This is a genomic window from Pseudomonas sp. B35(2017), assembly GCF_002113645.1.
Lineage (GTDB): Bacteria > Pseudomonadota > Gammaproteobacteria > Pseudomonadales > Pseudomonadaceae > Aquipseudomonas > Aquipseudomonas ekonensis.
On sequence record NZ_NEIZ01000009.1, the window covers coordinates 1 to 57671 of the forward strand.

The window sequence follows — 57671 nt, forward strand, 5'->3', positions numbered from 1 at the left end:
GGTTGGCTGGCCGGACTGCGGGTCACGCGGGATGATCACGTCGTGGCTGAACGCCTGAACCATGACCTGGTCTTCGTGACCTTCCTGGTAGGTGTTGCCCACGGAGTCGGCGGTGAAGGCGCCGGCAGTGATCAGGCCTTGTTTTTCGCCGGTGACCGACATGTACGCTGGTGTTGCCATGGGAGGTGCTCCTTGCGGATTGAGTTAGGGTGCCCGGGAGGCGAAATCGCCCGGTGGGTGCCTGACTGTTATCAAGGAGCGTGCCAGAAATGAAAAACCCCTATAAATCCGTGATTTATAGGGTTCTGTTTTGATGGAGGCCGATCATGTCGGTGGAAACCCATGAAAAGTGCGCAAGAAGTTGCGCAGTACTGCGCAACTTCTTGCGCACTTGGCTGGAAGCCACGTCGTTCAAGGCCTCCAGCGTGCTGTGTCAGGCATTTCACGGAATAAGTGCGCAACTTCTTGCGCAACACCGTTTGGGCTGACCTCAAAGCCGCAGCCGCAAAGTTTCAAACAGCGCACGATCTTCCTTTTTGGCCGAACGGGCATGGCTTCGTATGACGAGCAACAGACACTCGATGAAACACGTGGCCGGGTTGCTTAGCGCGCTGTCGCGCCGCGTCACGACACTCAGTTGCCGGGTGTCGAACTGTTCCTCCAGCTTCAAGGACACCAAGCGTCCCAGAAATGGCGGTGCGGTGCTGACGATGGACGGTCCCCAGGCGCACATGTCGGCCCGTTCGACCAGCACCTGCAAAAGCGCGAGCGAGTGAGCACGCACGATACGGCTTTCTTCGATCTGCGCGCCGTGATTCCAGAACAGCTCCCGCATCAGCCCGTCGTGCCCGTCCGGTGCGTAGTTCAGAACCCAGGTTTCACCCAACAGCTCGTGAATGGATCGCGCGTGCTGCAGGGGATGCCCCTCGCGAACCATCACGGAGGTCTCGTAGTCGAGCAACGTTTCGCTGGCGAACTCCTGGCTCGATAGAGCAGGGTGGAGCTGGCCAACCGCGAAATCCATGCTGCCATCGCGCAGCAACGGTTGCGCGACGGCCATCAGTCCTTCGAACAACTCCAGTCTGATGTGTGGCATACGAGTGCGGAAAGCCACCACCACCTCAGGCAGGAATGTCAGGGCGACCCAGGGCGTGATCCCCACGCAAAGCCGGCCTTGGGCATTGCCACGCATATGATCGAGTTCGGCCTGTGCGAGCTCCAGTTGCTTGAGCACCAGCCTGGCGTGAGTCAGCAGCACTTTGCCGTATTCCGTGAAGCTCAGGCCGCTGACGGTTCGATTGAAAAGCGGAAGCTGCTGGTTGGTTTCCAGCTCGCGCAGCGCTTTGGTGACGGCGGCCTGGGAAACATTCAAGGAACGCGCGGCCGCACGGATACTGCCGGTCTCGGCGCTGGCAATCAGCGCCTGCAATTGATGTAGTTTCATCCGCCTACCCAAATGACAACTGATGGTTGTCATCATAACCAAATTGCGCCTCCCCAGCCCTGCAGCCGTTCCCTAAGATCGGGCCCAGCAGCGTTTGCTGCTGCACAGCTTCCGTCCAAGGAGAACATCGATGAATGCCAGCCCGGTTCTACCTGGTATTGCCGAGATACAAGATGAAATGGTTGCAATACGTCACCGCATTCATGCGCACCCTGAACTGGGATTTGAAGAGTTCGCCACTGGCGAGTTGGTGGCAGCGTATTTGACTCAGTGGGGTTACGAGGTCACGCCTGGGGTGGGCAGGACGGGGGTGGTTGGCACCCTGAAGAACGGCGAGGGCCGATCCATCGGTTTGCGCGCCGATATGGATGCGTTGCCGATACAGGAAAACTCGGGCGTGCCCCATGCCAGCCAAATCAGCGGGGTGATGCATGCCTGCGGCCATGACGGCCATACGGCCGTCTTGTTGGCGGCTGCGCACTGCCTGGCCCGGACGCGGCCGTTCAAAGGCACTGTGCACCTGATTTTCCAACCGGCGGAAGAAGGGCTGGGCGGCGCCAGAGAAATGCTGGAGGACGGCCTGCTGGAGCGGTTTCCGTGTGACGCGATCTTCGCCATGCATAACGTGCCAGGCTACCCCATCGGCCATTTGGGCTTTTACAACGGCCCCTTCATGGCGTCCGCCGACACGGTAAACATCAGAATCATCGGCAACGGTGGCCATGGTGCGGCGCCGCACAAGGCCATCGACCCGGTGGTGGTCGGTGCCTCGATCGTCATGGCGCTGCAAAGCATTGTTGCGCGCAACGTGAATCCGCAGGAAACGGCCGTTATCACAGTAGGTTCGTTGCTTGCCGGGAGCGCCTCGAATGTCATCCCGCCCCATGCGGACTTGAGCTTGAGCGTACGTGCGCTGACTCCAGAGGTGCGCGATTTGCTGGAGTCCCGAATCACTGAGTTGGTCAAGGGGCAGGCCATGAGTTATGGCGCCCGGGCCCGCATCGATTACCAGCGCTGCCACCCAGTGCTGATCAATGACCCCCAGCAGACGGCATTTGCCCGCGAGGTCGCTCGCGACTGGCTTGGAGCGCAATGCCTGATCGATGATTTGCGGCCTTTCACGGCCAGCGAGGACTTTGCTTTTGTCCTGGAAAAGTGCCCGGGCAGCTATCTGGTGATCGGTAACGGTGAAGGAGAGGGGGAGTGCCCGCTGCACAACCCTGGCTATGACTTCAATGATGAATGCCTGCCGATCGGTGCGAGCTACTGGGTCAAGTTGGTCGAACGTTTCCTGAGTTGATCTCCAGTTGTGCCTATAAAAACTGCGACCTGAAGAGAACAAAAAATGAAAAAAGTGATTGCGGCCGTTTCCCTGGTGATCTTGAGTGCCTCTGGTTTGGCGGGTGCGGCCGACTGGTCCGGTAAAGTCTTGAGGCTGGGGGTGGACCCAACGTATCCGCCGCTGGAGTACAAGAACCAGGACGGCACCCTGACGGGCTTCGGCGTCGACATCGCCGAGGCGTTGTGCGCCGAACTGAAAGCCCGATGTGTCTGGGTGGAAAGCAGTTGGGATGGAATGATACCGGGGCTTCTGGCGCGCAAGTTTGATGCTGTGGCGTCTTCGATGACCATCACCCCCAAACGCCTTGAGCAGATCGCCTTCACCGACAAGGTGTCCAACGCACCATCGCGGCTGGTGGCCAAACGTGGCTCAGGACTTGAGCCCACGGTCGACTCGCTCAAGGGCAAGCGGATCGGTGTGGAGCAGGGATCAACCCAGGAAAGCTACGCCAAAGCGGTTTGGGGGCGGAACGGGGTAGAGGTTCTTTCCTATCAAAATCAGGATCAGGTCTACGCCGATCTTGTGGTGGGGCGCCTGGATGCTTCGTTGCAAGGCGCCATTCAAGCCAGTTATGGCTTCCTGAAAACAACGCAGGGTCAGGACTTTGAGCTTACGGGTGTCACGCTGGATGATCCGACTTACTTTGGCGTGGGCGATGGCCTTGGACTGCGCAAGGCTGATGTCGCGTTGCGTGAGGACTTGAACAAGGCTTTGGCCGCCATTCTTGCCAACGGCACTTATGCGCAGATCAACAACAAATACTTCGATTTTGATGTCTACGGTGCCAAGTAGCATCGAGCTGACCAATGCCGGCAACCTCGACCTGCCATTGTCAGAGCTGCGACGGCGCCAGCGGCCCCAACGGCTACCGCCTGGCGCAATCCTCCGAGTCCGTCATATCCAATTGATTCATAAGCCATAAAAAATTCTTGTAGCGTGCTCGCGGCATTGCTGGTCAAATGCGCTGCCAGGAGTTGGTCAATTGATCAGGTCGAATGATCATAATACTGATGGCTACCAGACCGATGGGATAGTTGATGACCAAACCATCTCCTTGGCCTGGGTGCCTATATGGTTAGAGGGTTGGTATGAGAACAATAATCGTCGCATCACTGGTGGTATCGCTTGCGGGATGCGGGCTGAACGAACAGCCGGCTGAGAAACCCAATACAGACTGGGAGTTTCTTGGAAACTCCAGCGAGATGCAGCATTCCTCGTCGCTGAAGGCCATCAACAAGGAAACCGTTGGTTCACTGGGCCTGGCCTGGTGGGTGGATCTCCCGGTCAGTGACGGTCTGGTAGGCAACCCCCTGGTCAAGGACGGCATTGTTTTTCAAGGAGCGCCCAACGGCCAGGTCATTGCCAACGATGTAAAGACCGGCCGGCTGATCTGGAATTTCAAAGATGAGAATGCGCAGCAGGGCTCATCGTTCGCAGGCTATTGGGGGCGTCGATTCAATCGCGGTGTGGCACTGAGTGGCAGCAATGTCGTCATCGCCTCGGGTGACTGCCGCCTGATCGCGGTCGACCAGCGCACGGGCAAGAAAGTGTGGGAGGCGACATCGTGCGACTCCGCCGACATGTACGCGATTACCGCGGCGCCACGGGTGGGCAATGGCTTGGTGTTCACCGGCAATGCCTGCCTCGACACCGGAACGACCCGCGGCTATGTCGATGCCTTCGACGCCAAGAGCGGTGCTCATCGTTGGCGTTTCTACACGGTGCCTGACGATCCCTCGAAGCCGCAATCGGCGCTGTATGAGAATGCGGCCAAGACCTGGGGCAAAGACTGGTACTCGAAGACCCACGGGTGTGGCAGTGCCTGGGATGCGATGACCTATGACCCGAAGTTGAACCTGCTCTACATAGGGGTAGGGGGGCCGGCGCCGTTCGATCCGTCCAAGCGTGGCGAACAGGCGGGCGATGAGCTGTTCACCAACTCCATCGTGGCCCTGGACGCCAGCACGGGCGAGTACAAATGGCATTTCAAGCAAACGCCCCAGGATGCTTGGAACTATGACTCCAGCGTCGGCATCATGATTGCCGACATCACCGTGAACGGGCAGTCGAAACGGGCGGTGCTGAGCGTGCCGAAGAGTGGCTTCGCCTACGCCCTGGATGCTCAGATCGGCAAGTTCATTTCCGGCGGTGCCTACATGCCGATGGAATGGGCTTCAGGATTGGACGCCAATGGTCGTCCGATCATGAAGCGGGAAGGGCAGTATTGGCTCAATGACGCCAAGCAGTACATGCAGTTGCCCAATGGCCTGGGTGCCCATGGTTGGGAAGCGCTGGCCTTCAATCCGGACGACGAGACGGTGTTCATTCCTGCCATGTCTCAGCCGACGATGGTCAAGGATGATCCCGACTCCGCGCTCGGCGGCCAGTCGTTCGAGCCCATTCAGCGCTCTGCCGATGGCCAGTACGAAACCTACGGCGAAACCGTTGCCTGGGATGTACGCCACAACAGCGTGAAGTGGCGGTCGCGCTTGCCGATGCCTACCAACGGCGGCCTGCTGCATACGGCCGGTGGCCTGGTGTTCCAAGGCACCGGTGACGGGCGCATGCAGGTGCTGGACGCAGCGACGGGCAAGACACTGTGGAGCCACGAGATCGGTGGCGCGGTAAGGGCCGCACCGTCGACCGTCATGGTTGACGGCGAGCAATACGTTCTGCTGGCGACCGGTACCGGCACTGCGGCAGCAACCGGGTCGCTGAACGCAGACGCGGCTTCCGCGCCGAAGGCCAGGACCACGCCACGGTTACTGGCGTTCAAGTTGGGCGGCGTCAAGGAATACCCACCGTTCGCACAAGTGCAAAAGGTGCCGGCGCCGCTCACGCCCCGGCAGCCAGAAGCACTGACAGCCCTTGGCCGCAAGCTGTTCGAGGGCAGCGGCTGCATCGAGTGCCATGGTTTTCGCGGCAACGCTGCCGGCGGCCGTGTGCCCAATCTCATCTACGCGCCACCACCGAGCTACGACTTCTTCGAAGCCGTCGTGCGCCAAGGCGTACTGTCCAAGGCTGGCGGCGGAATGCCGGCGTTTGCGGATTTTACCGATGATCAGCTCAAGGCCGTTTTTGCCTACCTGATCAACCAGGCTTGGGACGCCCACGAGGGTAAGGCGCCGGTGGCCGGCAATCCCTGAACGAACACAAGGTTTACGCGGCGGACAAGGACGGACGCTGCCTTTTATCAATTCACCAACCGAGAGAGCACGCACTATGTGGACCAAACCCAGCTATACCGACTTGCGCATTGGCTTTGAAGTGACGATGTACTTTGCCAATCGTTGAGTGCTGAGGCATTCGAAGGAGGCGTCAGCCTAGGCTTGACGCCTTCTTAACTGCCCTGCCTGGCATCAGAGACAGGAACAGGTTCGATCCTACGAACAAAGAAGGAACAGTCGGAATCGTCGATCGGGATTTTTTTGCCTAGGCTTAATCCGAGGCCAAACCGATTTCAGCCCGGGTGGTGGCCCAGCCGGGATGCCTTGGAAGCATTACGCCACCTGACTGTATGGGCAAAACACTTACACCTGACTCAACGGCAGGCCTTGATGTCTGTTCATTGTCGAAGCCAACGTTAGGCTAAGTGCTCTCCGCCTCGCTGAGTGGGGGCGGCAGTTGGCTATTCGAGTAGTTGGTGCTTCGAATATGTCTATCTGGGTCTTGCTCCGCCAATACCTGAATCTTGCGCAGACCCTTTGTTGCCGATCTATAACCTAACTGTGCAATGGCAAAGTAGGTGTGGATCGACATGTACATCACAAAAAGCTTCACCCCCCAAGAGCTGTTCGAGAAGGTATGGACTACTCCTGTGCTGAGGCTTGCTCGCGAAATCGGGGTATCCGATGTCGGTCTGTCAAAGGCCTGCAGGAAGGCCGGCATTATCCTGCCGGCGCGAGGGCACTGGGCAAAGCCTGAGGCAAAAAGGCCACAGCGCCCTAAGCCGCCAGCGCAAACCGACCTGATTGAGTTCTCTGTCTTGGACATCCAGAAGGCCCAATTGGGCGTCGAGATGAGGGTAAAACCTGAGCCGTTGCTGGTTGCGGTATCCACAGAGTTGGTTGAGCCTCATCCCCATGTGAGGAAATGGCTCTCTGCAGCTCGCAAGGCCAAAGTGGTGGAGGGAGCGCTGGATCTCTCAAGTTCATGCGTTCTGTCAGCCCGAGTCTCCAGTGATTCGATAGCCCGCTGTGCGCTGATTTTCGACACGCTGATCAAGGAGAGCGAAAAGCGTGGTTATCTTTTCTCCATCACTGCGAGTGCAACCCACGTAATCGTGGATCATGAGCAGCTAAAAATCTCGATCAGTGAAAAGCTGAAACGGTTCGAAATACCACGGCCTCCACCCAAACCGTTAAGGCCAGGCCAAGCCTGGAGACCAGATTTTGCCGGTTTGTCCAGATCCAGATTTGGATGGGAATCGACAGGTATTCTCACCTTGTCAGTAGATGTCAGGACACTGACTCAGGAGAGAAAAAACTGGACAGACAGAGACAAAGAGCAGATCGAAAAAAGACTCGGGCAGGTGCTTATTGCTCTCCCAAGGTTGGCCCAATCAGTAAAAGCAAAGCGGGCGGCTGATGAAGATTGGCAACGCAAATGGGATCGTGATCAGCAACTCAAGCGAGAGGCTCACGACGCAGAGGAGCGCCGCGTGAGGCTGCAGACTTCTCTGGTGTGCAATACCGAGTCGTGGGAGCGGGCCATGCGCATTGAAGCGTTCATCCAAGCCACCATCGACGCGACGCCACAGGATGAGCAATCCCAACAACAACTTGCACTCTGGGTTTGTTGGGCCCGCCATGAAGTGCAAAGGCTCAATCCGTTGGTCAACGGCGCCTCGGCGGTAACCCGCATGAGCACATCCGCCACTGTTGTTTACGGGGAGCAACGTTCCTTCTATGGCTTCAGATCGGTGAAGCTCCATGATTGGTGGGCCTAACTCAGTAAAGCCCAGGTTCAATTCGTAGGTCAAAATGTATGAAAACGAAGTTGAGGATCTGATTAATGCAAAAGGCTGAAGCTGTTTATCCTGACGAGTCGCAAAAGGAAATTTGTGACAAGTATGGAATGCCTGTGCAAGTGCCTGAAGAAATGGTCGCCGTTGCCATTGACTCGCTTGGCCAGTCACCGATTTACGGTACGAGAGTTCAATTGCCGGAAGGCGGAAATATCAGCTGGTTCATTCATTGTGGTGAGTACTCGGCAGCAGATGACTTCTACAAGCCGGTTCATGTTCACCACCTCAGTGAGATGCTGCCAGAGGTTGTGAATTATCTCTGCCTGCCCACTGGAGCAAAATTCATTATCGACACAGCCGGTTATGAAGATGTCTGGATGGAGACGTAGGAAAGGGTGAGATCGGATCACCTCCGGTTTCATACCTGATGTATCCAGTAGACCAATTTGGACAGCCAGAAGTCTGGTCAAAGGAATGACAACATGAAAGACGCAATCCGCTTGGGTGACTCCACCACACACGGTGGCAAGGTGCTCGAAGCGTTCTCCCAGACCGACCTCAACGGCAAGCCGATTGCCGGGGTCGGTCACAAAGTCAGTTGCCCATTGTGCAAAGGAGTTTTCCCGATCGCAGAGGGCAGCAGCACCTACACCGTCGACGGCACGCCCATCGCACTGGACGGCATGAAAACCGCCTGCGGGGCTGCACTGATTGCCAGTGGCCCGAAAGGCGCCGTGATCAGCTAAATAAAAATTTGAATTTCGTCTGAGCCCATGTTCCCGGGCGCGGCTTGTTGTCGCGCTTACTGGGGGCAATGCGCCTGATACACCATTTCCGCTACCCCCAGGCCTGCTGGCTGGTAAGACGCTTCCATGACTGACACCGCTGCTGTTGTAAAACGTGAACCCCAGGTTGCCATCGTTCCGTTGAATGCCATCGACATCCAGGACGTTGCCAGTAGCGCCGCGACTTTGACAGCCGACGTGGTCAGTCCTCTTATCGTTATGACCCGGTCGGTAGATTGCTCAGTGCTGTGAGCCGTTTGGGCGCAGAAAACTTTGATTTCGACCCGGCGGGTAACTTGTTGGATAAAAAAACTGTTGAGACTCGCCGTCCGCTGGAGTTGACGCCACCACACAGCAAACTGCTCGACAACCTGCTGCGGGAATACGCCGGCACCCACTACGAATACGATGAGCGCGGCAATCAGATCAAGCGCTGGCAAAACGGCACGTACAGCCAGATGCGCTGGGATCTGTTTGATCGTCTGTGCATTTCGATGACGCTCGGTTGTCGGTTCAGTATGTCTATGACGCCTTGGGGCGACGTTTGCTCAAACACTCGAACGTGCATTACAAACAAAGGTCGGAGGCAGGCTCGTTGTGGAACCGCAGCGAGCGGGCGCGGGTGCAGCGTGAACATGGCTGTGGTTTCACGCTTTACGGTTGGGATGGCGATAACCTAGCGTGGGAGAGTCGTCTTGCGCAGCAGGATGGGGAGGTGGGGAGAACGGTTCACTACGTCTTCGAACCAGGCACGTTTATTCCTGTGGCCCAAGCGCTGACGCATAGCGCTATCAATCTGATGGGATTGCCGAGCTACGACGAAGACTACAGTGTGGATGAGGATCCATTGTGGAATCACTCGCCGGTATCGCCACCTATTGACGTGCTGACATGGTATCAGTGCGATCATCTGGGCACGCCTCAGGAGCTGACGGATCAGAACGGTGAGGTCGCTTGGAGTGCGCAGTACAAGGCTTGGGGGGAAGTGCGTGAGCAGCGTTCGGCCTTGGCATTGCAAGAGGGGGTGACAAACCCGATTCGATTCCAGGGGCAATATTACGATCATGAGACTGGGCTGCATTACAACCGGTATCGGTACTATGACCCTGGCGTTGGGCGTTTTATCAGTCAAGATCCGATAAGGTATTCAGGTGGACTGAACCTATATTTTTATGGGCCCAACGCCATTGGGTTAGTTGACCCGCTTGGCCTAGCAGGCCACAAAGTTGGAGCAAATACTGCTGGTCCAGACGTATTGGCTCGTGGTGTGCATGTGAATGTCAACGGTTCCGGATTGCCTCCTGCAGGCGGTCACATTTCCTTGAAACCGAACAGCGAGGGAACTCATGTCGTGCTCGAACCTGCTGACAAGGCCACGCGTGATATGAGCAAGTCTCAGTGGGGAAAAGCTTGCGAATGCGTAATAAAGTACCTTGATAAACAAAGTAACGTAGACCGATTGGCTAAAGCCGCTCAGGCGGGGGTTGATGCAAATCCTAACTCCGGTCGAGTACCGGAGTTAAAACAGTTAGGTTCTATTCTAGGTAGGCATCATGCCGCTGGAACAAATCCCATAGCGCGCTAACGTAGGGTGGTTATGCTTTCAACGAATTTTTACGGATTTATTGATTTTTTCATGGGCGGAGAAATTGAGCTTCAACCAAAAGATGTTGGATTGAATAGCTTCTCCGAATCAGAGTTTTTTGAGAATAATTATGAGCTAATAGGGGAGTCGTCGGATTTTCACTTTTTTGAAAAAGCCCACGACGTACCGTATTTCAATCGAAAGGCAATAATACTTTTAAAGTATTATTTTAACGGTGATGAACGCTTGGGGGTGGGACTATCCGTGACAGGAGGGGTGCGGTTAACTTCATTTCTGAAGAGATTGATAACTTCCTCGGATAAGAAACTCGAGATTACTCCTCAAATGGACTTTTATTTTTCTGATGACTTCCACGCCGGCGCTGTGATTATCAACAAACGAATGGTTGTACGCTTCGAACAATGGGGGAAGCGTAATGCATATGTAATTTCGACGCTAGAATGTGATTTTGGTAAGGAAGAATTTGGTTCAATGGCAACGCAGGCAGTGATGAGTATGTTCGATCACATTAGTCAACAGTCGATGCTTGATAATCCTGAAAAAAAGACGAGCGCATACGGTCGTCTAGTCAATAAGCTGAAAATACTCTCAATATGAGTTTTCGTAGTGGGATGGACTGGTAGAAGTCATATGGGTGCCTAGCGCCGCTAGGTATCCACCGTTTTCACTCGTCGCCCTTACGGCTCGCTGCTGATGTCTAATCTAGCGTCAGCAGTGTGTCTGGGCTCATGCCACGGGTTTAATCAGCGCGAAGGGTCGAGTTTTAAATTGGATTTTTCGGCTTCTCGTCTGGTTGATTCTCTGGGTGTAAAGCCTTGGCATCGGAGTCGCACGTGCCACACGGTCATACTTGCCGGGACGAAAGCTAGACGGTAACGGAGGAGGGTGCCGGTGTCTGTCCGGCTACGGACGCTACAAGTCCGATGCACAGTTCATCCCTCAGGGAAGGGAGCAACACTATGGCAGCAAGCTTTAAATACGATTCAAAACCCTCCTCACCTCAAAGGTCACTAGGCTCTGTACGAAAAGAGATGTCGCAAACACCGCATAGAACAAGCCAGTGAGACCATGGCAGCGTAGCTTTTCGCGAGTTTGTCGAAGCGCGTTACGATCCGGCGGTTCTCTTTCAGCCAGCCAAACATCCGTGGGATGACGGGTTGCATTCGATATTGGTCGCAGTAGCGGCGTAGCGCTGTCCACTGGTGATATCTCACGATTTCGTGCCGGGAAGCCAAAACCATAGCTCTAGGATGGGTCTAGTGCAGAGCAGTTCTCAGCCCAGTTATTCCAACAAATATTTTAGGAAAACTCGCGTCAGGCTTGATCTTCAGCAATCCGAGCGGTGGATTGGCGCGGAATTCTGCCTATGCCGCCAGAGCGTTCGGGCCCAGAAGTGTCTCGTCAAATCTTCACCAAAAGCGCTGCGGGTTATGTCTCGCGATTTCTTCGAAATATAGATAACTTATTGTTTTTATTGGAATTTATCTTAATTTCGCAAGCGTGGATACGCGACGTTGTCTCACGATTGATTGATAGACTCTGAGCTAGTAACAAAATGAAGGAATAGGCTGAAACCCTCGCAAATAAAGGCTTACAGGCCAACTGCCGGCTACACGGTAGTCTCATAATTACGTTGCAACAGTTGGTGAGGCCTGCACTACATTTTTCGTAATGCCCAGTAAAATCAATCTGTTAAGCGCTTTTCGAAGCAACGTCTATTTATATCGCGATTGCCTCAGATGCCATCGCAAACGACTGATTTTACGTCAAACGGGGTTTCTTGGAATTCCGACCGGGGATTGGTGGAAATGGACAGCTCATGAACACATCTGACATGGCATCTGGTTTAACATAATATACATTATGCGTACTTTTATGTGAGGCGTACCGAGCCGTCCTGCCCAGATTGAAAGCCACCACCTGGGCTACTAGAGCCTCTTTCCATTCCCTCAACCACCGGCTTGTCAATAGCACACTTGAGCGACTGTTCCGGATCCAGCCTGGTGTTAGGCTTCAATCGCGTCACCTCACGCGAATGGCCGATCTGTTCAGATTGTTGGTTCATGCAGGTCTGGCCAATGCATACGCTGCATGTCAGATAACTGAAGGGATTCGAACATGAAAAAGTCCATAGCGGCTCTGGCCGTATCCGCGACGCTCGTACTCACCGCAACGGTCGCGAACGCTTCCGTGCATCCGACCGCCATCAAGGCTCCGCAAACCGTCAATCCGGTGACAGCCTCACTGGATACGCCTTTCGGAACGCAGGCAAAAGCCGGCGAGATCAAGTTGGCGAGTCTGGCTAGAAGTTGCTCCGATGAACGCTATTCCTGGTGGGAGTACAGCGGCTGGGAAATCGTTGGCTGTCTCGTTAGCGGCCAGTGGTAACTGTTAAGGCGGCCCTGGTGCGTGAGCGCGCACCGGGCCTGTCAATTGCGCCCTGTCCCGTCCCAACTAGGCATCACAACGCCAGTCTGTCGATCAGATCCCGATGTTGCGGAAACCGCTCACAGAGCTCATCTCGTTCGCCCAGCCTCATGTCCGCATAGTCGAAGCCCGGCGATACAGCCTCGCTGATCAAACCGAATCCGTTCGCCCCATCCAGTAACCGCGAGGCCTTCCAGACACCGCCAGGCACGTAGAGCTGCAAGTGCTGGCCGGCCAAGACATCGGTGCCCATCACGACGGTTTTCAAGGTGCCGTCAGGCAGGATCAGGCTGTACTCGATCGCGTCGCCCACATGGTAGTAATGAACGATGTCGGATCGGTTCAGATGCAAATGCCCGATGGGCGCATTCTCGGTCAGCAAGTAGTAGATCGACGACATCAGAGGACGCTTGCCACCGGGCGTGTCGATCATGGGTTCGAGATCGTTTTGATACGTGCGCCGGTAGAAACCGCCTTCGGTGTGGGGTTCCAGGTTGAGTGCGACGGCCAGTTCCCGTGCGTCATATCGGTTCAATCGTCCAGTCCTCGCTGCGCTTGGTGTCACGATTAATATAACTACACTAAACAGTCATTTAGCGTAGTTATAATTTATTTGAATATTCGTCATCCATATCCCCACGCCACCGCTTGCGCGCATGCACGTAAGCCGCCAGATCGTTGTAGCCCAATTGAGCCGCGATTTCCGCCCGGCTCAGCCCCTGCAGCTCCAGATACTGTTCCGTCTCCGCGCGCACCCGGTCAAACAGCTGGCGGAACGTCAGGCCTTCCTCTTCCAGTCGCCGGCGCAACGTCCGGGCGCTTTGATGCAACGCTTGCGCCTGGGTTTCCAGGCTGGGCTTCTGGCTCGCGAGCAGATCCTGGCGGATCCCCTGCGCCACCCTTCCCGCCCAACCGCTCAGTTGATGCTGACGGGCCAGGCGTCGGTCCAGTTCCTGGCACAGCACCTCCATCATCCCGACATGTGCGGTAAGCAGCGGCCGCTGCAGACTGGCGCGATCGTAATACACACGATTGTGGCCGCAGCCGAACCGTACGTCCTCGCCGAACCACTGAGTGTATTCGGCGTGATAGTCAGGCTTCTCATGCGCGAAGCAGGCTCGCTGCGGCAGGATCGCGCTGTCCATTCCGGCCCGCAGCACGCTGACTGACATCACGCAGTAGTGCTCAACCACGTAACGCACCAGGCTCGCCGGCGCATCGATGCGCAGCTCCACGCCGAGCCAATCACCCTCCTCGACCAGTTCCACGTGGTCCATGTCCGACGCCAGCGACGCGTAGCGCGCCCAGAAGCGGATCGCCTCTTCGAGATCGGCGCTGAACAGGCAGGCATGGGCCAGCACGTGCCAGTCCTGGCGGCGGAAATGGGAGAAAAGATGCAGGCCGATGGCCGGATCATGGACGGCGGCCTTGGCCCAAAGCTGTTCCAGGGCGACCATGCTGTAGTGGGTTCGCGGCTGTGAGGAACGGCTGTGGAGATAACGCTCCAGCACCCGCCCCAACGGCCCGCGGTGAAACCGCTCCGGCATCGGGTTGGCCGCTTCTCGGGTGATTCTGTCCGTTTTGCGCATATCGTGCGGCGGGCCCTTGGTTTTTTATTGTCTGGCACCGGCCTTGTCGGCCCCAACCAGAGAGTGCCATGAATACAACAACAATAACCAACAGTCCGATCCCGATCATCAGCGCCATCCTGATCGGCTTCATCCTCCTCGAAATCGCCTGCGCCTGTTTCCGGCAGCCCCGTGCCCAACGCCGTGACGCGGTCATCGAAATCATCGGCTCAGGCCTGCTGATGGGCGTCACGCTGCCGCTGGTGACATTCCTCAGCGCCTGGCTGCTCGACCGTTTCGCGCCGCAGACCAAAGACAGCCTCGCCGGCCTGCATTGGCTGCTCGGGCTGGGCCTGTTCCTGGTGCTGGACGACATGACCCAATACTGGTGGCACCGCCTCAGCCACAAGGTGCCGTTCCTGTACTCGCTGCACCGTGCCCATCATTCGGCGCCGTACATGAGCATCCGCATCGTCTACCGCAACAACAGCTTCTATTACCTGCTGATGCCTGGGCTGTGGTTCTCCGGCGCCCTGCTCTACATGGGCCTGGCCCCGGTGTATTTCGGCTACCTGATCGTCAAGATGCTGGTGATTTTCGGGGCCCACAGCAGCGTGCCGTGGGATGACCGGCTGTACCGCATTGCGGCGCTGCGCCCGTTGATGTGGCTGCTGGAACGCACCATCTCGACCCCCGCCACCCACTCGGCGCACCACGGGCTGAATGCCGACGACGGCGTGACCCACTACAAGGGCAACTTCGGCAACCTGCTGTTCTTCTGGGACGTGCTGTTCGGTTCGGCCAGGATCACCCGGCGCCGGCCTGAGCATTACGGCATCGAGGACATGCGCCCGGTCAGTTGGCAGCACGAGCTGTTCTGGCCGCTGGTGCGCGACAAACGCCCGCAACCCCGGAAAACCGCCAACCAGGAGCTGGCCCAATGAGCCTGAACATCGTCCTCGTCGCCGGCTCCAGCCAGCCCGACAGTCAATCGGCGAAAGTCGCCAGGTACCTCGCGGGGCGCTTGCAAGACTTGCAACTTTGCAGCCGCCCCAACGTCATTGACCTGGGCCATGCGCCGCTGCCCTTATGGCCTGCCGAAGACACCCAAGGGATCTGGGCAGATCACGCCGCGTTGCTGCGCGAGGCAGACGCATTGGTTGTCCTCACCCCGGAATGGCACGGTATGGCCTGCCCGGCGCTGAAGAACCTGTTCGTCCACGCCGGCTACCGCGAACTGGGCCACAAGCCTGCGCTGCTGGTGGGCGTCTCGTCCGGCCAGGGCGGTGCCTACCCGCTCTGCGAGCTGCGTGCCTCAAGCTACAAGAACTGTCGCATCTGCTACCTGCCCGAACAATTGATCGTGCGTCAGGTGGAAACCGTGATGAACGGCCCGGAGAGCGCCGGTCCAGACGACCAGCGTATCCGCCGCCGCGCCGACTGGGCGCTTCACGTGCTCGGCGCATACGCCAAGGCGCTGGCCGGCCTCGGCGCCCGCCTGCACCCGGACGATCCGGAATTCGCCAACGGCATGTGAGGCCTTGCGCGTAACGGCCGGCCGCCGGGCTGGCCGTTGCGCGCCGTTGCGTCGCTCAGTTCCGCCGCTTCAGCGTCTCGCTGGGCAACTCCTTGAACAGGGCCCGGTAACTGCTGGAGAACCGCCCCAAATGCCAGAACGACCAATTCATCGCCACCTCGGCCACCGTGTTGGCCCCGCCGCTGCGGCCAAGCAGTTCGCGCCGGGCGCTGTTGAGCCGGCGCAGGCGCAGCCAATGGGTCGGGGACATGCCGGTGTAGGCCTTGAACGCCTGCTGCAACTGGCGCAGCGACACCCCGGCAACCTGTGAAAGCTCCAGCAGGTTGACGGTCTCTTCCGGCGAGTCCGCCGCCCATTCGCCCACGCGCTTCATGATCCTCCGCTCATCGGCCCTGCGCTGCTGGGCGCCGCGGTCCAGGCACAGCCGGGCGTTGTCGAGGATGAACAGGCAGTCCTCCAGCAACTGGCGGGTCAGTGCGTCTTTAGTCGTCGGGTCGAAGGTCTGCGCGAGCCGGGTCAGGGTCGCGCTGAGCCAGCGGCTGAACAGCGCGTTCTGCCCGCCGTTGAGCGGCGCCATGAACAGCCCCTCCAGCCGGGCCACGTCCAGGCCGTGCTGGCGGACGAAGTCCGGGCCGAACACCACGGCGATTTCCTGGTAGTTCTCCGGAGTGATCCAGATGTTGCGGCTCTCTTCGTTGAGCAGGTACAGCGCGTTGTCGCTGCGGTCGAAACAGAACGCCAGCGCCCCTGGCGGCGCACTGAAGTTCTGCTCGACGCGGGTGTTCATCTGCTCTTCGTAGACCTCCACGCCCTGAAGGTCCAGGTAGCGGATCCGCCCGGCGAAATGCCCCGGCGACATCTGCTGGTAATGCTGCACCCAACCCGGCGTGGCGCGGATCTGTTCGGTGACGTCGGCGGTGTCGAAGGCTTGAACCTGTATCGGGTTACACGTTGTCATGGGAGACCTTGCGCACTCTTTTGGTGCGCTTTGGTGCTGCTGAAAGTGGATAGATGGAACCGCAAGGCCCGCCCAAGATAGACGTCAACGCGCCACAGGGGAAGCCTGCGGCAGATGAAACCGTATTCCCGGCGCGTCAATAAAACCAACGACGAGGTCTTTATGAACGCCCCTTTCGATCAGCTGTTCACATGGCTGAAAGATCACAAGATTACCGAAGTGGAATGCGTGGTCAGCGACCTGACCGGCATCGCCCGCGGCAAGATCGCACCGACCAACAAGTTCCTGCATGAGCGAGGCATGCGCCTGCCGGAAAGTGTGCTGCTGCAAACGGTAACCGGGGATTTCGTCGACGACGACATCTACTACGACCTGCTCGACCCGGCCGACATCGACATGGTCTGCAAACCGGTGAGCGACGCGGTGTACGTGGTGCCTTGGGCCATCGAGCCCACCGCCATCGTGATCCACGACACCTTCGACAAGTTCGGCAACCCGATCGAACTGTCGCCGCGCAACGTGCTGAAAAAGGTTCTGCAGCTGTACACCGACAAGGGCTGGAAGCCGATCGTGGCGCCGGAAATGGAGTTCTATCTGACCCAGCGCTGCGAAGACCCGGACCTGCCGCTCAAGGCGCCGCTGGGTCGCTCGGGCCGTGCCGAAAGCGGTCGCCAGTCGTTCTCCATCGACGCGGCCAACGAATTCGACCCGCTGTTCGAAGACGTCTACGACTGGTGCGAGCTGCAAGGCCTGGACCTGGACACGCTGATCCACGAAGACGGCCCGGCGCAGATGGAAATCAACTTCCGCCATGGCGACGCGCTGGACCTGGCCGACCAGATCACCGTCTTCAAGCGCACCCTGCGCGAGGCGGCGCTCAAACACAACGTCACCGCCACCTTCATGGCCAAGCCGATCGGCGACGAACCCGGCAGCGCCATGCACCTGCACCAGAGCGTGGTGGACATCGCCACCGGCCAGCCGATCTTTGCCGATGCCGACGGCTCCATGAGCACGCTGTTCCGCCACCACATCGGCGGCCTGCAGAAGTACATCCCCAAGGTGCTGCCGATGTTCGCGCCGAACGTGAACTCGTTCCGCCGCTTCCTGCCGGACACCTCGGCGCCGGTCAACGTCGAATGGGGCGAAGAGAACCGCACCGTCGGGCTGCGGGTGCCGACCTCGGGGCCGGAATCGATGCGCGTGGAAAACCGCCTGCCGGGCGCAGACGCCAACCCGTACCTGGCCATCGCCGCCAGCCTGCTGTGCGGCTACATCGGCATGGTCGAAGGCGTCGAGCCGAGTGCTGCCGTGGAAGGCCGGGCCTATGAGCGGCGCAACCTGCGCCTGCCGATCACCATCGAAGAGGCCCTGACCCAGATGGAAGAGTGCGAGACCGTCGCTGGCTACCTGGGCGACAAGTTCGTACGCGGCTATGTGGCGGTCAAACGGGCCGAGCACGAGAACTTCAAACGGGTGATCAGCTCCTGGGAGCGGGAATTCCTGCTGCTGAGCGTCTGAATCCCTGTAGGAGCGAGCCTGCTCGCGAGAGGCCGACACAGCCAACATCTTCGCCGGCTGACAGACCGCTATCGCTAGCAAGCTAGCTCCCACAGGAAACACAGCAACCCGAAACACCGCATTCCCCTGTGGGAGCGGGATAGGGCCGACACAGCCAACATCGTCGTCGGCTGACAGACCGCCATCGCCAGCAAGCTAGCCCCCACAGAAAACGCAGCAACCCGAAACACCGCATTCCCCTGTGGGAGCGGGCTTGCCCGCGATAGGGCCGGCACAGCCAACATCGTCGTCGGCTGACAGACCGCCATCGCCAGCAAGCTAGCTCCCACAGGAAACGCAGCAACCCAAAAATTCCAACAATGCCAAGAGGTGTCGCCATGCGTCCGTTGAAATCCATGATCCCCGCCGCCCTCGCGCTGCTGTGCAGCGCCGGGGCCCAGGCTCAACCCCAGGTCAGCGTCTACAACTGGACCGACTACATCGGCGAGACCACCCTCGCCGACTTCCAGGCCGGCAGCGGGATCAAGGTCATCTACGACGTCTTCGACTCCAACGAAACCCTGGAAGGCAAACTGCTCGCCGGCCGCACCGGCTATGACGTGGTGGTGCCCTCCAACCACTTCCTGGCCCGCCAGGTGAAGGCCGGCGCGTTCCTCAAGCTCGACCGCTCGCAATTGCCGAACTGGAAGAACCTCGACCCCAAACTGCTCGCCCTGCTGGAGAAGAACGACGCCGGCAACGAACACTCCGTGCCTTACCTGTGGGGCACCAACGGCATCGGCTACAACGTCGACAAGGTCAAGCAGGTGCTGGGCGTCGACCACATCGACTCCTGGGCCGTGCTGTTCGAACCGGAGAACCTGAAGAAACTCACCCAGTGCGGCGTGTCGATGATGGACTCGGCCGACGAAGTCTTCCCCGCCGTCCTCAACTACATGGGCCTGGATCCGCGCAGCGAAAGCCCGGACGACTACAAGAAGGCCGAAGAGAAGCTGCTGAGCATCCGCCCCTACATCACCTACTTCCACTCCTCCAAGTATGTGTCGGACCTGGCCAACGGCGACATCTGCGTGGCCTTCGGCTATTCCGGCGACGTGTTCCAGGCCGCCAACCGCGCCAAGGAAGCCAAGAACGGCGTGAACATCGCTTACGCGATCCCCAAGGAAGGCGCCAACCTGTGGTTCGACCTGCTGGCGATCCCCGCCGACGCCAGCAATCCGAAGGAAGCCCACGCCTTCATCAACTACCTGCTCGACCCGCAGGTGATCGCCAAGGTCAGCGCCTCGGTCGGCTACGCCAACCCCAACCCTGCGGCCAAGCCGTACATGGACGCCGAGCTGGTCAACAACCCCGAGGTCTACCCGCCCCAGGCGGTGCTCGACAAGCTCTACATCTCCTCTACCCCGCCCCAGTCGATCATGCGTCTGATGACCCGGTCCTGGAGCAAAGTGAAGTCGAACAAATGAATCAGTACACCCAGGAACACACCCGCTCCTACTACGCCGCTTCCGCCCGCGCGGCCACGCCCTACCCGGTGCTGGACAGCGACCTGAGCGCCGACGTCTGCGTGATCGGCGGCGGCTTCACCGGCGTCAACACCGCCATCGAACTGGCGCAGCGCGGCCTCTCGGTGGTGCTGCTGGAGGGCCGGCGGATCGGCTGGGGCGCCAGCGGGCGCAACGGCGGGCAATTGATCCGCGGCATCGGCCATGACGTCGAAAGCTTCGCCCGCCATGTCGGCAGCGACGGCGTGCGCTACCTGCAACAGGCCGGGATCGACTCGGTGGAGCTGGTGCGCCGGCGCATCGCCGAGCACGGCATCGACTGCGACCTGCGCTGGGGCTTCTGCGAGCTGGCCAACACCGCCGCGCAGTTCGAGGCGTTCAAGGCCGAACAGGACCGCCTGGCGAAGTCCGGCTATGCCCATGAGACGCGGTTGGTGGCGCCGGAACAGATCCGCCGGCAGGTGGTGAATGCCGGCGTCTACCAGGGCGGCCTGATCGACATGGGCTCGGGTCACCTGCACCCGCTGGATCTGGTGCAGGGCGAAGCCCGGGTGGCCGCTGCGCTGGGGGCGCGGATCTTCGAGCAGAGCCAGGTGCAGGAGATCACCCACGGCGACACCGTACAGGTGCGCTGCACCCACGGCACCGTGCGTGCCGGCAGCCTGGTGCTGGGCTGCAACGCGCACCTGGACGAACTCGAACAGAAACTCAGCGGCAAGGTGCTGCCCGCCGGCAGCTACATCATCGCCACCGAGCCCCTGTCGCCGGAGCGCGCCGCCGAACTGATCCCGCAGAACCTGGCGCTGTGCGACCAGAAAGTCGGCCTCGACTATTACCGTCTCTCGGCGGACCGCCGCCTGCTGTTCGGTGGTGCCTGTCACTATTCCGGGCGGGATCCGGCGGACATTGCCGCGTACATGCGGCCGAAGATGCTCAAAGTGTTCCCGCAACTGGCGGACGTGCGCATCGATTACCAGTGGGGCGGCAAGATCGGCATCACCGCCAACCGCTTCCCGCAGGTGGGCCGTCTCCGGCAGCACCCGAACGTGTTCTACGCCCAGGGCTATTCCGGCCACGGCCTGAACGTCACCCACTGGTGCGCCAAACTGCTCGGCGAGGCGATCCACGCCGGCCACAGCCAAGGCATGGACGTGTTCAGCGGCGTGCCGCACATGACCTTCCCCGGCGGCCCGGCCCTGCGCTCGCCGCTGCTGGCGTTGGGCATGTTCTGGTACCGCCTGCGGGAAATCCTCGGCTGACGGCGGCGCCGGCCCGCATTTGCTCTCTCGCAAAGCACTTCTATATTGAGGAAGTGCTTTTGCGTTCCTGACGCTCATTGCCGAACACACCCCCGGAGGTCATGGATGGAGACGTCAGCCGCGAGCCCGCCACCCGCACCCGGTCCCGCCCCGGTCAAGACCCGGCGCTTCAACGTGTCGCTGGTGTGGATCGTGCCGATCGTCGCGGTGCTGGTGGGCATTTCGCTGGTGGTGCACAACCTGATGCAGGAAGGCCCGACCATCACCGTCTCGTTCAAGACCGGCAGCGGCCTGACCGCCAACAAGACCGAAGTCAAATACCGCAACGTGGTGATCGGCCACGTGACCGACGTCGAGCTGAGCAACGACCAGAAAAGCGTCAACGCCACCCTCAAGCTGTCCAAGCAGGCCGAGACCTTCACCCGCAAGGACTCGCAGTTCTGGGTGGTGCGCCCGCGCATCGGCGCCGGCGGCGTGTCGGGCATCGACACGTTGCTCTCCGGCGACTACATCGGCGCCGACATCGGTCAGTCCGCCAGCCGCGCCAAGCGCTTCACCGGGCTTGAGAACCCGCCGCCGATCACCTACGGCGAACCGGGCAAGCGCTTCAACCTGCACACCCAGGACCTGGGCTCCCTGGACATCGGCTCGCCGGTCTACTACCGCAAGATCCCGGTGGGCCAGGTCGTCGCCTACGCGCTGGACGCCGACGGCAAAGGCGTGACCGTCGAAGTGTTCATCCATGCGCCCAACGATGCCTACGTCACCGAGAACACCCGTTTCTGGAACGCCAGCGGCCTGGACGTGAACGTCGGCGCCAACGGTTTCGCGGTCAAGACCGAATCGCTGTCCACCCTGCTGGTCGGCGGCGTCGCTTTCCGCGCACCGGAGTACAGCCCCAACGACGTGGCGGCCGAAGAACTCAAGACCTTCGACCTGTTCGACGACCAGCAGACCGCCCTCGCCCCGCCCAACGGCAAGCCGCAGTACCTGAGCCTGCGGTTCGACCAGGCGCTGCGGGGGCTCAAGGTCGATGCACCGGTGGAATTCCTCGGCATGGAAGTGGGCCGGGTGGTGAGCGTGAACCTGGATTTCGACGAGAAGAAACGCAGCTTCCCGGTCAACGTCGGCATCGTGATCTACCCGCAGCGCCTGGGCCAGGCCCACATCAAGATGCTCAAGGTGCTCAAGCACAATCCCGAAGACGAAGCCGCCGCCGTGCGGCTGATCGGCACCTTCGTCGAGAACGGCCTGCGTGCCCAGGCCCGCAGCGGCAACCTGCTCACCGGCCAGTTGTACATCGCCCTGGACTTCTATCCGAAGGCCGAAAAGGTCGCGTTCGACCCAACCCTGCGCCCCGTCATGATCCCGACCCTCCCCGGCAGCCTCGAACAGCTGCAGGAAAAGCTTGAAGCCGTGATCGACAAGCTCAACAAGCTGCCGGTGGAACGGATCGCCGGCAACCTGGACAGCAACCTGGTGGAACTGCGCAAAGGCCTGACCCAGTTCAACGCCAAGACATTGCCAGGCGTGCAGAACACCCTGTCCGACGTGAGCAAGACCTTGCAGTCGGCCAACTCGACCCTGGCCGAAGACTCGCCGCAGCGCGAACAGCTGACCCGCACGCTGGATGAACTCGGCCGCATGTCGCGTTCGCTGCGCGAACTCTCGGATTACCTGGGCCGGCACCCGGAATCCTTGATCCGCGGACGTCCCGACAACGCCGAGCCGCTGGACCTGAAAGGCCCGCCGCGCAACTGAGCACAGGAGCTGTCCCATGGCCTCACCGCTGAAAACCGCCGTGCTCGCCGCATGCCTGCTGCTCGGCGCCTGCCGCAGCGACCCGATCAGCTTCCATACCCTGACCCCGGCGCAACCGGCCGCCGGCCGCGCCGGCCCGGACATCGCCCTGGAAGGCATCAGCGTGCCGCCGCAGGTGGATCGGCCGCAGATCGTCATCCGCCAGGGCAACAGCGGCCTGGCGATCCTGGAGACCGAATGGTGGGCGGCGAGCCTGGCCGATGAATTGCGTAGCACCCTGACGGATCAGTTGGGCAATGCCGGCAGCCCGCGCAAGGCGTCGGTGCTGATCGAGGTGCAGCGCTTCGATTCGGTGCCCGGCCAGTACGGGCTTATCGACGTCAAATGGCAGCTGCGGGCAGCGGGCGGCGACGGTGCGCGGCTGGCCTGCCGTTCGACCTTGCGCACGCCGTCCGGGCCTTCGATCGACGAGTTGGTGAGCGCCCAGCAAAACAACGTCAAACGCCTGGCCGCGCTGATCATTCAGGCCGCGGGCGGCAATCGCGGTTGCCCGACGGCCTCCTGAGCCGGCGGGGTCAGTTCCACCGCGAAACGGCAACCGTTGGGCTCACGGGTGGTGAGTTCTACCGTCCAGCGCTGCCGGGTGCAGATCCGCTGCACCAGCGACAGCCCCAGACCGAGCCCTTCGCCGCGACGCTCGTCGCCGCGCACGAACGGCTGGAACATCGCCGGGCGCTGCTCCTCGGGGATGCCGATGCCGCTGTCCTCCACCACAAAACCGCTTTGCGTCAGCGTGAGGCGCACGTAGCCCTTATCCGTGTAGTGCCAGGCATTGCGCAGCAGGTTGCCCATCACCGATTGCAGAAACGTCAGGTTGTAGCTCTGCGAATGGGTCGGGTTCGTGTCGTAGAAGAATTCGAGGCCCTTTTCCCGGATCAACCGGCCCCAGATTTCCGCCTGGGCGTCCGCCACCTGCCTGAGCGTGGCGCAGATGTCGTTGCCGGTGTCGTCCTGGGCACGGGCCAGCATCAGGAAAGTATCCACCAGTTGGCGCATCTCATGGCTGGCCCTGGCGATGCGGTTCACTTGCGCCGAGGAGCGCGGGTCAAGCGACGGGTTGGCGAGCAGCAGTTCGCAGGAGCCGGACAGCACCATCAGCGGCGTGCGCAGTTCGTGGCTGACGTCGGCGGTGAACAGCTTTTCCCGGCTCAGGGTCTCGCGCAGGCGCCCCAGCGTCTGGTCGAACGAGAGCGCCAGTTCGCCCACTTCATCCGCCGCGTAGTCCGGGTGCAGCGGCGGCGCCAGCTCCAGCAACTGATCGCGGTGACGCACCTGCCGCGCCAGGCGGATCACCGGCGCCATCACCCTGCGCGCCAGCAGGCGCCCCAGCACCAACGCCAGCAGTACGCTGAGCAGAAACCCGACGGTCACCACGACGAACAGCAAGTGCTCGCGCTTTTCCAGGCTTTCCTGGTCGCGCAGCAGCACGTACTTGCGCCCGCCGACCAATTCCACCATGGCAAAGAACGCATCGTCGCCGAACGTCACCTCCTGAAAGCCCGGCGGCAATGCCGCCAGCGTCGGGGTGAGCGCCAACGGTCCCGGGCCTCCCTCGAAGTAAAAAAGTTCATCTTTTTCCGGGCGATGGTTCCACCGGGTGATGTCATCCATTGCCAACAGTCGGCGTAATCCGCCGCTCAGGGCGGTGCTCGTCAGCTTGTGCTCCACCACATGGACGGTGGCCACGATGCCCACGGCAAACACGCCCGCGACGACGGCGCTCATCAGAGCAAACACGATGACGATGCGCTTGCTCAGGCTTTGCTTGAGATCCATTCGGTTCGGTGACTCCAGGGCTTTGGCAGGCGCGTTCCGGGCTGCACGGCATGGGGGCGACACACCGTCGCCCCTGTTGAAGTCGAAAAAATACAACTTCAGCCCAGCCGTCAATATTTGTAAGCCTCTAACCCAAACAAAATTCGGATTTGAGTTTATTTATCAATTACCGGATTAGTTGCGGATCTACGGCTCTGGCATTTTTTTCACATGTTCTTCACCGCGCCCCAACGAGCAGCTGCGTAGTGTTCAGCTACCGTTCATGTTCCCCGCGATCAAAGTTGATTAAATAGTTGGCACTCCCCGTGCCTGACTTATTCAGAAAGTTCTAAGGGGTCGAGCCTTGGGAGAGTCCGTGCAATTCATTTCCGCCAATAAGAAAGGGCGCTTGAAACATATGCGCATACTGGTGCTATTGGCCTGGCTCCTGCCGCTGGCCGCGCTGGTCAGCGGGTTTGTCTGGTGGCCGCGCACGCCGACCTATCTGGGCAACGCGGGGCCTGCCGAAACCAGCCGGTTGGTCACGGCCTGGAAGGCTGGCGAAGTGGTTGCGCTGGTACGCCATACCGAACGCTGCGACCGCTCCGAGAACCTTTGCCTGGGGCCGGCCGACGGCATCACGCAGGTGGGCAGCGCGGCGGCGACCGCCGTGGGGCAAGGCTTCACGCACCTGGGCATGGACCAGGCCCAGGTGCTGAGCAGCCCGATGACACGCACCGCGCAGACCGCACACTTCATGTTCGGCCACGACGCCGCCACCCAGGAATGGCTGGCCACTTGCGGCCCCACGCTGCGCAATGACGTGGTGGCGCACAAGGTTGCGCAACATAACCTGGTGCTGGTGACCCACAGCGGCTGCATCAGCGATTTCGAGAAGCAGACCGGGTTCCCCCACGCGGCCACCGCAGAGTACGGCAGCGCACTGTTCGTACGCATCGGCGGCAAGGGGCAGCTTGAAGTAATGGGCATCGTCAACGCCGACACTTGGCCGCAACTTTCCCTGAAGTAAGGCCACAACGGAAACAGTGACGTTATTTGTCAGCCTAACCACAGCGCTTTCATTGTTTTGTAAAGAAAGATGTATTACGGGCCGCCAAACTGGACATCCGTCCCATTTAGGCTTGTCTTAATCGCGAGCGCGCCTGCCTGGAGGTTGGGACGCACTCTGAATACAGGAAACATCCGTAGCCCGACCACGCGCCTGCATTCATTCAACCCGATGGCCCACCGACGCAGGAACATGTCGGCAGGACCGTTGAACCCTGCACTCCGCCCCACCAAGGCTTTGTCATGACGTCCCAAAACAATCCGCTGCGCCACGCTGCCCGCCCTATCCCCCTGAACCGCCCCGACGCCTCCTTCGAACGCTGGGCCATCCTCGGCCTGGTCCTGGCGTTCGCCGTGTTCTACCTGCTGCCGTTGATGAACCACGGCCTGTGGATCCCGGACGAGACCCGCTACGGCCAGATCAGCCAGGAAATGCTCCAGAGCGGCAACTGGGTCGCTCCGCACTTCATGGGCATCCGCTACTTCGAGAAGCCCGCCGGCGGCTACTGGCTGATCGCGATCGGTCAGGCGATCTTCGGCGAGAACCTGTTCGGCGTGCGCATCGCCTCGGCCCTGAGCACCGGAGTCAGCGTCTGGCTGGCCTACCTGCTGGCCCGCCGCCTGTGGAACTCGCCGCGCATCAGCGCCGCCTGCGCCCTGCTCTACATGAGTTTCGGCCTGATCGCCGGACAAGCCGGGTACGCCAACCTCGACCCGCAGTTCACCCTGTGGGTCAACCTGAGCCTGGTGGCGGTGTGGTTCGCCCTCGACAGCCGGACGCCAAGGGGCCGATTGGGCGGCTGGGCACTGTTGGGGCTGGCCTGCGGCATGGGCTTCCTGACCAAGGGGTTCCTGGCGTTGATGCTGCCGGTGCTGATCGTGCTGCCTTACATGGTCTGGCAGCGCCGCTTCGGCGAACTGCTGCGCTACGGCCCGTTGGCCGTGCTGGTGGCGGCGCTGGTCAGCCTGCCGTGGGTGATTGCTGTCCATTATCGGGAACCGGACTTCTGGCGTTTCTTCTTCTGGCACGAGCACATCCGCCGTTTCGCCGCCGGCGACGCGGCGCAGCATGCCCGCCCGTGGTGGTTCTACCTGCCGCTGCTGTTCGCCTCCACCCTGCCATGGGCGGTGCTGCTGCCATCGACGCTGATGCGCACGTGGCGGGAACGGCGCGAACCGAAAACCGCGTTCCTTGCCCTGTGGTTCCTCCTGCCGCTGGCCTTCTTCAGCCTCAGCAGCGGCAAGCTGCCGACCTACATCATGCCGTGCCTGCTGCCGCTGGCCCTGCTGATGGGGCACACCGTGGTGACCTGGCTGGACAACCGCAGCAGCCGCGTACTGCGCCTGAACGGCATCATCAACACCGTGCTGGCCAGCGTGGCGCTGGTGGCCCTGCTCTACCTGCAGAGCAAGCGCGAACTCTACGAAAACACCGAGATGTTCAGCCTGTCGCTGGCCTACATCGTGCTGATCGGCTGGATCATCGCCAATGCCCTGCAAACCCTGCGACCGTTGACGCTGTGGGCGATGCCGGCGCTGGGCATCGGCCTGCTGGTGGCGCTGCTGCCGGCGGCGATGCCGGCGCGGATCGTCGACAGCAAGATGCCCGACCAATTCATCGCCGAGCACCAGCAGGCGCTGGGCGAAACCGCTTCGCTGTTGAGCAACGACCTGGGCGCGGCCTCGGCCCTGTCATGGCGGCTGAACCGCCCGCAGGTGGATCTGTTCAACACCGTGGGCGAACTGAAGTACGGTCTCGATGACCCGGCGATGGCCAACCGCAAGGTCAGCCTCGACAGCGTCGGCCAGTGGATGACCGATGCACGCAAGAAAGGCTCGGTGGGTGTGGTGATGCGCGTCAACAGCACCCAGGAAGAGGAAGAAGTCGAACTGCTGCCGGTGGACGGCCAGCACTTCCGGCGCGGCAACCTGCACATCTTCATCTTTCCCCAGAGCCAGCCATGACCGTAAGCAATGATCGGCGCGACGACCGTCGCGCCCTGTGGCTGCTGCTGGGCGCCACCGCCCTGATGCTGATGCTGGGCCTGGGCGGCCGCGAACTCTGGGGCGCCGAAACCCGCTGGGCCAACATCGCATTGCAGATGCTGCAGAGCGGCGACTACTTCGACCCGTACCTCAAGGGCGGCGCCTATTACGACAAGCCGCTGCTCTCCTACTGGCTGATCACCGCCAGCAGCTGGCTGACCGGCGGCCTGGGCCACTGGTCGCTGCGCCTGTCGTCGGTGGTGGCGGCGTGGCTCAGCGTGTGGCTGGTCTACCTGCTGGGCGAACGCCTGTTCCGTATGGGCACCGGGTTGATCGCCGGGTGGATGCTGGCGACCACGTTCTACTTCGTGTTCTGGGCCCGGGTCGCCACCGCCGACATCCTCACCGTGTGCGGTGTGCTGGCGGCGGTCTGGTGGTACTGGCGCGGGCCGGACGACACCCGTTTCTCGCGCTACGTGGTGTTTTGCCTGCTGCTGGCCCTGACCTCACTGTTCAAGGGGCTGATCGGCTTCATCCTGCCGGGGCTGGTGCTGCTGCCGCACCTGCTGGAGGACGGCCGCTGGAAACGTCACCTCAACCTGCGCCTGGGCGCGGCGCTGCTGGTGGCCGGGGCGTTCTACATGACGCCGTTCCTGCTCTCGCACCTGTACGGCGCACCGAACTACGGCGAAAGCGGCCTGGGCCTGGTGCTGCGGGAAAACGTGGTGCGCTTCTTCCAGCCGTTCGACAACATCGGGCCGATCTGGACCTATCTGGTCTACCTGCCGGTCTACACCCTGCCGTGGGCGCCGTGCTGGATCATTGCGCTGTGGGTGGCGGTGCGTCATTGGCGGCACATCGAGCCCGACACCCGCCGGCTGATCCAGGGCCTGGGCCTGTTGCTGCTGTTCTTCACCGCCAGCGGCAGCCGGCGCAGCTACTACGTGCTGCCGCTGGTGCCGTTCGCGCAGTTGCTCGGCGCCTGGTGGATCACCCGGCGCATGGCGGCGCGTGAAGCCCAAGGGCGGTTCGGCGGCAATCGCCTCAAGGCAGGGTTCGCCGCCGCCACGGTGCTGACGCTCGGCGTGCTGGGCGTCCTCTACCCGTGGACCAACAGTGGCGGCGGCGTGATCCGCTTCGGCGAAACCGTACGCCAGCAAGCCAGCCTGCAAGCACCGCTCAAGCAGTGGGAGATGGTGATGGTCGAGGTGGACAACAAAGTGCCGATGTATCTGCAGACCGGCGGCGCCCCCTTCTACTACGTGCAGGAAACCCAGGACTTCCCTCGCGCCGGCGACACCGCCGCGCTGATGGCCTGGCTGGAACGCACCAGCGGCCGCCACTGGGATCCGCAGCGCACGATCATCGTCGCGCAGTACCGCCCCGGCGACCCGGTGCCCCTGGATTACCTGGGCGCGGACCACCAGGTCGTCACCACCACTCCCACCCGCGGCGAACAGGTGTTCCATGTCCGCCAGGACCAGAGCGTGGCCTACATCCCCCGCAACTGACCGACAGCGCTTCTGTGTGACGCACGGCAACCCTGCAAAGGCCGAGTGACTGCTAACCTGAATGGCAATGACATGTATTAACGGTTTGTTTGACGTTTTTTTCTCATTTGCCTCTCTACATTGCCAGCCATCCGACATTTGCAACTCATTCGCATTGCTAGGCACGCGACGGGTTGCCGATCACGTCTCACCACAGGAGCTGTCCCGTCATGCGTCCACGCGTCCCGTCCTTCCTGAAACTCGCTGCGCTCACTGCCGCACTGTTGGGTGCCGGCCATGCCGTTGCCGCTGACTCGGTCGGCATCGTGGTGTACAACGCCCAGCACGAAACCCTGACCAAGGCCTGGGTCGCGGGCTTCACCGAAGAGACCGGCATCCCGGTGACCCTACGCAACGGCGACGACACCGAGATGGGCAACCAACTGGTGCAGGAAGGCAAGGCCTCTCCGGCGGACGTGTTCCTCACCGAGAACTCCCCGGCCATGGTGCTGGTGGACAACGCCAAGCTGTTCGCGCCTGTGGCCCCGGCCACGCTGGAGCAAGTGGACGCCGCCTACCGCCCGGCCCATGGCCAGTGGGTCGGCATCGCGGCCCGCTCCACCGTGTTCGTCTACAACCCGGCCAAACTGGCGGAAAAGGACTTGCCCAAATCCCTGATGGACCTGGCGGATCCGGCCTGGAAAGGCCGCTGGGCCGCCTCACCGGCCGGCGCGGACTTCCAGGCCATCGTCGCCGCCGTCCTGCAGCAGAAAGGCGAAGCCGCCACGCTGGATTGGCTCAAGGCCATGAAAACCAACGCCACCGCCTACCGCGGCAACAGCGCGGTGCTCAAGGCCGTGAACGCCGGTCAGATCGACAGCGGCGTCATCTACCACTATTACAGCTTCGTCGATCAGTCCAAGACCGGCGAGAACAGCAAGAACACCGCCCTGCACTACTTCCGGCATCAGGATCCGGGCGCCTTCGTGAGCATTTCCGGCGGCGGCGTGCTGGCGTCCAGCAAACACCAGGAGGAAGCCCAGAAATTCCTCGAGTACATCACCGGCAAACAGGGCCAGGAGGTGCTGCGCACCGGCAAGTCGTTTGAGTACGCCGTGGGCAAGGACGCCGGTTCCAACCCCAAACTGGTGCCGTTGAAGGATCTGGGCGCGCCGAAAGTCGATGCGTCGAAGCTCGACAGCAAGAAAGCCGTCGAACTGATGACCCAGGCCGGACTGTTGTAATTGATGCATGAATCTCTGCCGGCGGGAGTCGCTGCGGCGCCTTCCGTCAACCTGTCGCGTCAGTCCCGGGCCTTCAATGGGCGCGGGAGCTCGTGGGTGGTCGTGCTGGCCGTGGCGGTGTCGCTGTTGTCGCTGCTGCCGATCGGGTTTGTGATCGGCGTGTCGTGGTACACCGGCTGGGCGACCATCGAAGCGCTGGTGTTCCGCCCGCGCGTGGCCGAGCTTCTGGTCAACACCGTGCTGCTGGTGCTGATCACCTTGCCCGTGTGCATCGTGCTCGGTACGGCGCTGGCCTGGCTCACCGAGCGCACGGACCTGCCGGGCCGGCGGATCTGGTCGCTGCTGGCGGTCGCGCCGCTGGCGGTGCCGGCCTTCGTGCACAGTTACGCCTGGGTCAGCCTGGTGCCGTCGATCCACGGGTTGCCGGCCGGTGTGCTGGTGTCCGTGATCGCCTATTTCCCGTTCCTCTATTTGCCGATCGCCGCGACGCTGCGGCGCCTGGATCCGGCCATCGAGGACGTGGCCGAGTCCCTGGGCCTGAAGCCCCGGGCGGTGTTCTTCCGGGTGGTGCTGCCGCAACTGCGCCTGGCCATCTGCGGCGGCGCGCTACTGGTGGGCCTGCATCTGCTGGCCGAATACGGCCTGTACGCGATGATCCGCTTCGACACGTTCACCACGGCGATCTTCGACCAGTTCAAGTCCACCTTCAACGGCCCGGCCGCCAACATGCTGGCCGGGGTGTTGGCGCTGTGCTGCCTGGCGATGCTCACCGCCGAGTCCGCCGCCCGGGGCCAGGCTCGTTATGCGCGGGTCGGCTCCGGCAGCGCCCGCGAGCAGCGCACCGTGCGCCTGCGCCCGGCCACCACCGCCTTGGGCCTGATCCTGCAAACGGTGACGTGTCTGCTGGCCCTGGGCGTGCCGCTGCTCACGCTCGGCCGCTGGCTGATCGCCGGCGGCGCCGAGGTCTGGCAAGGCGACGAGCTGCTGCCGGCCCTGCTCCAGACCTTGTCGTTCGGCGTCACCGGCGCGCTGCTGACCAGCCTCGCGGCGATCCCCATCGCCTGGCTGTCGATCCGTGCCCCCGGCAAGCTGCAGCGCCTGCTCGAAGGCTGCAACTACATCACCAGCGCATTGCCGGGGATCGTCGTGGCCCTGGCCCTGGTCACCGTGACGATCCATTTCGCCCGGCCGATCTACCAGACCACCCTCACCGTGCTGCTGGCGTACCTGCTGATGTTCCTGCCCCGGGCGCTGGTCAGCCTGCGCGCCGGTTTCGCCCAGGCGCCGGTGGAGCTGGAGAACATCGCCCAGAGCCTGGGGCGTTCGCCGCTGCGGGCCTTGTGGCTGATCACCCTGCGCCTGGCGGCGCCCGGTGCGGCGGCGGGCGCGGCGCTGGTGTTCCTGGCGATCACCAACGAACTCACCGCCACCTTGCTGCTCGCGCCCAACGGCACGCGCACCCTGGCCACCGGTTTCTGGGCCATGACCAGCGAAATCGACTACGCCGCCGCTGCGCCCTACGCGCTGCTGATGGTGATCCTGTCGCTGCCGCTGACGGCCATCCTCTACCACCAATCCAGGCGCAGTGCCGGTCGATGAACGCTCTCGAACTCAAATCCCTTTGCAAGACCTTCGGCGCACAGACGGCGCTGGACGACGTCAGCCTGTCGGTGCCCGCCGGCAGCCGCACGGTGATCGTCGGCCCGTCCGGCTCGGGCAAGACCACGTTGCTGCGCATGATCGCCGGCTTCGAATTCCCCGACGCCGGCAGCCTCACGCTCAACGGCCAGACGCTGGCGGACAGCACCCATGCCGTGCCCGCCTACCAGCGCCAGATCGGCTATGTGCCGCAGGACGGCGCGCTGTTCCCGCACATGACAGTGGCCGCCAACATCGGCTTCGGCCTGGCGGAGACCGGCACCGCCCGTTCCGAACGGATCGCCGAACTGATGGACAGCGTCGCGCTCGACGCGGGCATGGCCACGCGCTGGCCCCATGAGCTGTCCGGCGGCCAGCAGCAGCGGGTGTCGCTGGCCCGGGCGCTGGCCCAGCAACCGCGGCTGATGCTACTGGACGAACCGTTTTCCGCCCTCGACACCGGCCTGCGCGGCGCCATGCGCAAGATGGTCGCGCGCCTGTTGGAAGCGACCGGCGTGACCACCATCCTGGTCACCCACGATCAGAGCGAGGCGCTGTCGTTCGCCGATCAACTGGCGGTCATGCGCGGCGGGCGGTTGGTGCAGTCCGGCCACCCGATGGATCTGTACCGCTACCCGGACGACGAGCAGACCGCCCGTTTTCTCGGCGAGGCGGTGGTGATGCCCGCGCGGATCGAGGCCGGTTGGGCCGATTGCGACCTGGGCCGGGTGCCGGTCAACAGCAACGGCTTCTGCGGCGATGCGCAAATCATGCTGCGCCCCGAGCAGCTGCTGCTGTCTGATACGGTCGACCCGCAGGGCTGCAACGCCGTGGTCACCGAGCGGGACTTCGGCGGCAACACCTGCACCCTGACCGTGGAGCTGCGCCCGCCGGCGGCCATGGACGCCGGGCGCTCATTGCTGGTGCGCAGCACCGGCATGCATGCGCCGTCGGCCGGCAGCGCCGTGCAACTGTCGGTGCTGGGAGCGGCCCACGTCTTCGACGCTCAGTGACCGGAGGTCGAGCGTGATCAGAGGTCGAAGCGGTCCACCGCCCGCCGCCGCTCGTTGTCGTCGCGCACGTCGTAGTTGGCGGTGGTCTGGATGTTGCTGTGGTGGGCCAGCTTCTGCGCGATCGACAGGTCGTGCTCCTCGATCACCCGGGTGATGAACGAGCGGCGGAAATCGTGGGGCATGATCTTCACCCCGACCTGAGTGCCACGCTGGCGGGCGATGTAGTAGATCGCATGCTTGGTGATGCGCTCGCGGGTGATGTGGCTGCCGCGCCGGATGCGGTTGAACAGGAACGCATCGTCGCGCTCGCCTTCCTTGAGCTGCGAACGGCGCAGCTCCAGCCAGGCGTCGAGCTTGGCGAACGCCCAGGCCGGCGCGTACTTGATCAGTTGTTTGTTGCCCTTGCCGGTGACGCACAGGCTGCGCTCGCCGAAGTCCACCTGGTGCAGGTCCAGGTTCACCGACTCCGACTTGCGCATGCCGGTGCCGTACAGCAAGGCGATGATCGCCGCGTCGCGCAGCCCCTGCGGACGCGGGTCGGCGGCGCAGACTTCCATCAGTTCGTGGATCAGGGTGCGTTTCAGATTGCGCCCCTGGGACAGCCGTGTGCCGGCGATGCCTTTGACCGAACGCATCTTCAACAGATGTTCGTGACTGATCAGGCTCATGCGCCAGGCTTCGTTCATGACGCCGCGAACGGCATTCACATACAGCGAAGAAGTGTTCGGCGCGTAGTTGTCGGCGCGCAATGCGGCGACCAGCGCAACAACATCTTCCGGTTGCAGCGCGTGCCAGGGAATGTCTTCGACATTCACGTCTTCAAATCCCAGGCGGTCGGCGGCGTCTTGCAGCACATAACGCATGGTGAGTTGGCTGGAGGGCGCCAGACGCGCCAGATACAGGGACATCGGGCTGGTTGCGGAGTCTTTCGAAGGTGCAGCGGGTAAGTCGATCAAACGATAGGCCTTGAATAAAAACGGTTCAGTACTGCAACTAACAACTGTAATGAGACTGATCTAAATAGCGTTTTTCCGTAGGACTTTTCGACAAAAAAACGCGATAAACGGTAGAAGTCTGAACACTGGCTGTATGACTTTGAGATAAACGATTCGCCGACCGGTTTTTCATATTCCTTTCACAAAATCGAGCATAACCTTAAGTTCGATTGATCCTCAGCCGGCACCGACCAACCTGCCGGGCAACGCCTGAAAAGTCAACCAAACCCCGACGTCATGTTGTTTTGGCAACTCCTTGATGCGAAGAGTTTTTTTGCGTCTACGCTGGGATTGGATCCAATAGGAAACAGATCAGTCATTTTTATTCGCAGCGAGGTGCTCATGAGTCAGGCGTTTCTCCCCTTCTCCCGCCCGAGTATCGGCGAGGAGGAAATAGCAGCCGTCGAACAGGTCCTGCGTTCAGGCTGGATCACCACCGGCCCGAAGAACCAGGCACTCGAAGAGCAATTCGCGCAATACGTCGGCTGCCGCCACGCGGTGGCGCTGTCGTCGGCCACCGGCGGCATGCACATCACCCTGCTGGCCCTGGGCATCGGCCCCGGCGATGAAGTGATCACGCCGTCGCAGACCTGGGTCTCCACCGCCAACATGATCTCGCTGCTCGGCGCCACGCCGGTGTTCGTCGATGTCGACCGCGACACCCTGATGACCGACGCCGCCCGCATCGAAGCCGCCATCACCCCGCGCACCAAAGCCATCATTCCGGTGCACTACGCCGGCGCCGCGTTCGACCTGGATCCGCTCTACGCCCTGGCCGACAAGCACGGCATCGCGGTGATCGAAGACGCCGCCCACGCCGCCGGCACCCGCTACAAGGGCCGCCACGTCGGTTCCACCGGCACCGCGATCTTCTCGTTCCATGCGATCAAGAACATGACCTGCGCCGAAGGCGCGATGTTCGTCACCGACGACGAAGCCCTGGCCAACCGCGTGCGCATGCTCAAGTTCCACGGCCTGGGCGTGGATGCCTACGACCGCCTCACCCACGGCCGCAAGCCTCAGGCCCAGGTGATGGAACCGGGCTTCAAGTACAACCTGGCCGACATCAACGCCGCCATCGCCCTGGTGCAGCTGGAGCGCCTGGACGCGATCAACGCCCGCCGCACCGAACTCGCCACCCAGTACCTGCAGCGCCTCGAAGGCCTGCCGGTGCAGCCGCTGTCGCTGCCGACCTACGCGCAGCAGCACGCCTGGCACCTGTTCATCCTGCGCATCGACAGCGAACGCTGCGGCCTGGACCGCGAGGCCTTCATGAAAGGCCTGCAGGACCTGGGCATCGGCACCGGCATCCATTTCATCGCCACCCACCTGCACACCTGGTACCGCCAGCGTGACCCCGATCTGTACCTGCCCCACACCGAATGGAACTCGGCGCGGCTGTGCTCGATTCCGTTGTTCCCCGACATGACCGGCCAGGATCTTGACCGCGTCGTCGGGGCCATTGAACACGTACTGGAAAAACGCCCGTGAGACCTTACCCAATCCATTGTGTGTCGATCGTCATCCCGGTCTACAACGAAGAGGAAAGCCTGCCGGAGCTGCTGCGCCGCACCGCCGCCGCTTGCGCCCAGCTCAAGCACGAATACGAAATCGTGCTGGTGGACGACGGCAGCCGCGACCGCTCCGCGCAATTGCTCGAAGACGCGGCCCAGGCCCCGGACAGCCCGTTCGTGGCGGTGATCCTCAACCGCAACTACGGCCAGCACGCGGCGATCATGGCCGGTTTCGAGCAGTGCAAGGGCGACGTGGTCATCACCCTCGACGCCGACCTGCAGAACCCGCCGGAAGAGATCCCGCGGCTGGTGGCCGAAGCCGAGCGCGGCTACGACGTGGTCGGCACCGTGCGCAACAACCGCCAGGACTCGGCCCTGCGCCGCTGGCCGTCGAAGCTGATCAACCTCGCCGTGCAACGCTCCACCGGCGTGGCCATGAGCGACTACGGCTGCATGCTGCGCGCCTACCGCCGCACGATCATCGACGCGATGCTGGCCTGCCGCGAGCGCAGCACGTTCATTCCGATCCTGGCCAACAGCTTCGCCCGCCACACCACCGAGATCGTCGTGGCCCACGCCGAGCGTGAGCACGGCGACTCGAAGTACAGCCCGATGCGCCTGATCAACCTGATGTTCGACTTGATCACCTGCATGACCACCACACCGCTGCGCCTGCTGAGCATCGTCGGCTTCACGATGGCGGGCCTGGGCCTGCTGTTCGCCTTCGCGCTGATCGTGCTGCGCCTGGCGCTCGGCGCCGGCTGGGGTGGCGACGGCCTGTTCGTGCTGTTCGCGGTCTTGTTCGTGTTCACCGGCGGCCAGTTCATCGGCATGGGGCTTCTGGGTGAATACCTGGGCCGCATGTACAGCGACGTGCGCGCCCGCCCGCGTTTCTTCATCGAGAAGGTGCTGCGCAGCCACCCGGCCGCGCCGGCGCCTGCCGTCACCGTCGACGGTCTCTCCACTGCCCAACATCAAAACTCCACTTCTGATCAGGTTTTCCAATGAGCGCAAAAACTGTTGTCTTCGCCTATCACGATATCGGCTGCGCCGGCATTCAAGCCCTGCTCGACAGTGGTTTCGACATCGCGGCGGTGTTCACCCACGCCGACGATCCGAAGGAAAACGCCTTCTACGCGTCGGTCGCGCAGCTGTGCGCCGACAAAGGCATCCCGGTGCACGCGCCGGAAGACGCCAACCACCCGCTGTGGGTCGAGCGCATCGCCAAGCTCAACCCCGAGTACATCTTCTCGTTCTACTACCGCAACCTGCTGAGCGAGGCCTTGCTGGCCACCGCTTCCAAGGGCGCCTACAACCTGCACGGCTCGCTGCTGCCGCGCTACCGCGGCCGGGCACCGGCCAACTGGGTGCTGGTCAACGGCGAGACCGAGACCGGCGTCACCCTGCACCGCATGGTCAAGCGCGCCGATGCCGGTGCCATCGTCGCCCAGCAACGGGTGGCCATCGAGCGCAGCGACACCGGCCTGAGCCTGCACGCCAAGCTGCGCACCGCCGCCGGCGACCTGCTGCGCGACACCTTGCCGGCGCTGCTGCAAGGCAAAGTCACCGAAACCCCGCAGGACGAGTCCAAGGCCACCGTGTTCGGCCGTCGCACCCCGGCGGACGGCAAGCTGCTGTGGAACAAGCCGGCCGAAGAACTGTTCAACCTCGTGCGCGCCGTCACCCGGCCGTATCCGGGCGCGTTCTGCGCCGTGGGCGAGCACAAGCTGATCGTGTGGAGCGCCGACGTCGTCCAGGGCAACGAAGGCCAGGCCCCGGGCCGGGTGATCAGCACCGATCCGCTGCGCATCGCCTGCGGCCAGGACTCGCTGGTGATCAACGCCGGCCAGCGCAACGACAACGGCCTGTACCTGCGCGGCCCGCAACTGGCCGACGAACTGGGCCTGGTGGACGGCTCGCTGCTGCGCGGCGCCGAGTCCGGCCACGGCCCGCGCCGCACCCGTGTGCTGATCCTCGGCGTCAACGGCTTCATCGGCAACCACTTGTCCGAGCGCCTGCTGCGTGACGACCGCTACGAAGTCTATGGCCTGGACATCGGTTCCGACGCCATCGAACGCCTGCGCAGCCATCCGCACTTCCACTTCGTCGAAGGCGACATCAGCATTCACTCCGAGTGGATCGAGTACCACATCAAGAAGTGCGACGTGGTGCTGCCGCTGGTGGCCATCGCCACGCCGATCGAATACACCCGCAACCCGCTGCGCGTGTTCGAGCTCGACTTCGAGGAAAACCTGCGGCTGGTGCGCTTCTGCGTCAAGTACAACAAGCGCGTGATCTTCCCGTCGACCTCGGAGGTCTACGGCATGTGCCAGGACCCGAACTTCGACGAAGACAGCTCCAACCTGGTGGTCGGACCGATCAACAAGCAGCGCTGGATCTACTCGGTGTCCAAGCAGCTGCTGGATCGTGTGATCTGGGCCTACGGCCAGAAAGGCCTGAACTTCACCCTGTTCCGTCCGTTCAACTGGATGGGCCCGCGCCTGGACCGCCTGGACTCGGCCCGCATCGGCAGTTCCCGCGCCATCACCCAGCTGATCCTCAACCTGGTGGAAGGCACGCCGATCCGCCTGTTCGACGGCGGCGAGCAGAAACGCTGCTTCACCGACATCGCCGACGGCGTCGAGGCCCTGGCGCGGATCATCGACAACGACAACGACGTCTGCAACGGCCAGATCATCAACATCGGCAACCCGGACAACGAAGCCAGCATCCGTCAGTTGGGCGAAGAGTTGCTGCGCCAGTTCGAAGCCCACCCGCTGCGCCACAACTTCCCGCCGTTCGCCGGTTTCCGCGACGTGGAAAGCAAGGCGTTCTACGGCGGCGGCTACCAGGACGTGTCGCACCGCAAGCCGAGCATCGCCAACGCCAAGCGCCTGCTGGACTGGGCGCCGACCGTGGAGATGCGCGAGACCATCGGCAACACCCTGGACTTCTTCCTGCGCGAGGCGATGCTCGAAATCGCCCAGCGCCCTAAAGAAGAAGCGCGCTGATGCAGGCAGGCTTGCGTATTGATGTCGATACCTTCCGCGGCACCCGTGAAGGCGTGCCGCGCCTGCTGGACATCCTCGACGAGGCGCAGGTCAAGGCGACGTTCTTCTTCAGTGTCGGCCCGGACAACATGGGCCGGCACCTGTGGCGCCTGATCCGCCCGCAGTTCCTGTGGAAGATGCTGCGCTCCAACGCCGCCGGCCTGTACGGCTGGGACATCCTGCTGGCCGGCACCGCCTGGCCGGGCAAGCCGATCGGCCGCGAGCTCGGGCACCTGATGCGCCGGGCCCGGGACGCCGGCCACGAAATCGGCCTGCACGCCTGGGATCACCACGGCTGGCAGGCCAATGCCGGACGCTGGAGCGACGCGCAGCTGATCGAACAGATCCGCCGCGGCGTGGATACCCTCGGCGACATCGTCGGCGAAAAGATCCAGTGCTCCGCCGCTGCGGGTTGGCGGGCGGATGAGCGGGTGATCGAAGCCAAGCAGGCCTTCGGCTTTCGCTACAACAGCGATTGCCGCGGGCAGCAGGTGTTCCGGCCACTGCTCGCCGACGGCTCGGCAGGCACCCCGCAGATTCCGGTGGATCTGCCGACCTTCGACGAAGTGGTGGGCCCGACCGTGGCGGCCAAGGACTTCAACGCTTTCATCCTCGACCGGTTCCGCGACCGGCAACTCAACGTCTACACCATTCATGCCGAGGTGGAAGGGATTCTGATGGCACCTGATTTTCGACAATTGCTGGCCGATGCGCGCCGGCGCGACATCGCGTTCCGACCGCTGGGCGACCTGTTGCCCGAGTTCTTGAACACACTGCCCCTGGGCCGTGTGCAACGGGGTGCCCTGGAAGGCCGCGAAGGCTGGCTGGGAGTGCAAGGGGCATGAGCAAGCGCTGGGCGTTGCCGCTGTTGCTGTTGCTCTTTCTGCTGGCCTACCTGCTGCCGCTGGGCAGCCATGGCTTGTGGATCCCCGACGAGACCCGTTACGCGCAGATCAGCCAGGACATGCTGCTGAGCGGCAACTGGGTGTCGCCGCACTTCATGGGGCTGCGCTATTTCGAGAAGCCGATCGCCGGCTACTGGATGATCGCCCTGGGGCAGGAGCTGTTCGGGCAGAACCTGTTCGGCGTGCGTTTCGCCTCGGCCCTGAGCACGGGCCTGAGCGTGTTGCTGTGCTTTTTGGTGGCCCGGCGGCTGTGGAACGATCCGCGCAAGAGTTTCGCCTGCGCCCTGCTCTACATGAGCTTCACCGTCGTGGCCGGCCAGGCAGGGTACGCCAACCTCGATCCGCAATTCACATTCTGGGTCAACCTGAGCCTGGTGGCCTTGTGGTTCGCCCTCGACAGCCGCACCACCGGCCAACGCCTGGCGGGCTGGTCGGTGCTGGGCCTGGCCTGCGGCATGGGGTTCATGACCAAGGGCTTTCTGGCCTGGGCGCTGCCGGTGCTGATCGCCTTGCCGTGGATGCTCTGGCAGAAACGCTGGCGCGAGCTGCTGGTCTTCGGGCCGGTGGCCGTCGTCGTGGCGATCGCTGTGAGCCTGCCGTGGGTGCTGGCCGTACACGCCCAGGAGCCGGACTACTGGCGGTTCTTCTTCTGGCACGAGCACATCCGCCGTTTCGCCGGCGATGACGCCCAGCACGACGCGCCTTGGTGGTTCTACATTCCGTTGCTGCTGGCGTTCAGCCTGCCGTGGGCCGGACTGTGGCCGACGGCGGTGCGCCAGGCCTGGCAGACCCGTCGCGAGCCGGCCATGGCGTTCCTCGGCCTGTGGCTGGTGATGCCGCTGCTGTTCTTCAGCCTGAGCAACGGCAAGCTGCCGACCTACATCCTGCCGTGCCTGCTGCCGTTGGCCCTGCTGCTGGGCCATGTGCTGGCCGAGCGCCTGCGCCTGGAACAAGGCCGGGCCCTGGGGTTCAACGGGCTGCTGAACATGGCGCTGGGGATCGTCACCCTCATCGCCCTGGTGTACGTGCAGCTGAAAAAGCCGCTGTACGACCACGAGCTGCACAGCCTGGTGCTGGTGTTCATCGGCCTGACCGGCTGGATCATCAGCAACCTGCTGCAGGCGTTCCGTCCGTTGCAGTGCTGGGCGGCCCCGGCGTTCGGCAGTCTGCTGTTCATCGCGCTGCTGCCGGCGGCGCTGCCCAAGTCGGTGGTGGCCAACAAGACTCCGGACCAGTTCATCCTGCATCACCAGGACGAACTGGCCGGCACCACCCACCTGCTGAGCAACGACCTCGGTGCGGCCTCGGCGCTGGCCTGGCGCCTGCAGCGCCCGAACGTGGCGTTGTACAACACCGTAGGCGAACTGAAATATGGCTTGGCCTATCCTGAGGGCATCGAGCGGCGGATCGACTCTTTCCGGGTCGAACAGTGGATGCGCGAAGCCCGCCGAACCGGTTCGGTCGGCGTGGTGATGCGCGTCAAGGGGCAGGATGAACTGGACGAAATCGATCGTCTTCCCAAGGACGGCGTCCGCTACGAACAGGGCAACCTGGTGATCATGATCCTGCCGAAGGTGGCGTCATGAGCCTGTTGCTGCTGTTGACCGCTTGCCTGCTGACGTGCCTGGGCCAGGTGGCGCAGAAATACGCCGTGGAGAGCTGGCGCGGCGTCGACTCGTCCTGGGTCGACAAGCTGCGCTCGCCCTGGCTGTGGCTCGCGCTGTTCGCCCTGGGTTCCGGCCTACTGGTGTGGCTGCTGGTGTTGCAGCGCATGGATGTGGGCATCGCCTACCCGATGCTCAGCCTCAACTTCGTCTTCATCACTCTGATCGCCCGCTTCGTGTTCCGTGAGCCCATCGACCGCCGCCACTGGTTCGGCGTGTTGCTGGTGATCGGCGGCGTGGCGCTGCTGGGGCAACAGTCATGAGCCAGAAACGCGGAATCGCCTTCGCCCTGGGCAGTGTGGCGCTGGCCAGCGGCGCGCAACTGGGCATGCGCTGGAGCATGGTGCGCCTGCCGCAGCCCCAGCAATGGCTGGAGGCGCTTGGCGCCGGCGGCATCGACCTGACCGCGCTGGCGTTGGTGGCCGCCGCGATCCTGGCCTACGCCCTGTCGATGCTCTGCTGGCTCGCCGCTCTGCGCGACGTGCCGCTGGGGCGGGCGTACTCGCTGCTCAGCGTCAGCTACGCATTGGTTTACCTGCTGGCGGCCAGCCTGCCGCTGTTCAACGAATCCTTCAGCGTTACCAAATCCCTGGGCGTGGCCTTGGTCATGCTCGGCGTCATCACCATCAACACTCGTCCGGCATGTGCGCCTGAATTGAGGAGTACCCCATGAAAATCACAGTATTCGGTAGCGGTTACGTCGGTCTGGTGCAGGCGGCCGTGCTGGCCGAGGTCGGCCACGACGTGGTGTGCATGGACATCGACGAGAAGAAAGTCGAACTGTTGCGCCAAGGCCACGTGAGCATCTTCGAACCGGGGCTGGCCAGCCTGGTGCGCGAGGGCCTGGACGGCCAGCGGCTGCAATTCACCAGCGACGAAAAGCTCGCGGTGCAGCACGGCCAGGTGGCGTTCATCGCCGTCGGCACGCCCTCTCAGGAGGACGGCTCGGCCGACCTGCGCTACGTGCTGTCGGTGGGCGACGCGGTGGCCCGCCACCGTGAGAAGCCGCTGATCCTGGTGGAGAAATCCACCGTGCCGGTGGGCACCGGCGACACCCTGCGCGCGCACATCGAAAAAGCCTTGGTCAAGGCCGGCAAGCTGCTGCAGTTCGATATCGTGTCCAACCCCGAATTCCTCAAGGAAGGCTCGGCGGTCAGCGATTGCCGCCGCCCGGACCGGATCGTCATCGGCTGCGAACGCGAAGAGGTGCGCGATGTGATGCGCGACCTGTACTCGCCGTTCAACCGCAACCACGACCGCATCATGTTCATGGACCTGCGCAGCGCCGAACTGACCAAGTACGCCGCCAACTGCATGCTGGCGACCAAGATCAGCTTCATCAACCAGATCGCCGAACTGGCCGAACACCTGGGGGCCGACATCGAGTCGGTGCGTCAGGGCATCGGCGCCGACACGCGCATCGGCTACCACTTCATCTACCCCGGCTGCGGCTACGGCGGCTCGTGCTTCCCCAAAGACATGCGCGCCCTGATCCACAGCGCCGAGGAAGCCCACTGCTCCAGCGACCTGCTGCAAGCGGTGGAAGCCATCAACCAGCGGCAGAAGCACAAGCTGTTCGAACGCATCAACGCGTTCTACAAGGGTGAACTGCGCGGCAAGACCTTCGCCCTCTGGGGCCTGGCGTTCAAGCCCAACACCGACGACATGCGCGACGCGCCGAGCCGGGTGCTGCTCGAATCGCTGTGGGCCGCTGGCGCCAACGTGCGGGCGTTCGACCCTGAAGCCATGCAGGAAACCCAGCACCTGTACCCGGACGAGTCGAAGCTGATGCTGATGGGCACCCCCGAATCGGTGCTGGCCGGTTCCGACGCGCTGATCATCTGCACCGAATGGCAGCAGTTCAAGGCGCCGGACTTCGACCTGATCAAGCAGCGCCTCAAGGAGCCGGTGATCTTCGACGGCCGCAACCTGTACGACGCCGAACGCCTGGCCCGCAACGGCTTCCATTACTTCCCGATGGGCCGGGGGGAATCGCGCACGCTGCCGATTCCGCTGCAGCAGTGGCCTCACACCTCGGACGTCGCTTGACCGCGCTGTCGCCTGCCGTCCGCCGGCAGTCCCTGATCGCGGGGCTGCTGGCGTTGCTGCTGTTCATCGCCGGGGTGTACGGGCAGGCCCCCATCGGTTTCGATTCGCGGTTCGTGCTGTTCGCCCAGGAGATGCTGCGCCACGGGCCGACGGTGTTCCCCACCACTTACGGCGAGCCGTATGCCGACTACTCGGCGCTGTCGACGCTGTTCGTCTGGCTGCTGTCCCTGCCCTTCGGCGCGGTCAACAGCCTGACGGCGTGGTTGCCCAGCGCCGTGGCGGGCGCGGTGACCGTGACCTTGATGTACCGGCTGCTGGCGGTGCATTCGGTTCGCTGGGCGCTGACCGCCATCGCCCTGCTGATGCTGACCGTCACCTTCGTCACCGAAGTGCGGGCGGTGTCCCAGGATTTGATGCTGGCGGCGGTGGCGCTGGCGGTGTTCTACCTCGGCTACGCCCATGACCACTTCGGCGCCGGCCGGCGCTGGCCGCTGGTCTTTGCGTTGCTGCTGCTCGGTTTCGGCATCCGCGGGCCCATCGGCCTGGTGGTGCCGACCGGCATGCTGTGCAGCTATTACTTGCTCGAACGCCAATGGGTGCGGTTGCTGCTGTTCGGCGTGCTGGCCTCGGTGCTGCTGGCGGCGTGCGTCGGCCTGTTGCTGTGGCTGGCCAAGGTCAGCGGCGGCGAGGCGTTCGTCCAGGACGTGATCCGCATGCAGTTCATGGGGCGCATGGACGGCAGCGAAGGCGTCAGCGGCTCGCTCTACTACTTCACCAGTTCGCTGGGCAACTACGCGCTGGCCTATCCGCTGGCATTGCTGGCCCTGGCGGCAGCGTGGCTGAGCAAGCCCCGCCAACGCGGGCCGGCCCTGCGTTTGGTGCAGTACTGCGCGGCGGCGGGTTTGATCGTGATGGTCGGCCTGTCGATCCCGCAGGCGAAGAAGGCCCGTTACCTGCTGCCGATGCTGCCGATGGCGGCGATCATTGCGGCGTATCCGTTCCAGGTCGCCCATGGCCGGGTGTTCGCCTGGCTGCGCGGGGTGATTCAAGGCTTGTGGCTGGTGACGCCGGGGTTGCTGATGGTGGCTTTGCTGGTTGCCCGGAAGAGATTTCCGGAGCATCTGACGGGGTTGCTTCCGGTGCTGATCGTGTTGGGCGTCCTGCAACTGGCGGCGTTGTCGCGGCTGTGGCGGCCGCGCTGGCGGGCCGAGACGCTGGCCTTCAGCGCGGTGCTGGCGTTGTGGGCGGTGTATGCGCTGGTGTTCGAACCGGTGGAGCGTCAGCTCTACGACACCCGCACCTTCAGCCGGGCCGTGCTCGCTCAGGTGGAGCAGAACCCTGCGCCGCTGGTGCTGCAAGGCATGGGCAAGGACGCCAAGGCGATCAAGTTCATGGTCAACGTCGAGAAGGACCTGCAGCCGCAGTTCAGCGATTCCCTCCAGGCGCTGGAAACCCTCAAGGGACCGGCCTGGCTGATGATGGACCGCAGCGACTACCAGACCTTGAAAGGCACGCCGTTGGGTGACGCGCCGCCGGTGCTGAGCGGCCGTTTCGACAAAAACGACTATGTGCTGCTGTGGCTGAAGCCGTAACCTGCGGGTTTTCCCTGCGACTGGAGCGGCTTCTCCCATGACATTCAGCGTGCGCCCGGCCCGTGAATCGGACGCCAGCGCCCTGCCCGCCCTGGAGCGGTCGGCGGCGCGGCTGTTCCGCCTCGACCCTTCCCTTGCCTGGCTGGCCGACGCCCCGGTGCCCGACGCCGAACAGCATCGGCAGGCCATTCGAACGGCACGGGTGTGGGTGGCGCAAGGCATTGACGGACAACTTTCAGGCTTCTTGCGGGCGGTGCAAACCGATCGTCAACTGCATATCGAAGAGTTGTCCGTTGGGCAGGACTTCCAGGGTCTGGGCATCGGCCGCAAGTTATTGTCGGCGGCCATTGAACAGGCACGCCACGAGCAACTTGCCGCGGTGACGCTGACCACCTTTCGCGATGTGCCGTGGAATGCGCCGTTCTATCAACGGATGGGATTCGAGTTGTTGAGCCCGGAACAAACCGGCCCGCGTCTGAGCGAAGTTCTGAACAACGAAATCGCCCACGGTTTGCCCGGTGAGCGCCGTTGCGCAATGGCACTGACGCTGGGCTGAGATCAGGCCGACGCCTTCAGATCGACGCCCAAGGCGTGGGCGAACGCCTTCACCAACGGGCTGCGCACGGTGTTGTGGCGCAGGATCAGGCTGAACGGCGTGACGATGTTGATCACCTGCGGGCGCACCGCTCGGAACTGCCCGGCCGCCACCCATGAGGCGGCGTAGTGCTGGGGCAGGAAACCCACGAAACGCCCGGTCTTGATCAGCAGCGCCACGGCTTCGACCTGGGTCGCCGACGCGGAAAAACTGTCGTAGCGCGCATGGTTGAGCTTGTCCCGGTGGATCGCGTAGCGGTGGTTGATGCAGGCATGGTCCAGCAGCACGTCACTGCCCATCTGCGCCTCCGGCATGTCGAACAGCGGGTGGCCGACTGCGCAGTAGACTTCCGAGCGCTCTTCGTACAACGGGTAATAATCAAACTCTTCCCGCCGTTGATAGACCGGCACGATTCCGGCAACTAAGCGACCTTCCACAACGCCTCTTTCGACTTCATCTAGCTGGGTCGCCTGAAGTTGAAACCTTACTTTCGGCGATTCTTCATTCATGCGTTTAAGCGCTGCAACTAACGGCGAATTAACGTCGCTGATCGTATTGTCAATGACGCCAATACCAAGGTCGCCGATCAGTTCATTCTGCGCAGAACTAAGCCGATCCCGAAAGTTGTCGACCGAGGCAAACAGGTCAATCGACGCCTGATACACCAGACGCCCTTCCTCGGTCAGGTGAAACCCTTCGCGCCCGCGGGTGCACAGGCGCATGCCGATGCGGATCTCAAGGTCGGAGATCTGCTTGCTGATGGCCGCAAGGCCCACGTTCAGCTCATTCTGGGCGGCACTGAAGCCGCCGGCCTCGACCACGGCCTTGAACACCTTTAGCAGTTTGAAGTCCAGTCCGCTGAGGGCCAGCGGCGCCCGGTGGGCAGTCTTCACCGGCGGGTTTCCGGAATTGGAAAGTGGGGTTTCCATAATGCTGATTTACCTCTGGCGCAATGTTCAACAATCTGTGTCCAACAACAAAAACATCGCCGACCAATAATAATGAACACAGAAAACAAGGCTTGGCAACCGCCAAAAAATCCCGCACATCAGTGCCAACTCACTGATCGCAAAACATTAAAAGCTGACACTTCGATCAGCTCTCGCGACATTGCAACTGCCCTCTTGAAGACTGCTTCGGCCTGATTCCGTCCGCTGTTTTTTCAGCGTGAACGGCAGGCCGTGCACACCGATTTCAGTTCGCGTTACCGACGAGGAAAACAACACATGTCACAAGCCACCGACCGTCTCTGGGGCGCCCGTTTCAAAAGCGGTCCGTCCGCTGCCCTGGCGGCCCTGTCCCGTTGCCCCGAGCGCTATTTCCGCCTCACCCCGTACGACCTGGCGGGCTCCAAGGCCCACGCCGGCGAACTGCAGCGGGCCGGCCTGCTCGACGGGCAGGAAACCCGCACGATGATCGAGGCCCTGGACGCCATCGGCGCCGACTTCGCCGCCGGGCGCATCGCCCCGACCCTGGACGACGAAGACGTCCACACCTTCATCGAACGCCTGCTGACCGAACGCCTCGGCGTCTTGGGCGGCAAGCTGCGCGCCGGCCGTTCGCGCAACGACCAGACCGCCAACGACCTGCGTCTGTTCCTGCGTGACCACGTGCGCACCCTGGCCGTGGAAGTCCTGGCCCTGCAACAGGCCCTGGTGGACCAGGCCGAGCAACATGTGGAGAGCATCTGCCCCGGCTTCACCCACCTGCAGCAGGCCCAACCGATCGTGTTCGCCCATCACCTGCTGGCCCACGCCCAAGCGATGCTGCGTGACGTGCAGCGGCTGGCGGACTGGGATGCGCGCACGTCGCTGTCGCCTTTGGGCGCCGCGGCCATGGCCGGCTCCGCCATCGCCCGCCAGCCACAGCAGTCGGCCAAGGAAATGGGCTACGCCGGCGTCTGCGAGAACTCCATCGACGCCGTCGCCAGCCGCGACCACGTCGCCGAATTCCTGTTCATCGCCAGCATGCTGGGGATCAACATCTCGCGCCTGGCCGAAGAGTTCTGCCTGTGGTCGTCGCGCCAGTTCCGCTGGGTCGACCTGGACGACGCCTATGCCACCGGCAGCTCGATCATGCCGCAGAAGAAAAACCCGGACATCGCCGAACTGGCGCGGGGCAAGGCCGGGCGCCTGATCGGCAACCTGACCGGCCTGCTGTCCACCCTCAAGTCCCTGCCGCTGTCGTACAACCGCGACCTGAGCGAGGACAAGAACGGCGTGCTCGACAGCGTCGACACCCTGCTGCTGGTGCTGCCGGCCATGGCCGGGATGGTCGCGACCATGACCGTCAACGTCGAGGAACTGCGGCGCCAGGCACCGTTGGGCTTCACCCTCGCCACTGAAGTCGCCGACTGGCTGGCGGTGCGCGGCGTGCCGTTCAAGGAAGCCCACGAGATCACCGGTGCCCTGGTGCAGGCCTGCGAGAAGCACGGCATCGAGCTGTGGGAAGCCTCGCCGGCCCTGCTGGCGGAAATCGACCCGCGCCTGACCGCCGACGTGCGCGACAGCCTGACCCTGGAAGCCGCCATCGCCGCCCGCAGCGGCTGGGGCGGCACCGCGCCGCAGCAGGTGCGCGAGCAGATCGGCCGACTGAAGACCGCCCTCGCTGCGCAGCAGGCGTGGACAGAAGACTACCGGGGCTTGCGCCTCTAAGACACGACCGCGGCCCCTGTGGGAGCTGGCTTGCCAGCGATAGCGTCCAGACCGTCGACATCGATGCCGGATGACCCACCGCAATCGCTGGCAAGCCAGCTCCCACAAGGACCGGTGTCGGATTTGAAAGTACAGTTCGGAGAAACACCATGAGCCAGACTCAGGCAGAACGACTCCAGGCGGAGCGCAAACTGGCGGAGAACCAGTTCGACATCACCCAGTACCAACATGTGCCGCGGCGCTACTACGGGCGGATCTTCTTCGCCACCGTGATCGTCATCGCACTCATCGGCCTGGTGCGGGCCTTCGCCGAAGGCAAGATCGAATGGTCGTACATCGGCCAGTTCCTCACCTCCGAAGCGATCATGTGGGGCCTGTTCAACACCATCGTCATGGCCGTGCTGGCCATGGCCCTGGGCATCGTGTTCGGGGTGATCACGGCGATCATGCGCATGTCGGCCAACCCGATCCTGCGCTACGTGGCGCTGACCTACACCTGGCTGTTCCGGGGCACGCCGCTGATCCTGCAACTGCTGCTGTGGTTCAACCTGGCGCTGATCTTCCCCACGGTCGGCATTCCCGGCCTGTTCGAGCTCGACACCGTGAGCCTGATGACGCCGTTCGTGGCCGCCCTGCTCGGCCTGAGCATCAACCAGGGCGCCTACACCGCCGAAGTGGTGCGCGCCGGCCTGCTGTCGGTGGACACCGGGCAATACGAGGCGGCCAAGTCGATCGGCATGCCGCGCCTGCAGGCGCTGCGCCGGATCATCCTGCCCCAGGCCATGCGCATCATCATTCCGCCGGTGGGCAACGAATTCATCGGCATGGTCAAGATGACCTCGCTGGCCAGCGTCATCCAGTACTCGGAACTGCTCTACAACGCCCAGAACATCTACTACGCCAACGCCCGGGTGATGGAGCTGCTGATCGTCGCCGGCATCTGGTACCTGGCCACCGTCACGGTGCTGTCCTTTGGTCAAAGCCGCCTGGAGCGCCGTTTCGCTCGCGGCGCCGGCAAGCGCTCGTAAGCCGCGCAGGAGAATCGAACATGAGAAGCATCGTCAAGGCCGTGGCCCTGAACAAGTATTACGACCAGTACCACGCCCTCAAGGACATCGACATCGAGGTCGAGCAAGGCGAAGTGCTGTGCATCATCGGCCCGTCGGGCTCGGGCAAGAGCACCCTGCTGCGCTGCGTCAACCAGCTGGAGAAGATCGACAAGGGCGGCCTGTGGGTCGACGGCGAACTGGTGGGCTACCGCGTCGTCGGGCACAAGCTGCACGAGCTGACCGAGACCCAGATCGCCCGCCAGCGCCTGGCCACCGGCATGGTGTTCCAGCGCTTCAACCTGTTTCCGCACATGACCGTGCTGCAAAACATCATCGAAGGCCCGTGCCAGGTGCTCAAGCGTTCGCCCAAGGAGGCCCACGAAGAGGCCCTGGAACTGCTGGCCCGGGTCGGCCTGGCCGACAAGCGCAACAGCTACCCGATCGAACTGTCGGGCGGCCAGCAGCAACGGGTGGCGATCGCCCGCGCCCTGGCCATGCGGCCCAAGCTGATGCTGTTCGATGAACCCACTTCGGCACTCGACCCGGAACTGGTCGGTGAGGTGCTGTCGGTGATGCGCGACCTGGCGCAGACCGGCATGACCATGATCGTCGTCACCCATGAACTGGGCTTCGCCCGGGAGGTTTCCAACCGCATGGTGTTCATGGACGGCGGCCAGATCGTGGAGGCTGGAAGCCCCGAAGAAATACTAATAAGCCCGCAAAACCCGCGCACCCAAAGCTTCATTTCTGCCGTTCGAACCTGAGGCCCCCTTGGCCTTCACAACACTCATAAGAGAACGTCCATGAAGAACTTCGTCATTCCAGCTGTACTCGCTTCGTTCATGTCTTGCGGTTTCGCCACCGCCGCCGACTTGCCGGCCAGCATCAAGGCCAAGGGCGAGATCGTCGTGGCGATCATGCCCAACTACCCGCCGATGGATTTCAAGGATCCGGCCACCAACCAGCTCACCGGCCTGGACTACGACCTGGGCAACGCCCTGGCCGAGCGCCTGGGGGTCAAGATCAAATGGCAGGAGACCGGCTTCGAGCAGATGATCAACGCCCTGACCACCGACCGCGTGGACATGGTGCTGTCGGGCATGACCGACACCGCCGAGCGCCAGGCCAGCGTGACCTTCGTCGACTACTTCACCAGCGGGCCGCAGTTCTACACCTTGCAGAAGAACGCCGCGACCAACGAGATCATCGACCTGTGCGGCAAGAAAGTCGGCACCAGCCGCCGCACCACCTTCCCGTCGGAGATCGCCGAATGGAGCAAGGCCAACTGCGAGGCGGCGGGCAAGCCTGCGATCACGGTGATCGGCACCGAAGGCTCGGCCGACGCCCGCGCCCAACTGCGCCAGAGCCGGATCGACGCAGCGATGCAGGGCAGCGAAACCCTGTCGTACCTCAAGACCCAGGAAAAGGACATGTACAAGACCGTCGGCCAGCCGATCTCCGTGCAGTTCACCGGCCTTGGCGTGAGCAAGAAGAAGCCTGAGCTGAGCGAGGCGGTGAAAGTCGCGTTGCAGAGCATGGTGGATGACGGCAGCTACGGCGCGATCCTGAAGAAATGGGACCTGGAGCTGGGCGCGATCAAGAACGTGACCGTCAACGCCGGCAAGTGAGCCTGCGGGAGCGGGCCTGATCGCGATGGCAGTGTCGGGTGTACCGGCCTCATCGCGGGCAAGCCCGCTCCCACAGGAATCCCGGTCGTACACAGAACCCGGGCCCGACATTTAACCCTGTGGGAGCGGGTTTGATCGCGGCGGCGGTGTCGGCTGTACCGGCCTCATCGCGGGCAAGCCCGCTCCCACAGGAATCCCGGTCGTACACAGAACCCGGGCCCGACATTTAACCCTGTGGGAGCGGGTTTGATCGCGGCGGCGGTGTCGGCTGTACCGGCCTCATCGCGGGCAAGCCCGCTCCCACAGGAATCCCGGTCGTACACAGAACCCGGGCCCGACATTTAACCCTGTGGGAGCGGGTTTGATCGCGGCGGCGGTGTCGGCTGTACCGGCCTCATCGCGGGCAAGCCCGCTCCCACAGGAATCCCGGTCGTACACAGAGCCCGGGCCCGACATTTAACCCTGTGGGAGCGGGCTTGCCCGCGATAGGGCCGGATCAGGCGAAATCTCCGGCCAATGACACACCGCAAGGCCGCCCCCGCAAGGTCTTGTGTTTATCCATTGATGGTTGGAGTGCCTGTGATGTCCTCCCCGCTTTCCCCCACCTGGCCCGACGGCCGCAAAGCCTGTCTGGCCCTGGCCTTCGACCTCGACGGCCCCACCGGCGACGCCATGCTCAACGGCTCGATCTGGCGCAAGCCCGAGTATTTCGGCTTCGGCGGCTACGGCCCTTACCGTGCCTTGCCGCGCCTGTTGGACCTGCTCGACGCGTTCAGGCTGCCGACCACGTTCTTCGTCCCGGCCTGGGTCGTGGAGAACTGGCCAAGGCAATGCCAGGCCATCGTCGAGCGCGGCCATGAGGTGGCCTACCACGGCGACAAGCACGAATCCTTCTACGCCCTGACGCTCGACGAGCAGCAGGCCGTCATGCAGAAATCCCGCGAGGTGTTCTGGCAGCACCTGCACATCCGCGCCGAGGGTTTCCGCACCCCGTCCGGCGACTGGCGCGCCGAGACCCCGAAGATGCTCGCCGACAACGGCGTCATCTATTCCAGCAGCATGCGCGGCGACGACCGCCCGTACCTGGTCGACGTGCCGGGCCACGCCACGCCGCTGGTGGAGATCCCCGGCCGCTGGGAAATGGACGACTACGCCTCCCTCGCCTACACCCGCGCGCCGAACTTCCCGTCCGGCCTGGACCGCACCGCCAGCTACGCCCTGACCCTGGACAACTGGCGGCGCGAGTACGACGGCGCGATGGACGAAGGGCTGTGCCTGACCACCCTGTTCCACCCGAAAATCACCGGCAAGCCTGGGCGCATCCTGCTGCTGGAACAACTCTTCGAACACATGCGCGAGCGTGACGACGTGTGGTTCGCCACCTGCCGCGACGTCGCCCGCTGGTGGCTCAAGGAGCATCACCATGACTGACGCCACCGTCTGGCCTGCCGGCCGCCGCTGCGCCGTGGCGCTGACCGTCGACTACAACGACATCCACGGCATTCTCACCCAGGCCCCCGAAGTGGCCGGGCGCGACAAGACCCTGTCGGTGTGGCGCTACGGCACCCAACGGGGCGTCGAACGGCTGTTGCGGCTGTTCAAGGAACTGGAAGTGACCGCCACCTGGTTCGTCCCCGGCATCGTCGCCGAAGAGAACCCGCAGCACATCGCCGCGATCCTGGCCGACGGGCACGAAATCGCCTGTGCCGGCTACCGCCACCAGGACTACGACACCCTGGACCTGGCGGCGCAACGCGCCGAGGTGGCCAAGGGCTGCGCGGCGCTGCAAACGCTGACCGGGCAACGCCCGACCGGTTTCCGCATTCCGGCCGGCAACGGCGCGCCGGGGTTCATCGAAGCGCTGCGCGACGAAGGCATTCGCTGGTCGTCCTCATGGCGCGGCGATGACCTGCCGTTCGCCCACCTGACGGCGCCGGACGTAATCGAGCTGCCGCTGCACTACGAACTGGAAGACGAACCCTACTTCGCCTTCAACCTGAGCCCCGCCGTACCGCCGGCCCAGTCGCGGATCGCCTCCTACAGCCACACGCTGGGCAACCTGCTGCTGGACTTCGCCGGCTTCCACCGGTTCGGCCTGTGCTACGTGCTGCGCCTGCACCCGGAAATCATCGCCACGCCGGGCCGGATCGGCGTGCTGCGCGAGCTGCTGGAGAGCATCCGCCAGCACGGCGACGTGTGGATCGCCAGCGGCGCCGACATCGCCCGATGGTGGGCACAGAAGGCTGAAGCGGTGGGCGCGGATCATCCCGCCTCGGTGTATGAGCGGCATTATCGGGATTACCTCACATGACCGAATCGATGCAGCGGTTGGCGCAGTTCTGCGTCGAAACCCGGTTCGAAGCACTGCCCGAGGCGCTGGTGGCCCAGGCCAAGCGGCACATCCTCGACACTTTCGGCGCAGCGCTCGCCGGGGCGGACAGCCGCGTGGCGCTTCAGGCGCAACGGCTGTTCGCCAGCGCCCCCGGAACCGTGCCGGTCTGGGGCACTTCACAGCGGGTCGGCGCCGGCGATGCCGCATTGCTCAACGGCATCGCCGCCCACGCGCTGGAGCTGGACGACACCGGCGGCTGCGACCACTCCGGCACTGTGGTGCTGCCGGCGGCGATGGCCGCACTGTCGCTGACGGAGCGCCCGGTGAGCGGTCGCGAGTTCATCACCGCCGTGGTGATCGGCTACGAGATCGGCCGACGGGTGCTGGAAGCCTGCGGCAGCTATTCGGCCCACAACGGCGCCGGCTGGCACTCGACCGCCACCTGCGGGGTGTTCGGCGCGGCGGCGGCCAGCGCGCGGATCCTCGGCCTGGACGCGGCGCAGACCGTGTCGGCACTGGGCATCGCCGGCAGTTTCAGCGGCGGTCTGTGGGCGTTCATCCACGACGGCTCGCAGAGCAAGAAACTGCACAGCGGCCGCGCCGCCGAGGGCGGGTTGCTCGCCGCCCGCTTCGCCCGCGAAGGGATCAGCGGACCGTCGCAACTGTTCGATGACGTGTGGGGCGGCTTTCTCAAGACTCTCGCGCCAGGCACCGCGCAACCGGCGGCGCTGGTGGCGAACCTGGGCCAGGTGTGGAAACTCGCCCGCTGTTCGATCAAGCCTTATGCGGCGTGCCGCGGGACGCATTCGGCGATCGATGCGTTGGGGCTGCTGATGGCGCAGCTCAAGGTCGAGGCGCCTCAGGTGGAAGACGTCCATGTGCGCCTGTGCGGCTTTTTGCAGGCCATGTGCGGCGGGCGCGACACCGCTTCGCTGGCGGCGGCGCAGATGAGCCTGCCCTACGCCCTCGCGGCGCGGCTGGCGCATGGGCATTGCCGGCTCTCGGCCTACGACGACGCCCGGCGCGACGATCCGGACATTGCCCGGTGGATGACGCGGATTCGCCTTGAAGTGGACGGGCAACTGTCCGAGGATGGCGAGCCGGTCGTCAGCGTGCACACCGTGGACGGGCGTGAGGCCAGCCTGTGCGTCGAGGTGCCGTTGGGGGCGCCGGGCAATCCGCTGAGCGATGCGGCGCTGGAGGAGAAGTTCTTCAGCCTGGCGCTGCGGGCGTTGCCTCAGGAGCGGGCCGAAGGGTTGCTGGAACGATTGCGGCATCTGGAGTCGCTGGAATCGGTATCGGGGCTTGAGCGGTGGCTGACGTGATTGTTGGGGGGCCGCATTTGGCCTCATCGCTGGCAAGCCAGCTCCCACAGGGTTTTGCGGCGGGCTCAGGTCCTGCATCCAGCCGAAATTCCTGTGGGAGCCAGCCTGCTGGCGATGGCGATCCGGCAGGCGACATCGAGGCTAGATGTGCCGGCCTCATCGCCAGCAGGCTGGCTCCCATAAGGGTTGTGTGCCGGGCTCAGGTTCTGCGTCCGGCCCGGATTCCTGTGGGAGCTGGCTTGCCAGCGATGAAGGCCACGCGGTTTCCAGTTGAGCAAAACACTAAATGAATAAGGACATTTGATTTTCCGTGGCCAAGTATTCGCTCGTTATCCGCCGTCTGATGATCGTCTCGCTGACCATCGTCGTCAGCCGCGCCATCACCAGCCCGCTGCTCACCCTGTTCCTGAGCCAGAAGCTGGGCCTCAACCAGCAGGACGTCGGTCTGCTGCTGGGCATCGCGGTGTTCATCGCCACCCTGCTCGCGCTGTACGGCGGCTACATCATCGACCGCCTGGAAAAGCGCCGGCTGCTGATCCTGGCGATGCTCTCCAGCGCCATCGGCTTCGTGCTGCTGACGTTCGCCCACAATCTGTACCTGACCACCGCCACCCTGGTGATCACCGAAACCGCCTCGGCCCTGTTCCTGATCGGCTCCAAGGCGATCCTCAGTGAACACCTGCCGATCAACCAGCGGGCCAAGGCATTCTCCCTGCGCTACACCCTGACCAACATCGGCTACGCCACCGGCCCGATGCTCGGGGTGGTGATCGCCGGGGTCTATCCGATCGCGCCGTTCCTGATCGCCGCCGCCATCGCTTTCGCCAGCATCTTCCTGATGGTCGGCATCCCCAAGGACGCCAACCCCGTGGCCGTGATCGGCCAGCCCCAGAGCTTTCTCAAGACCCTGGTGACCCTGAAGAACGACCGCACCCTGATCATGTTCACCTGCGGCTGCCTGCTCAGCACCGTGGTGCACGGGCGCTTCACCCTGTACCTGTCGCAGTACCTGCTGGTGGTCGAGGATTCGCAGCAGGCCCTCAAGACCATGGCCGCCCTGCTCGCCTGCAACGCCATCGCGGTGATCCTGCTGCAATACCAGATCGGCCGGTTCCTGAGCCGGGAAAAGCTGCGCTACTGGATCGTCGCCGGCACGGGCCTGTTCATCGCCGGCCTGATCGGCTTCAGCCTGGCCGACAGCCTGGTGAGCTGGTGCGTCGCCATGTTCATCTTCACCCTCGGCGAGATGATCATTTACCCGTCCGAGTTCCTGTTCGTCGACACCCTGGCCCCGGAAGAACTGCGCGGCAGCTACTACGGCGCGCAGAACCTGGCGGCCCTGGGCGGCGCCCTGAGCCCGGTGATCTGCGGCTTCCTGCTGATGCACACCCCGGCGCCGACCATGTTCTACGCCTTGAGCGCGTTGACCGCGATGGGCGGCTTCCTGTGCTTCATGAGCGGACGGCGGGTGGCCTTACTGCAAAAATAGTGCACTGAAACTGCATTTATATGAATTTGTCAGCATCCAGTTTGCTTGGCACACTGTGCGCGTTCCTCCCCCAATAGTTGGAACGTTTCGAAGGACTTTCCGGACATCACGGACAAGTCCTTTTTTTTGCCTTGCGCTTTTCTGCCCGATCCACGAGGAACGTCTTCACATGCTCGCCCGCTGGTTGCCTGCCGCCGTCAACACCCGTCCCACCGAATGGAGCCGCGCCGCCGTCGGCATGGCCTTGGGCACGCTGGTCAGCGTCTGGGTGTGCAGCCAGGTGTTCGGCATCCAGGCGGCCTATCACGTGATGGGCCCGCTGGGCGCTTCGGCGGTGCTGCTGTTTGCGGTGTCCTCCGGTGCCCTGGCGCAACCCTGGTCGATCGTCGGCGGCTACCTGTGCGCCGGCACAGTCGCGCTGTTGGTGGCCCATGTGCTGGGCCGCACCCTGGGCAGCGCTTGCCTGGCGGCCGGCATGGCGCTGATCGTGATGTGCTGGCTGCGCTGCCTGCACCCCCCGGCCGGTGCCGTGGCCCTGACGATGGTGCTGGCCGACCCCGCCACCGTGGCCATGGACTGGACGGCCCTGGGGCCTGTGATGCTCAGCGCGGTGAGCCTGGTGGTCTGCGCGCTGGCCTACAACAACCTGACGCGCATCCACTACCCCAAGCGCCCCGCCGAACCGGCCCCCGCCGTCGCCCCCGTGGACGCCCTGGCCATCACCGCCGACGACCTCAAACTGGCCCTGGCCGACATGGAAGCCTTCATCGACGTCACCCCGGAAGACCTTGAGCAACTGATCCATGCCAGCGAGCTGCACGCCAAACGGCGCAGCATCGGCGAAGTGCTCGGCGCCAAGCCCTGACCTCGGGCCGAGCTCACGCCGCCGCTTGCTGCCGCGCCGGCACCGCCAGCGGCACCGCCCGCACCGACGCCCCGGCCGTCAGCCCCAGCGTGCCGGCGGTCTGCGCATCGACGATCAAGGTGCCCGCCGCCACCCGCGCCGGCGCGGCCGTGATCTTGCAGTCGGCGAACCCACGGTTGTGGATCAGCCAGGTATCCGCCCCGTCCCCCGGTGTGCCGAGGCTCAGTTGCAGCACCTGGCTGTCGCGCACGGCGCGGATCTGGCCGGTGTCGCATTCGATCAGCGGACCGCCGTCGAAGATGTCGATGTAGTCGCGGTGTTCGAAGCCTTCGGCCTTGAGCATGCCCAGCGCCGGTTCGGTGTTGGGGTGGACGCGACCGATCACCGCGCGGGCGGCTTCCGGCAGCAGGCAGGTGGGCAGCGGGAACTTGGGCATCAGTTCGGCGATGAAGGTCTTGTTGCCCAGGCCTGTGAGGTAGTCGGCATCAGCGAAGTCCATCTTGAAGAAGTGCCGGCCCAACCCTTCCCAGAACGGCGACACCCCGTTCTCGTCCGAATAGCCGCGCATTTCGGCGATGACCTTGTCGCCGAAGCGCTCGCGGAACTCCGCCAGGAACAGGAACCGCGCCTTGGACAGCAACCGGCCGTTGAGGCCGCTGCGGTGGTCGGCGTGCAGGAACAGCGAGCACAGCTCCGATTGGCCGGTCATGTCGTTGCCCAGGAACAGCGTGGGCAGTTGCTGGTTGATGCCGAGGTTCTTCGACGCCGCCACGAACAGCCCCAAGCGGTAGTTGTACCAGGGCTCGCGCAGGCCCACCGCGCCGGCCAGGGCGCAGATGCCGATGGCCTCGCCGTGCGGGTTCTGCAGCACGAACAGGTAATCGGCATCGGCTCGGGAGGCTTCTTTCGCGAAGGTTTTCGCCGCCCAGTCCAGGCGCTGGCGCAAACGGGCCGCGTCGGCGGGCAAGGTGGTCAAACCGGCGCCGGCGCTGTGGGCCAGGGCCAGCAAGGCGGGCAAGTCATCGGGGGTGG

Annotated in this window: 51 protein-coding genes and 2 pseudogenes (1 of these 53 running past the window's edge); 43 read left to right on the forward strand and 10 right to left on the reverse strand. The window is 63.1% G+C overall.

What is annotated here, in order from left to right; translation table 11 throughout:
* Together tssD and CAG41_RS16460 are read right to left on the reverse strand one after the other, a co-directional pair.
* A partial coding sequence (gene tssD / locus CAG41_RS16455; RefSeq protein ID WP_139834976.1) for a type VI secretion system tube protein TssD occupies positions 1-180 on the reverse strand: 180 nt, incomplete at its 3' end.
* 310 nt (positions 181-490) lie between these two features.
* Positions 491-1444: a LysR substrate-binding domain-containing protein gene (locus CAG41_RS16460; RefSeq protein ID WP_085632582.1), complete on the reverse strand. Its 954-nt coding sequence runs from the start codon at positions 1442-1444 to the stop codon at positions 491-493.
* 130 nt (positions 1445-1574) lie between these two features.
* On the opposite strand from CAG41_RS16460, the gene CAG41_RS16465 reads away from it, so the two are divergent.
* From CAG41_RS16465 to CAG41_RS28350, 10 genes and pseudogenes are all read left to right on the forward strand, one after another.
* Entirely contained in the window at positions 1575-2744 is a 1170-nt protein-coding gene (locus CAG41_RS16465; protein WP_085707206.1) for a M20 aminoacylase family protein, read from the forward strand.
* Between the two features lie 45 nt (positions 2745-2789).
* Entirely contained in the window at positions 2790-3578 is a 789-nt protein-coding gene (locus tag CAG41_RS16470) for an ABC transporter substrate-binding protein (RefSeq protein WP_085632565.1), read from the forward strand.
* A gap of 296 nt (positions 3579-3874) precedes the next feature.
* Positions 3875-5932 carry a PQQ-binding-like beta-propeller repeat protein gene (locus CAG41_RS16475; RefSeq protein WP_085707207.1) on the forward strand — a complete coding sequence of 686 codons (2058 nt, stop codon included), beginning with the start codon at positions 3875-3877 and terminating at the stop codon, positions 5930-5932.
* Positions 5933-6008: 76 nt separating this feature from the next.
* Positions 6009-6080 (forward strand): pyrroloquinoline quinone precursor peptide PqqA, encoded by a 72-nt coding sequence (gene pqqA / locus CAG41_RS16480; RefSeq protein ID WP_063607997.1) that lies wholly within the window; start codon positions 6009-6011, stop codon positions 6078-6080.
* 463 nt (positions 6081-6543) lie between these two features.
* On the forward strand, positions 6544-7734 hold the full coding sequence (locus CAG41_RS16485) for a hypothetical protein (RefSeq protein WP_085707208.1): 1191 nt from the start codon (positions 6544-6546) through the stop codon (positions 7732-7734).
* Positions 7735-7799: 65 nt separating this feature from the next.
* On the forward strand, positions 7800-8141 hold the full coding sequence (locus tag CAG41_RS16490; protein ID WP_085582985.1) for a hypothetical protein: 342 nt from the start codon (positions 7800-7802) through the stop codon (positions 8139-8141).
* Positions 8142-8234: 93 nt separating this feature from the next.
* On the forward strand, positions 8235-8498 hold the full coding sequence (locus CAG41_RS16495; RefSeq protein WP_085582987.1) for a PAAR domain-containing protein: 264 nt from the start codon (positions 8235-8237) through the stop codon (positions 8496-8498).
* Between the two features lie 126 nt (positions 8499-8624).
* Positions 8625-8789, forward strand: coding sequence for a hypothetical protein (locus CAG41_RS29025; protein ID WP_170930291.1), 165 nt, complete (start codon positions 8625-8627; stop codon positions 8787-8789).
* Positions 8726-10122, forward strand: a pseudogene (locus tag CAG41_RS29030) (RHS repeat domain-containing protein); the annotation flags it as partial. The gene CAG41_RS29025 and the pseudogene CAG41_RS29030, both read left to right, overlap by 64 nt.
* Positions 10123-10134: 12 nt before the next feature.
* Complete coding sequence (locus tag CAG41_RS28350) at positions 10135-10740, forward strand: hypothetical protein (protein ID WP_139834273.1); 606 nt, start codon at positions 10135-10137, stop codon at positions 10738-10740.
* 413 nt (positions 10741-11153) lie between these two features.
* Here the strand turns inward: CAG41_RS28350 and CAG41_RS16505 are convergent.
* A pseudogene (locus CAG41_RS16505) lies at positions 11154-11333 on the reverse strand (IS5/IS1182 family transposase); the annotation flags it as partial.
* A gap of 928 nt (positions 11334-12261) precedes the next feature.
* On the opposite strand from CAG41_RS16505, the gene CAG41_RS16510 reads away from it, so the two are divergent.
* Positions 12262-12531: a hypothetical protein gene (locus CAG41_RS16510; protein WP_085582989.1), complete on the forward strand. Its 270-nt coding sequence runs from the start codon at positions 12262-12264 to the stop codon at positions 12529-12531.
* Between the two features lie 73 nt (positions 12532-12604).
* On the opposite strand, the gene CAG41_RS16515 is transcribed toward CAG41_RS16510, so the two are convergent.
* Together CAG41_RS16515 and CAG41_RS16520 are read right to left on the reverse strand one after the other, a co-directional pair.
* Entirely contained in the window at positions 12605-13105 is a 501-nt protein-coding gene (locus tag CAG41_RS16515; RefSeq protein ID WP_085582991.1) for a cupin domain-containing protein, read from the reverse strand.
* A gap of 67 nt (positions 13106-13172) precedes the next feature.
* Positions 13173-14159: an AraC family transcriptional regulator ligand-binding domain-containing protein gene (locus tag CAG41_RS16520; protein ID WP_085707209.1), complete on the reverse strand. Its 987-nt coding sequence runs from the start codon at positions 14157-14159 to the stop codon at positions 13173-13175.
* Positions 14160-14227: 68 nt separating this feature from the next.
* On the opposite strand from CAG41_RS16520, the gene CAG41_RS16525 reads away from it, so the two are divergent.
* Positions 14228-15082, forward strand: coding sequence for a sterol desaturase family protein (locus tag CAG41_RS16525; protein ID WP_085632557.1), 855 nt, complete (start codon positions 14228-14230; stop codon positions 15080-15082).
* Entirely contained in the window at positions 15079-15675 is a 597-nt protein-coding gene (locus CAG41_RS16530) for an NADPH-dependent FMN reductase (RefSeq protein WP_085707210.1), read from the forward strand. The genes CAG41_RS16525 and CAG41_RS16530 overlap by 4 nt, the downstream gene beginning before the upstream one ends.
* Positions 15676-15730: 55 nt before the next feature.
* Here the strand turns inward: CAG41_RS16530 and CAG41_RS16535 are convergent, their stop codons facing one another.
* The gene (locus tag CAG41_RS16535) at positions 15731-16633 is read right to left on the reverse strand and encodes a helix-turn-helix domain-containing protein (protein WP_085582999.1); all 903 of its coding nucleotides are present in this window, start codon (positions 16631-16633) and stop codon (positions 15731-15733) included.
* A gap of 162 nt (positions 16634-16795) precedes the next feature.
* Here CAG41_RS16535 and CAG41_RS16540 point away from each other — a divergent pair, with 162 nt between their 5' ends.
* The 5 genes from CAG41_RS16540 to CAG41_RS16560 all read left to right on the forward strand — a co-directional run bounded on the left by CAG41_RS16540 (position 16796) and on the right by CAG41_RS16560 (position 23244).
* Positions 16796-18154: a glutamine synthetase family protein gene (locus CAG41_RS16540; RefSeq protein WP_085632553.1), complete on the forward strand. Its 1359-nt coding sequence runs from the start codon at positions 16796-16798 to the stop codon at positions 18152-18154.
* A 377-nt stretch (positions 18155-18531) separates the two neighbouring features.
* Entirely contained in the window at positions 18532-19620 is a 1089-nt protein-coding gene (locus CAG41_RS16545; protein WP_085583003.1) for a polyamine ABC transporter substrate-binding protein, read from the forward strand.
* Positions 19617-20918 (forward strand): FAD-binding oxidoreductase, encoded by a 1302-nt coding sequence (locus CAG41_RS16550; protein ID WP_085707211.1) that lies wholly within the window; start codon positions 19617-19619, stop codon positions 20916-20918. Before CAG41_RS16545 ends, CAG41_RS16550 begins: the two co-directional genes overlap by 4 nt.
* A gap of 105 nt (positions 20919-21023) precedes the next feature.
* On the forward strand, positions 21024-22679 hold the full coding sequence (locus tag CAG41_RS16555) for an intermembrane transport protein PqiB (RefSeq protein WP_085707212.1): 1656 nt from the start codon (positions 21024-21026) through the stop codon (positions 22677-22679).
* A 16-nt stretch (positions 22680-22695) separates the two neighbouring features.
* A complete protein-coding gene (locus tag CAG41_RS16560; protein ID WP_085583009.1) occupies positions 22696-23244 on the forward strand; it encodes a membrane integrity-associated transporter subunit PqiC in 549 nt (182 codons plus the stop codon).
* Here CAG41_RS16560 and CAG41_RS16565 read toward each other — a convergent pair.
* Entirely contained in the window at positions 23202-24515 is a 1314-nt protein-coding gene (locus CAG41_RS16565; protein ID WP_085707213.1) for a HAMP domain-containing sensor histidine kinase, read from the reverse strand. The genes CAG41_RS16560 and CAG41_RS16565 overlap by 43 nt on opposite strands.
* 397 nt (positions 24516-24912) lie before the next feature.
* On the opposite strand from CAG41_RS16565, the gene CAG41_RS16570 reads away from it, so the two are divergent.
* From CAG41_RS16570 to CAG41_RS16595, 6 genes are all read left to right on the forward strand, one after another.
* Positions 24913-25524, forward strand: a complete 612-nt coding sequence (locus CAG41_RS16570) for a histidine phosphatase family protein (RefSeq protein ID WP_085657173.1) — start codon at positions 24913-24915, stop codon at positions 25522-25524.
* Positions 25525-25805: 281 nt separating this feature from the next.
* Positions 25806-27527: a lipid IV(A) 4-amino-4-deoxy-L-arabinosyltransferase gene (gene arnT / locus CAG41_RS16575; RefSeq protein WP_085707214.1), complete on the forward strand. Its 1722-nt coding sequence runs from the start codon at positions 25806-25808 to the stop codon at positions 27525-27527.
* Entirely contained in the window at positions 27524-29059 is a 1536-nt protein-coding gene (locus tag CAG41_RS16580) for a glycosyltransferase family 39 protein (protein ID WP_085632543.1), read from the forward strand. Before arnT (CAG41_RS16575) ends, CAG41_RS16580 begins: the two co-directional genes overlap by 4 nt.
* Before the next feature lie 209 nt (positions 29060-29268).
* Complete coding sequence (locus CAG41_RS16585; RefSeq protein ID WP_085639584.1) at positions 29269-30282, forward strand: iron ABC transporter substrate-binding protein; 1014 nt, start codon at positions 29269-29271, stop codon at positions 30280-30282.
* 3 nt (positions 30283-30285) lie between these two features.
* Positions 30286-31881, forward strand: a complete 1596-nt coding sequence (locus tag CAG41_RS16590) for an iron ABC transporter permease (protein WP_085707251.1) — start codon at positions 30286-30288, stop codon at positions 31879-31881.
* Positions 31878-32933: an ABC transporter ATP-binding protein gene (locus tag CAG41_RS16595; RefSeq protein WP_085707215.1), complete on the forward strand. Its 1056-nt coding sequence runs from the start codon at positions 31878-31880 to the stop codon at positions 32931-32933. Before CAG41_RS16590 ends, CAG41_RS16595 begins: the two co-directional genes overlap by 4 nt.
* Positions 32934-32950: 17 nt before the next feature.
* Here CAG41_RS16595 and xerC read toward each other — a convergent pair whose 3' ends face one another.
* Positions 32951-33841, reverse strand: coding sequence for a tyrosine recombinase XerC (gene xerC, locus CAG41_RS16600; RefSeq protein WP_085707216.1), 891 nt, complete (start codon positions 33839-33841; stop codon positions 32951-32953).
* Positions 33842-34270: 429 nt separating this feature from the next.
* On the opposite strand from xerC, the gene arnB reads away from it, so the two are divergent.
* Genes arnB through CAG41_RS16650 form a run of 10 tightly spaced genes read left to right on the forward strand, consistent with a single transcriptional unit; the run spans position 34271 to position 45258 of the window.
* Positions 34271-35419: a UDP-4-amino-4-deoxy-L-arabinose aminotransferase gene (gene arnB / locus CAG41_RS16605; protein ID WP_085583025.1), complete on the forward strand. Its 1149-nt coding sequence runs from the start codon at positions 34271-34273 to the stop codon at positions 35417-35419.
* A complete protein-coding gene (gene arnC, locus CAG41_RS16610) occupies positions 35416-36450 on the forward strand; it encodes an undecaprenyl-phosphate 4-deoxy-4-formamido-L-arabinose transferase (protein ID WP_085583027.1) in 1035 nt (344 codons plus the stop codon). Before arnB ends, arnC begins: the two co-directional genes overlap by 4 nt.
* Positions 36447-38453 carry a bifunctional UDP-4-amino-4-deoxy-L-arabinose formyltransferase/UDP-glucuronic acid oxidase ArnA gene (gene arnA, locus CAG41_RS16615; RefSeq protein ID WP_085632534.1) on the forward strand — a complete coding sequence of 669 codons (2007 nt, stop codon included), beginning with the start codon at positions 36447-36449 and terminating at the stop codon, positions 38451-38453. Before arnC ends, arnA begins: the two co-directional genes overlap by 4 nt.
* Positions 38453-39337: a 4-deoxy-4-formamido-L-arabinose-phosphoundecaprenol deformylase gene (gene arnD / locus CAG41_RS16620; protein WP_085639587.1), complete on the forward strand. Its 885-nt coding sequence runs from the start codon at positions 38453-38455 to the stop codon at positions 39335-39337. Before arnA ends, arnD begins: the two co-directional genes overlap by 1 nt.
* Positions 39334-40983 carry a lipid IV(A) 4-amino-4-deoxy-L-arabinosyltransferase gene (gene arnT, locus CAG41_RS16625; RefSeq protein WP_085632530.1) on the forward strand — a complete coding sequence of 550 codons (1650 nt, stop codon included), beginning with the start codon at positions 39334-39336 and terminating at the stop codon, positions 40981-40983. The genes arnD and arnT (CAG41_RS16625) overlap by 4 nt, the downstream gene beginning before the upstream one ends.
* Positions 40980-41324, forward strand: coding sequence for a 4-amino-4-deoxy-L-arabinose-phosphoundecaprenol flippase subunit ArnE (arnE, locus tag CAG41_RS16630; RefSeq protein ID WP_085583035.1), 345 nt, complete (start codon positions 40980-40982; stop codon positions 41322-41324). The genes arnT (CAG41_RS16625) and arnE overlap by 4 nt, the downstream gene beginning before the upstream one ends.
* Complete coding sequence (arnF, locus tag CAG41_RS16635) at positions 41321-41734, forward strand: 4-amino-4-deoxy-L-arabinose-phosphoundecaprenol flippase subunit ArnF (RefSeq protein ID WP_085583037.1); 414 nt, start codon at positions 41321-41323, stop codon at positions 41732-41734. Before arnE ends, arnF begins: the two co-directional genes overlap by 4 nt.
* On the forward strand, positions 41731-43110 hold the full coding sequence (locus CAG41_RS16640) for a UDP-glucose/GDP-mannose dehydrogenase family protein (protein WP_085707217.1): 1380 nt from the start codon (positions 41731-41733) through the stop codon (positions 43108-43110). The genes arnF and CAG41_RS16640 overlap by 4 nt, the downstream gene beginning before the upstream one ends.
* Positions 43107-44702 carry a glycosyltransferase family 39 protein gene (locus CAG41_RS16645; RefSeq protein ID WP_139834977.1) on the forward strand — a complete coding sequence of 532 codons (1596 nt, stop codon included), beginning with the start codon at positions 43107-43109 and terminating at the stop codon, positions 44700-44702. The genes CAG41_RS16640 and CAG41_RS16645 overlap by 4 nt, the downstream gene beginning before the upstream one ends.
* A 37-nt stretch (positions 44703-44739) precedes the next feature.
* The gene (locus tag CAG41_RS16650) at positions 44740-45258 is read left to right on the forward strand and encodes a GNAT family N-acetyltransferase (RefSeq protein WP_085583043.1); all 519 of its coding nucleotides are present in this window, start codon (positions 44740-44742) and stop codon (positions 45256-45258) included.
* A gap of 2 nt (positions 45259-45260) precedes the next feature.
* Here the strand turns inward: CAG41_RS16650 and CAG41_RS16655 are convergent, their stop codons facing one another.
* Positions 45261-46226: a LysR family transcriptional regulator gene (locus CAG41_RS16655; protein ID WP_085583045.1), complete on the reverse strand. Its 966-nt coding sequence runs from the start codon at positions 46224-46226 to the stop codon at positions 45261-45263.
* 297 nt (positions 46227-46523) lie between these two features.
* On the opposite strand from CAG41_RS16655, the gene argH reads away from it, so the two are divergent.
* The 9 genes from argH (at position 46524) to CAG41_RS16700 (ending at position 56639) form a co-directional block, all read left to right on the forward strand.
* A complete protein-coding gene (gene argH / locus CAG41_RS16660; protein WP_085707218.1) occupies positions 46524-47951 on the forward strand; it encodes an argininosuccinate lyase in 1428 nt (475 codons plus the stop codon).
* Positions 47952-48100: 149 nt separating this feature from the next.
* On the forward strand, positions 48101-48979 hold the full coding sequence (locus tag CAG41_RS16665) for an amino acid ABC transporter permease (protein WP_085583049.1): 879 nt from the start codon (positions 48101-48103) through the stop codon (positions 48977-48979).
* A gap of 20 nt (positions 48980-48999) precedes the next feature.
* Positions 49000-49764, forward strand: a complete 765-nt coding sequence (locus tag CAG41_RS16670; protein ID WP_085707219.1) for an amino acid ABC transporter ATP-binding protein — start codon at positions 49000-49002, stop codon at positions 49762-49764.
* Between the two features lie 39 nt (positions 49765-49803).
* On the forward strand, positions 49804-50628 hold the full coding sequence (locus CAG41_RS16675) for an ABC transporter substrate-binding protein (RefSeq protein ID WP_085583054.1): 825 nt from the start codon (positions 49804-49806) through the stop codon (positions 50626-50628).
* 582 nt (positions 50629-51210) lie between these two features.
* Positions 51211-52059, forward strand: coding sequence for a polysaccharide deacetylase (locus CAG41_RS16680; RefSeq protein WP_085707220.1), 849 nt, complete (start codon positions 51211-51213; stop codon positions 52057-52059).
* Positions 52052-52939, forward strand: coding sequence for a polysaccharide deacetylase (locus tag CAG41_RS16685; RefSeq protein ID WP_085632520.1), 888 nt, complete (start codon positions 52052-52054; stop codon positions 52937-52939). The genes CAG41_RS16680 and CAG41_RS16685 overlap by 8 nt, the downstream gene beginning before the upstream one ends.
* Positions 52936-54285, forward strand: coding sequence for an MmgE/PrpD family protein (locus CAG41_RS16690; RefSeq protein WP_085707221.1), 1350 nt, complete (start codon positions 52936-52938; stop codon positions 54283-54285). Before CAG41_RS16685 ends, CAG41_RS16690 begins: the two co-directional genes overlap by 4 nt.
* A gap of 310 nt (positions 54286-54595) precedes the next feature.
* On the forward strand, positions 54596-55774 hold the full coding sequence (locus CAG41_RS16695; protein ID WP_085657167.1) for an MFS transporter: 1179 nt from the start codon (positions 54596-54598) through the stop codon (positions 55772-55774).
* Positions 55775-55943: 169 nt separating this feature from the next.
* On the forward strand, positions 55944-56639 hold the full coding sequence (locus tag CAG41_RS16700; protein WP_085583064.1) for an HPP family protein: 696 nt from the start codon (positions 55944-55946) through the stop codon (positions 56637-56639).
* Between the two features lie 13 nt (positions 56640-56652).
* On the opposite strand, the gene astA is transcribed toward CAG41_RS16700, so the two are convergent.
* A protein-coding gene (gene astA / locus CAG41_RS16705; protein ID WP_085583066.1) for an arginine N-succinyltransferase crosses the window boundary here: on the reverse strand, positions 56653-57671 show its 3' portion. It continues 16 nt past the right edge of the window; only the last 1019 of its 1035 coding nucleotides appear in the window; its start codon lies off the right edge, out of view — the gene reads right to left on this strand; it ends in the stop codon at positions 56653-56655.

Coding starts and splice junctions, on each gene's coding strand:
- CAG41_RS16460 (WP_085632582.1), bottom strand. CDS start 1,444: ATGAAACTACATCAATTGCAGGCGCTGATTGCCAGCGCCGAGACCGGC.
- CAG41_RS16465 (WP_085707206.1), top strand. CDS start 1,575: ATGAATGCCAGCCCGGTTCTACCTGGTATTGCCGAGATACAAGATGAA.
- CAG41_RS16470 (WP_085632565.1), top strand. CDS start 2,790: ATGAAAAAAGTGATTGCGGCCGTTTCCCTGGTGATCTTGAGTGCCTCT.
- CAG41_RS16475 (WP_085707207.1), top strand. CDS start 3,875: ATGAGAACAATAATCGTCGCATCACTGGTGGTATCGCTTGCGGGATGC.
- CAG41_RS16485 (WP_085707208.1), top strand. CDS start 6,544: ATGTACATCACAAAAAGCTTCACCCCCCAAGAGCTGTTCGAGAAGGTA.
- CAG41_RS16490 (WP_085582985.1), top strand. CDS start 7,800: ATGCAAAAGGCTGAAGCTGTTTATCCTGACGAGTCGCAAAAGGAAATT.
- CAG41_RS16495 (WP_085582987.1), top strand. CDS start 8,235: ATGAAAGACGCAATCCGCTTGGGTGACTCCACCACACACGGTGGCAAG.
- CAG41_RS29025 (WP_170930291.1), top strand. CDS start 8,625: ATGACTGACACCGCTGCTGTTGTAAAACGTGAACCCCAGGTTGCCATC.
- CAG41_RS28350 (WP_139834273.1), top strand. CDS start 10,135: ATGCTTTCAACGAATTTTTACGGATTTATTGATTTTTTCATGGGCGGA.
- CAG41_RS16510 (WP_085582989.1), top strand. CDS start 12,262: ATGAAAAAGTCCATAGCGGCTCTGGCCGTATCCGCGACGCTCGTACTC.
- CAG41_RS16520 (WP_085707209.1), bottom strand. CDS start 14,159: ATGCGCAAAACGGACAGAATCACCCGAGAAGCGGCCAACCCGATGCCG.
- CAG41_RS16525 (WP_085632557.1), top strand. CDS start 14,228: ATGAATACAACAACAATAACCAACAGTCCGATCCCGATCATCAGCGCC.
- CAG41_RS16530 (WP_085707210.1), top strand. CDS start 15,079: ATGAGCCTGAACATCGTCCTCGTCGCCGGCTCCAGCCAGCCCGACAGT.
- CAG41_RS16535 (WP_085582999.1), bottom strand. CDS start 16,633: ATGACAACGTGTAACCCGATACAGGTTCAAGCCTTCGACACCGCCGAC.
- CAG41_RS16540 (WP_085632553.1), top strand. CDS start 16,796: ATGAACGCCCCTTTCGATCAGCTGTTCACATGGCTGAAAGATCACAAG.
- CAG41_RS16545 (WP_085583003.1), top strand. CDS start 18,532: ATGCGTCCGTTGAAATCCATGATCCCCGCCGCCCTCGCGCTGCTGTGC.
- CAG41_RS16550 (WP_085707211.1), top strand. CDS start 19,617: ATGAATCAGTACACCCAGGAACACACCCGCTCCTACTACGCCGCTTCC.
- CAG41_RS16555 (WP_085707212.1), top strand. CDS start 21,024: ATGGAGACGTCAGCCGCGAGCCCGCCACCCGCACCCGGTCCCGCCCCG.
- CAG41_RS16560 (WP_085583009.1), top strand. CDS start 22,696: ATGGCCTCACCGCTGAAAACCGCCGTGCTCGCCGCATGCCTGCTGCTC.
- CAG41_RS16565 (WP_085707213.1), bottom strand. CDS start 24,515: ATGGATCTCAAGCAAAGCCTGAGCAAGCGCATCGTCATCGTGTTTGCT.
- CAG41_RS16570 (WP_085657173.1), top strand. CDS start 24,913: ATGCGCATACTGGTGCTATTGGCCTGGCTCCTGCCGCTGGCCGCGCTG.
- arnT (WP_085707214.1), top strand. CDS start 25,806: ATGACGTCCCAAAACAATCCGCTGCGCCACGCTGCCCGCCCTATCCCC.
- CAG41_RS16580 (WP_085632543.1), top strand. CDS start 27,524: ATGACCGTAAGCAATGATCGGCGCGACGACCGTCGCGCCCTGTGGCTG.
- CAG41_RS16585 (WP_085639584.1), top strand. CDS start 29,269: ATGCGTCCACGCGTCCCGTCCTTCCTGAAACTCGCTGCGCTCACTGCC.
- CAG41_RS16590 (WP_085707251.1), top strand. CDS start 30,286: ATGCATGAATCTCTGCCGGCGGGAGTCGCTGCGGCGCCTTCCGTCAAC.
- CAG41_RS16595 (WP_085707215.1), top strand. CDS start 31,878: ATGAACGCTCTCGAACTCAAATCCCTTTGCAAGACCTTCGGCGCACAG.
- xerC (WP_085707216.1), bottom strand. CDS start 33,841: ATGTCCCTGTATCTGGCGCGTCTGGCGCCCTCCAGCCAACTCACCATG.
- arnB (WP_085583025.1), top strand. CDS start 34,271: ATGAGTCAGGCGTTTCTCCCCTTCTCCCGCCCGAGTATCGGCGAGGAG.
- arnA (WP_085632534.1), top strand. CDS start 36,447: ATGAGCGCAAAAACTGTTGTCTTCGCCTATCACGATATCGGCTGCGCC.
- arnD (WP_085639587.1), top strand. CDS start 38,453: ATGCAGGCAGGCTTGCGTATTGATGTCGATACCTTCCGCGGCACCCGT.
- arnT (WP_085632530.1), top strand. CDS start 39,334: ATGAGCAAGCGCTGGGCGTTGCCGCTGTTGCTGTTGCTCTTTCTGCTG.
- arnE (WP_085583035.1), top strand. CDS start 40,980: ATGAGCCTGTTGCTGCTGTTGACCGCTTGCCTGCTGACGTGCCTGGGC.
- arnF (WP_085583037.1), top strand. CDS start 41,321: ATGAGCCAGAAACGCGGAATCGCCTTCGCCCTGGGCAGTGTGGCGCTG.
- CAG41_RS16640 (WP_085707217.1), top strand. CDS start 41,731: ATGAAAATCACAGTATTCGGTAGCGGTTACGTCGGTCTGGTGCAGGCG.
- CAG41_RS16650 (WP_085583043.1), top strand. CDS start 44,740: ATGACATTCAGCGTGCGCCCGGCCCGTGAATCGGACGCCAGCGCCCTG.
- CAG41_RS16655 (WP_085583045.1), bottom strand. CDS start 46,226: ATGGAAACCCCACTTTCCAATTCCGGAAACCCGCCGGTGAAGACTGCC.
- argH (WP_085707218.1), top strand. CDS start 46,524: ATGTCACAAGCCACCGACCGTCTCTGGGGCGCCCGTTTCAAAAGCGGT.
- CAG41_RS16665 (WP_085583049.1), top strand. CDS start 48,101: ATGAGCCAGACTCAGGCAGAACGACTCCAGGCGGAGCGCAAACTGGCG.
- CAG41_RS16670 (WP_085707219.1), top strand. CDS start 49,000: ATGAGAAGCATCGTCAAGGCCGTGGCCCTGAACAAGTATTACGACCAG.
- CAG41_RS16675 (WP_085583054.1), top strand. CDS start 49,804: ATGAAGAACTTCGTCATTCCAGCTGTACTCGCTTCGTTCATGTCTTGC.
- CAG41_RS16680 (WP_085707220.1), top strand. CDS start 51,211: ATGTCCTCCCCGCTTTCCCCCACCTGGCCCGACGGCCGCAAAGCCTGT.
- CAG41_RS16685 (WP_085632520.1), top strand. CDS start 52,052: ATGACTGACGCCACCGTCTGGCCTGCCGGCCGCCGCTGCGCCGTGGCG.
- CAG41_RS16690 (WP_085707221.1), top strand. CDS start 52,936: ATGACCGAATCGATGCAGCGGTTGGCGCAGTTCTGCGTCGAAACCCGG.
- CAG41_RS16700 (WP_085583064.1), top strand. CDS start 55,944: ATGCTCGCCCGCTGGTTGCCTGCCGCCGTCAACACCCGTCCCACCGAA.